Below are 56,726 nucleotides of genomic sequence, written 5' to 3'. Positions count from 1 at the left end.
CCGACTGGAAGCCGACCGACACCCACCCCGAATCGGTCCACCCGAAAGCGTCAGGCTATGAAGCGGTGACCGGAGCGTTGATCCAGTGGTCGAAGACGGCTGAGCGGTTCGCTCCTTCCGTGAGCGACGAGGCGATGAAGCAGTTCACTGATGACCTTCTTCCGCCATTGGAGTCGACGTGGACGACGACCATCGACATCCAGAGCACAGCGAACGGGCAGCTGTTCCAGGGCGGCTCGGTCCAAATCCAGGGAGGCGGCCTTCAAGCGGCATCGTCGTCGACCGTCGTCCTTCACTCCGACCCGACAGTGCTCGGCAGCGTGCTGGCGGACATGGACGGCAAGGTAGACGAGACATTCGTGCTCCCGGCCGACATCCCGCCCGGTCAGCACACGCTCGTCATCTCAGCGCTGTCCGCTGACGGCGAGTTCATCGAGAAGCGCATCCCGGTGGCTGTCCTCTTCCCGACGCCGTGGTGGGTGTGGGGTGCGCTCGCGCTTGCATTGGCGCTACTGCTCAGCGCGGTTGCACTTGTCCTGGTTGGCTGGTCGATTCGGAAACGGGACGCACTCCCCGCAGAGTCTTCCTAACCATCCTGCGTGCCGCGACGTCTACCTCGCACGTGCCCGCCGCCGTCTGAGGCAACCGGGGCGGAGAGCTGTCCAGCGACGTCCGCCAGTGGACATGGGGCTGCGGAGCAGTCCTCGACAGGGAGTACGACGCCGCCGTGAATTACCTCACGAGCGCCCGAGGAAGCGTGGAGAGCCTAAACGCCCGTAGAAGCTCCCGAGCCCAGCTTGCTGGCCCGGAAGACGAATCAGGAACCGCGCCGTGCGTGAACGAGCCGGCATGACCGGCTTTACCCAGGCGGCAGCGTCAGCGGCATCCCCCGCTGACGTGGACAACGTACGTGCACTCGCCACGGACCGGAGGGTCAACTCCGGCGCCGTGGAGGATCGGAATCATCACGGGCTCTCAGAGTCCGCGAAATCACGAGCCAACGGAGGCGGTGACGATCACCACCAGCACGGTCGAGTCCGACTCGCGCGACGACGGCGACAGCGAGGCCCCGCTCGGCTTCGGGACCATCGATCTCAACCGACCCCCGACCTGGGTTCCGTCCGCCAGGCTACGGCCCTGCCGTGCCGACGATGGGCGGGCGGTTGCGCTGGTCCACGAGCGGGCGCGTGAACACGTCCCGTTCGCCCGACCCCGCGCGGTCGATGTATCCACAGCACAGCTGGGGATGCGACGGAACCGACCCCGGTCGCGCTTGTCAAGACCTCCCGACCGTTCACCGGGGCGATGGCATCCTGGGCTGACCCTCCCGAAAGGACTGCCATGAGCATCGGAGCCGGCATCGCGCTCATCGTCATCGGCGCCATCCTCGCGTTCGCCGTGGACCTCCCCAACGACTACGTCGATCTCACGACCATCGGCTACATCATGATGGGAGCCGGTGCGGTCGTCTTCGTCATCGGTCTCGTGCTGATGGTCCGTCGTCGCCAGACCGACACCGTCACCCGCAGCGAGGGGGCGGGCGGCGCGCAGGTCACGCGTTCGACGACGCGGTCCTCGAACGACGACCTCGTCTGAACACCGCCGGGAGTTCGTCCCGGCATCGGGGACCCGAATGACAGACACCGACACGACGCAACCGTCCGACCCCGCCATCGACGACCTGTTCGACGGCCGGTACCGCCTCGGACGGGTGCTCGGCGAGGGCGGGTACGCGCGTGTGTACGAGGCGGTGGACACCTCGCTCGGGCGGACCGTCGCGCTGAAGGTGATCACGGGCGACGGCGCCGATCCCGCGGATGCCGCGCGCGTACGGTCCGAGATCCGGCTGCTGGCCTCGCTCTCGCATCCGTCGCTCGTGACGCTGTACGACGCCCGCTTGTCGTCACCGCCGACCTACCTCGCGATGGAACTCATCGCCGGGCCCACGCTCACCGACCTCGTCCACCGCGGACCCGTGCCCGCGGTCGATGCCGCTCGGTACGGTCGCGAGATCGCCGAAGCGCTGTCGGTCATCCATGGTCGCGGGATCGTCCACCGCGACGTCAAACCGTCCAACATCCTGTTGCGCCCGCCCGCGCACACCGGGGAACGGGCGCGGGCGACCCTCGCCGACTTCGGGATCGCCGCCCTCGTCGGGGCGACGCGCGTCACGCGAGCCGATACCGTCATCGGCACCGCGGCCTACCTCAGCCCGGAACAGGCCCGCGGAATGCCGGCCGCCCCCGCGAGCGACGTCTATTCGCTCGGACTCGTCCTGATCGAGGCGCTCACCGGCCGCCGCCCGTTCGGCGGGCGAACGCCCCACGAAGCTCTGGCGGCCCGGCTGGTCTCGCCGCCCGAGATCCCCGCGTACATCCCCGCCGCCTGGCGTGCGCTGTTGACCCGCATGACGGCGATCGACCCGGCGGAGCGACCGGATGCCGCCTCCCTCGGGGCCGAGTTCCGCTCGCTCCCGAACGAATCGGTGCCCACCGTCCCGCTCGACGAACCGTCGCCGGAGCCGCCGGACGCCCTCACCCGCACGCGGGTGCTGCCGCCGGTCACCGCCCCCGCGCGCCCGACGCGTCGACGCGCCGCGATCGTGGCATCCCTCGTCGCCGTGCTCCTCGCCGGGGGAGGGATCGCCACCGCGGTCGCGATCGGATCCACCGCACCCGCGAGCGACCCGGGGCTGCCCGCGCTGCCCGCACCCCTGGACCAGCACGTCGACGACCTCTGGAAGGAACTGGGCCCGTGAGTCTCCGCCGAACCGCCACGACGGCGCTCGCGCTCGCCGCGGTGCTCGCGCTAACCGGATGCACGCCGCCGGCCGCCGAACCGACCGCGTGGCAGGGCGTGGTGCAGACCCTCGCGTCGCAGGCGTCGGGCGGCGATTACGCGTCGGCGTCGGCGACGCTCGATCAGCTCGACGCCGACGTGACGGCGCAGCGCGACGCCGGGAGCCTCTCCGCCGCGGAGGCCGAGGCGATCCTCGCCCGCATCGCCGTCGTCCGCGCCGATCTGTCCTCGCTCCTGCCCGCTCCGGAGCCGACCGCCGAGAGCACGCCCGAGCCGACGACCGAGAGCACCACCCCGGTCGTCGAGGACACGCCCGACCCCACACAGAGCACCGTGGGGGACGACGATGCCTCCGACGACGAACCGACGCCTCCCGGCGACTCGGCGACACCCGACGAACCGGGCGGAAAGGGGCCGGGGAACACCGGTCCCGGCAGGGGCGGTCCCGGCCAGGACCGCCCCGGTGGCCCGGGCAAGAAGGACGGATGACCGGCGCGCGCCCCACCCCCTCCGGGCCATGCGAGGATTACCCGGTGCCGCGCCGAGTGACCGCTGAACTCGACCTCGATCTGGGGTCCTCCGTCGACCTCATCTTCCAGATCACCGCTGCCCAGGGGGTGCCCCTGGCGAGCGAGCATCTGACGTTCTCGAGCGGCGACCGTGTGTACACCCCGACCGAGATCGTCGACCAGTCCGGCAGTCGTCTGCACCGGCTCTCCGGCGAGCAGGGGCCGCTCTCCGTGCGCTACGAGGCCGTGGTCGCCGGGGCCTCTCCGACGTTGCACACGAGCGACCTCGAGACGATCACCTACTTGCGCCCGAGCCGCTACTGCCAGTCCGACGAGGTGTTCGCCCAGGCCCGCCGGCAGTTCCGCGGACTCGCCGGTGCCGACCTGATCGCGGCGGTCTCGACGTTCGTGGCCTCCAGCGTCACCTACACGCCCGGGCTCAGCCTCGGCACCGACAGCGCCGTCACGACCCTCATGACCGGCCAGGGCGTCTGCCGCGACTACGCGCACGTCGTGATCGCGCTGCTGCGCGCGATGGACATGCCGGCGCGGTACGCCGCGTGCTACGCGCCGGGGCTCGAGCCCATGGACTTCCACGCCGTCGCCGAGGCGTACCTCGACGGCGCCTGGTACGTCATCGACGCGACGCGGCTGTCCGACCGTCGCTCGCTCGTGCGCATCGCCACCGGGCGCGACGCCGCCGACTGCGCCTTCCTCAGCTACCACGGCGGGTACGTCGGCCTCGAGCGCATGTACGTCGATGCGGTCCTGGAAGAACAGACTCCGGATGCCACCGGCCACGACGACCACGAAGCCCTGGTGCAGATCGGCTGAGGCGGGCGTGCCGCCCGCGCGGCCTAGAATTGCAGGGTTATGGATCCCGCAGCCCTCTCCGCCGCCCTGCTCGCCGTCATCGCCCCGCTCGCCGAGGCGCGACGCGAGGGTTCGTCGTCGGGGCTGACCGCCGCCGACCTGCCGCTGGAGCGGCCGAAGAACCGCGATCACGGGGACTGGGCGTCCAACGCGGCGCTGAAGCTGTCGAAGGTCGTCGGCGCGAACCCGCGCGAGTTCGCGGCGGAGATCGCCGCGGGCCTCGAGGGCGTCGCCGGCATCGCGAGCGTCGAGGTCGCCGGCCCGGGCTTCATCAACATCCGACTGGAAGCCGCCGCCGCCGGCGCCCTGGCGAAGACGATCGTCGAGCAGGGGGCGGCGTTCGGATCGAACGACTCCCAGCGCGGCAACACGATCAACCTCGAGTTCGTCAGCGCCAACCCCACCGGTCCGTTGCACATCGGCCACACGCGGTGGGCCGCCCTCGGCGACGCGATCGCCCGTGTGCTGCTCGCCAGTGGAGCCACACTCGTGCGCGAGTTCTACATCAACGACGCCGGCGCCCAGATGGAGCGCTTCGGTCGCTCGGTCGTGGCGGCCCTGCACGGCGAGCCGACCCCCGAGGACGGCTACGGCGGGGCGTACATCGGTGCGCTCGCCGAGCGGGTCGCCGCCGCTCAGCCCGGCATCCGCGACCTCGACCGGGCCGAGCAGATCACCGCGGCCACCGAGCTGGCCTACGAGTTCCAGCTGGGCGAGATCCAGGCCTCGCTCGAGCGGTTCAACGTGCACTTCGACGTGTGGTTCTCGGAGCGGACGCTCCACGCGCGCGTCGACGGTCAGCCGAGCCTCGTCGACGAGGCCGTCGACCGCTTGCGCGCGCAGGGACACGTCTTCGACGACGAGGGCGCCGTGTGGGTCCGCACCACGGATTTCGGCGACGACAAGGACCGTGTCATCCGTCGTTCCAACGGCGAGTACACGTACTTCGCCGCGGATGCCGCGTACTACCTCAACAAGGGCGATCGCGGCTTCGCGCACAAGATCTACCTGCTCGGTGCCGACCATCACGGCTACGTGCACCGCTTGAAGGCGCTCGCGGGCGCGGCCGGCGACGACCCCGAGAAGGACATCGAGGTGCTCATCGGGCAGCTCGTGTCGATCAACGGCGCCAAGCTGTCCAAGCGCGCGGGCAACATCATCGAGCTCGACGACCTGCAGGAGTGGCTCGGCACCGACGCGCTGCGGTACTCCCTCGCGCGGTACCCGGCCGATTCGCCGTTGACGCTCGACCCCGAGATCCTGCAGAAGCGCACGAACGACAACCCCGTCTTCTACGTGCAGTACGCCCACGCGCGCACGCACAACGTCGCTCGCAACGCCGCCGATTCGGGTGTCGACCGCTCCGAGTTCGCCCCCGAGATGCTCGAGCACGAGACCGAATCCGCCCTGCTGGGCGCGCTGCAGGAGTACCCGCGCGTCGTCGCGTACGCCGCAGAGGTGCGCGAGCCCCACCGCGTGGCGCGCTACCTCGAGGAGCTCGCGGGGCTCTATCACCGTTGGTACGACAACTGCCGCGTCATCCCGCTCGGCGACGCCCCGATCGAGTCCGTGCACCGCACGCGTCTGTGGCTGAACGACGCGACCGGTCAGGTGCTGCGCAACGGCCTCACGCTGCTCGGCGTCGGCGCTCCGGAGCGCATGTAGTCATGACGGATGCCACGCGGCCCCGCCGCCGGACCGGCCGGACGATCGCGATCGTCGCGGTGATCGTGGTGGTGGTCGCGGGTCTTCTCGTGGCAGCCGAGGCGATCGCGCGCTCGGCCGTGGCGAGCACGGTGCGCTCGCTGGTCGTGCAGAAGGTGGGTCTGCCTGCCGATCAGCCGGTCGACGTCGAGGTGCCGGGCATCGTCCTGCCGCAGCTGATCTCGGGTCGACTGGACGAGGTCGGGGTGTCGGCGGACGACGTCGCGATCGGGTCGCTCACCGGTGACGTCCGTGTGCGGTTGCAGGGCGTTCCGGTCGCCGGGGGCGCGGCCGCATCGGGCGGTTCGGCTTCGGTGCGCCTGGATCCCGCGCAGCTGCGGGCGCTGCTGTCGCAGATCCCCGATTTCCCGTCGGACACGGTCGGCACCGCGGCGCCCGACGTCACCCTCTCGACGCGGTTCTCGGTCTTCGGCGTCCCCATCCCGGTCGGGATCTCCCTGACCCCGGGCGCCGCCGGCGGCGACCTCACGCTCACGCCGTCCTCGTTCGAGCTCGGCGGCAACCGCGTGGATGCCGAGACCCTCCGCGGTCAGTTGGGCGGCGTCGCCGACGGTGCTCTGCGGACGTGGAACCTGTGCATCGCCGATCGCCTTCCCGCCGGGCTGACGCTCGACTCGGTCACCGTGCAGGGCGACGACCTCGTGGCGATGTTCGCCATCGACGGTGGCCTGCTCGACGACCCCGCGCTGCAGCAGAACGGCACGTGCGGCTGAGCCGCGCTCAGACCGACGCGCGCAGCAGACCCGCCTCGATCAGCGATTGAAGGGCCCGATCGGTGACCTCTCCGGGATCGGGGCAGGCGAACGCGGCGTCGACGGCCGCGACGAGCTCGTCGCGCCGCACACCGGAGGCTGCGCGCCACAGGGTGGGCGCGACACCCGCGAGCACCCGCAGCGTCCCGCTGCCGTCGGTGTGACCGGACAGCACCGCGAGTCGGTCGTCGGGCAGTGCGCACCAGTCGACGGCGTCCGCGCGCTGGTACCGAGTTCCGTCCCCGGGGGATGCCGGGTCGGGGTCGGCGAGCCGGAGCGGGGCCGGATCAGCGGGCTCGGATCCCACGCTGGGCGACGGAGAGGCGGCATCCCGGAGGAGTGCCGCGAGATCGCCGACCTCGCCGTACTCCGCGCGGAGGGCGCCGCCCGTGCGGTCGATGAGCTCGACCAGCGTGCGGACGGGGCGTCGCAACTGTACGAGAGCACTCGACTGGCCCGCCAGCTCGGCGATCGCCTCGGAGGTGGGGACGGGAACGAGCCGGGCGTCCGACGATCCGGGACGCCGGGCGAGCAGGATCAGCCGTGACAGGTGCAGCTCGGCGGCGGGGAGCGCGCCGAGGGCCAGCTCGTCGGGGGAGCGCTGCACCTTGTGCGTCACGCCCTCGGTGATGACCGACAGCGGTTTGCGGTAAGGCAGAACCGTGCCGGAGGCATCGATGCCCACCGTCTCGTCCGACACGTATCCCGCCGTGCGGGCGAGCGCACGGACGGCGGTGGTCTTGCCGGCACCCGACTCTCCGACGAGGACGACGACGCCGCCGTCCGGGCCGGCGACCCCGGCGGCATGCAGCATCCAGAGGTCGCCGCGCCGTGCCTCGATGGCCGCCATCGTCACGGCGCTGGAGAGTGCGGCGAGCATGGGGCCCTCGCCGTGGGAGGCCGCGGGGGCGACGACGGTTCGCGGCGCGGCGCTCTCCGCGGAGACAGCGCCGCTCCACGCCGACCGCACGGCGGCGCGTGCCGGCGGCTCGAGCGCAGAGAGATCGATGCCGATCCTGACCCCGAGGGCATCGACGACGAGAGGGGACGATGATCGGCGCGGCACCGGTTCACGGTAGGTCCGGCGCCGGTGCCGGCGGATCGTCGTTCCGCCGGCACCGGCTCTCCGCCCCCGCAGTTCACCCGGTGCATCACTCGTTCCGCGGGCGGCGGCGCCCGCGGTCAGCGGCATCCACCGGTCATGGGAAGGGGGCGGCATACGCCGTGCCCTAGACTGCAAGGACTGCCTGTCGCGTGACGCCCCGCGCGGGCAGGAGCCGTGATCCGCGGCCGTCGCGTCGCCGCAAAACCCGATTGGTTCCTCCGTGTCCGCCTCGCACTCCGCGCTCGTGCCCGAGTGGCTCACCGCCCCGGCCGAAGCGAACGAGCTCGTCGCCTCCGTCTGGCCGTCTTCCGCGCGTCGAGTCGACGACGGCTCGGTCGAGGTCGGGGGCGTGTCGATCTTCGACTTGCGTGCCCGCTTCGGCACCCCGCTCTACGTGCTCGACGAGGCCGAGGTGCGGGCGCACGCCCGCCGGGCCCGCGACGCCTTCGCCTCGGCCGCCGCGCGTCACGGCATCCGCTCGCGCGTCTATTACGCAGGCAAGGCCTTCCTGTCGGCCGAGGTCGTGCGCTGGGTCACCGACGAGGGCCTCGCCGTCGACGTCTGCACGCGCGGCGAGCTGGAGGTCGCGCTGGCCGGCGGCGCCGAACCCGCGCGCCTGGGGTTCCACGGCAACAACAAGAGCGTCGACGAGCTCGAGCGCGCCGTCGACGTGGGGATCGGCTCGGTCGTGGTCGACAGTCCCATCGAGATCGAGCGTCTCGCCGCGATCGCCGATCGTCGCGGTGCGGTGCAGTCCGTCCTGGTCCGGGTGCGCACCGGCGTGCACGCCGAGACCCACGCCTTCCTGGCCACCGCCCACGAGGACCAGAAGTTCGGCTTCTCGCTCGACGGCGCCGCCGAGGCGGTCGCTCGCATCCGCGAGCTGCCCGGTCTGCGCTTCGTCGGACTCCACGCCCACATCGGGTCGCAGATCTTCGACTCCTCCGGGTTCCGCGAGTCCGCGGCCCGACTCGTCGACCTGCACGCCGACCTGCTCGCCGGGGGAGAGATCCCCCTCCTCAACGTCGGGGGCGGTTTCGGCATCTCCTACACGTCCGTCGACGACCCGCGCCCGATCGAGGAGATCGCCGACGGCATCCTCGATGCCATCGCACAGGAGTGCGCGGTGCGCGGCATCCCGATGCCCGACGTCGCGTGCGAGCCCGGACGCGTCATCGTCGGTCAGGCCGGCGTGACGCTGTACGAGGTCGGCACGGTCAAGAAGGTCGAGATCGGCGAGGGTCGCGAGCGCACCTACGTCAGCGTCGACGGGGGGATGAGCGACAACGCCCGTCCCGCCCTGTACGGCGCCGACTTCTCCGCGCGGATCGTCTCGCGCGAGAGTGCCGCCGCCCCCGCCCTCTCGCGCGTCGTCGGGCACCACTGCGAGTCCGGTGACATCGTGGTGGATGCCGAGTACCTTCCCGGCGACGTCACCCCGGGCGATCTGCTGGCGGTGCCGGCCACCGGCGCGTACTGCTTCTCGCTGGCGAGCAACTACAACTACACCCCGCGCCCCCCGGTCGTGGCGGTCCGCGACGGCGAGGCGCGCGTGATCGTGCGCGGAGAGACCGTCGAGGATCTGCTGTCCCGCGACGCCGGCATCGCGGCATCCGCTTCCTTCTCATCCCGCGGCTCGGCCGCACCACCCCACGGAGACATCGAATGACCGACTACCGCACGCTGCGCGTGGCGCTGCTGGGCGCCGGTGCCGTCGGCTCGCAGGTCGCCGACCTGCTGCTCAAGCACCGCGCCGAACTGGCCGACCGCGCCGGAGCCACCCTCGAGCTCGCCGGCATCGCCGTCCGCGACCTCGACGCCAAGCGCGACACCGATCTGCCGCGCGAGCTGTTCACGACGGATGCCGAGACCCTCATCGTCGGCGCGGACATCGTGATCGAGCTCATGGGCGGCATCGAGCCGGCGCGCGCGCAAGTGCTGCAGGCCATCAACTCCGGCGCCGACGTCGTCACCGCCAACAAGGCGCTGCTGGCCACGCACGGCTCCGAGATCTTCGAGGCCGCCGATCAGGTGGGCGCCGAGGTGTACTACGAGGCCGCGGCCGCCGGTGCCATCCCGATCATCCGCCCGCTCCGCGACTCGCTCGCCGGCGACCGCGTCGTGCGGATCATGGGCATCGTCAACGGCACGACGAACTACATCCTCGACCGCATGGACACCGAGGGCGCCGACTTCGCGGACGTGCTCGCCCAGGCGCAGGCGCTCGGATACGCCGAGGCCGACCCCACGGCCGACGTCGAGGGCTACGACGCCGCGCAGAAGGCCGCGATCCTGGCGAGCCTGGCGTTCCACACCACCGTGCCCCTGGATGCCGTCCACCGCGAGGGCATCACCCAGATCGATGCCGCGATGATCGAGTCCGCGCGTCACGCCGGCTACGTCATCAAGCTCCTCGCCGTATGCGAGCGCCTGCCCGCCGCCGAGGGCGAGTCGAGCGAGTCGATCTCGGTGCGCGTGTACCCCGCCCTGGTCGACCGGACGCACCCGCTCGCGAGCGTGCACGGCGCCAACAACGCCGTGTTCGTCCAGGCCGAGGCCGCCGGCGACCTCATGTTCTACGGCGCCGGTGCCGGCGGCGTGCAGACCGCCTCCGCCGTCCTCGGCGACGTCGTCTCCGCGGCCCGCCGCCACATCGCCGGGGGAGTGGGCGTCGGTGAGTCCACGCGCGCCAATCTCCCCACCGTGCCCATCGGCCGGGTCATCACGCGCTACCAGATCACGCTCGAGGTCGACGATCAGCCGGGCGTGCTCGCCACGGTCGCCGGCATCCTCAGCGAAGGGCGCGTCTCGATCGCGACCGTCGAACAGACCGTCATCGAACCGGATGCCGACGACACCGCCGCGAGCGGGTCGGCGCGTCTGGTCATCGGTACACACCAGGCCCGTGAGCAAGACCTGAGCGAGACCGTCGAGCGTCTCGCCGCGAGCGGCGTCGTCGAGCGCGTGGTATCCGTACTGCGCGTGGAAGGGAACTGACATGGCACACGTCTGGCGCGGAGTCCTCCGCGAGTACGCGGACCGTCTGGGCGTCACCGACGCCTCCACCGTGGTGACGCTCGGCGAGGGCGGCACCCCGCTCATCCCGGCTCCCGCCCTGTCGCGGCGCACCGGCGCGGACGTCTGGGTGAAGTTCGAGGGCATGAACCCCACCGGGTCGTTCAAGGACCGCGGCATGACGGTCGCGCTCTCGCGCGCCGTTGAGCACGGCGCCAAGGCCGTCATCTGCGCCTCGACCGGCAACACCTCGGCCTCGGCCGCGGCGTACGCGGCCCACGCCGGCATCACCGCCGCCGTGCTCGTGCCCGAGGGCAAGATCGCGATGGGAAAGCTGAGCCAGGCCGTGGCCCACAACGGCCGGCTGATCCAGATTCGCGGCAACTTCGACGATTGCCTCGAGATCGCCCGCGAGCTCGCCGACCACTACCCGGTGCACTTGGTCAACTCGGTCAACCCCGACCGCATCGAGGGCCAGAAGACCGCCGCGTACGAGGTCGTGGAGCAGCTGGGCGACGCCCCCGACTTCCACTTCATCCCCGTCGGCAACGCCGGTAATTACACGGCGTACTCCCGCGGCTACCGTGAAGAGGCCGACCGCGGCGTTTCCACGCGTGTTCCCCGCATGTTCGGTTTCCAGGCCGCCGGCTCCGCCCCGCTCGTGCGCGGCGAGGTCGTGAAGAACCCCGAGACGATCGCGAGCGCCATCCGCATCGGCAACCCCGCATCGTGGCACTTGGCCCTCGAGGCCCGGGATGCCACCGACGGCTGGTTCGGCGCCATCGACGACGACCGCATCCTCGCCGCGCAGAAGATCCTCGCCGGCGAGGTGGGCGTGTTCGTCGAGCCGGCGTCGGCGATCAGCGTCGCCGGTCTGCTCGACCGCGCCGAGGCGGGCCTCATCCCCGCCGGGGCCAAGGTCGTGCTCACCGTCACCGGTCACGGTCTGAAGGACCCGCAGTGGGCCCTGCGCAAGGCCGACGGCACCGAGGTGCAGCCGACGGTCGTCGACGCGACGACGTCGGAGGTCGCCTCGGTCCTCGACCTGAAGCCGGTGGCCGAGTGACCGCAGCCCTCGGGCGCCGGGTCGCGGTCCGCGTCCCGGCCACCAGCGCCAACCTCGGCCCCGGGTTCGACACCCTCGGTCTCGCGCTCAGCGTCTACGACGAGCTCACGGTCGAGGCTCTCGAGCCGGGGCGCCTCGAGATCGAGGTCAGCGGTGAGGGCACCGAGGACGTTCCGCGCGATGCCTCGCACCTCGTCGTCCGCGCGATCGCGCACGCCTACGCGTCGGTCGGGCGCGAGGTGCCGGGCCTGCGCCTGGTCGCGCACAACGTCATCCCGCACGGGCGCGGAATGGGATCCTCCGGCGCGGCGGTGGTGGCCGGCATCCTGGCCGCCCAGGGGCTGCTCGAGGGCGAGGCCGACTTCAGCGACGTCGACCTCCTGCGCCTCGCTACCGAGATGGAGGGTCACCCCGACAACGTGGCCCCCGGCCTGTTCGGCGGCCTGACGATCGCGTGGATGGATGCCGAAGGCCCCCAGCACAAGCAGCTCATCGTCCACCGCGGCGTCTCGCCGCTCGTGCTGGTGCCGAGCTTCACGATGTCGACGGCGGTCGCCCGGAGCCTTCAGCCGCTGCAGGTGCCGCGCGAAGACGCGGTGTTCAACGTCTCGCGGTCGGCCCTGCTCATCGCGGCGATGACGCAGAGCCCCGAGCTGCTGATGGCGGCCACGGAGGACAAACTGCACCAGAACTACCGCGCGCAGGCGATGCCCGAGACGGACCGTCTGGTTCGCTCGTTGCGCGCCGCGGGCTACGCGGCCGTCGTGTCGGGCGCCGGCCCGAGCGTGCTGGTGCTCGCCGACGGTCCGGGCCAGCGTCTCGGGGCTGCCGAGCTCGCCGGGTCCCTCGTCGACACCCCGTGGCAGACGCTCATGCTCGCCGTCGACGTCAAGGGTGGTACAGTGAAGGCCGCAGAGGGTTCCGCTTAGCACGCGAATCTGAGCCTCTGCGACACCTGCGAAATCCGCAACAAATCGCGAACCCGGTATCGGCTGCAGTCTTCCGAACCGCTGGTGAGTGTCTTCGTCTGCCCTCTGCACCGACGACCCGCGATCTGACCACGTTTCATCCTGAGGAGCACTCGTGGAGTCCATCTCCGAGACCCAGCCCGTTGACGCGCCCGAGGGCGCGGACACCACCCCCGAGGAGCAGCCCGCCGCTCCCGCCGACGAGACGCTGTTCGACGCGCCCGTCGACGGCGAGGGCGAGCAGGCCCCCGTCGCCGAGGAGCCCGCGGCCGACGCCGAGGCGGCTCCGGCTGCCGAGGAGCAGCCCGCTCCGGCCGAGCCGGTCGCCGAGGAAGCGCCCGCGGCTTCGGCCGAGGAGCCCGCCGCCGAGGAGGCGCCCGCGGCTTCGGCCGAGGAGCCCGCCGCCGAGGAGGCGCCGGTCAAGCCCGCGCGCGCGCCGCGCAAGCGTGCGCCGCGCCGTGCGAAGAGCACCCCCGCCGAAGAGACCCCGGCCGCCGAGGCTCCCGCCGACGCCGCCACCGCCGAGACTCCGGCCGTCGACGCCGCCACCGAGGCTCCCGCCGCCGAGGCGCCGGCTGCCGAGGCTCCGGTCGCCACCGAGACTCCCGCCGCCGAGGCGCCGGCCGCCGAAGAGGCCGCTGCCGAGGGCTCCGCGCCCGAGGCCGAGCCGGCGACCGAGGGTGCCCCCGCGACCGACGCCGCCGAGCCGGCGACCGAGGGCGCCCCCGTGACCGACGCCGCCGAGGCTCCGGTCGAGAGCGCCCCCGAGGCCGACACGAACGCCGAGGCCGTGGCATCCGGTGCCGAGGCCGACACGACCGACGAGTCCTCCGAGACCCCGTCGCGCGGCCGCAGCCGCAGCCGGTCGCGCAACCGCAACCGCAACAAGGCCGAGACCGCCGACAAGAGCGAGGCACCCGCCCCCGCCCAGGCTGCCCCGACCGAGGAGGCCGAAGCGCCCGCGCAGAACGGTCAGCAGGCTCAGCAGCAGAACCAGGGCAACGGCCGCAACCGTCAGCGCAACAAGCGTCGCGGGCAGGCCACGACCGGTGATGAGTTCGAGAGCGAGATCGGTGAGGACGACGTCCTCGTCCCGATCGCCGGCATCCTCGACGTGCTCGACAACTACGCGTTCGTCCGCACGACCGGGTACCTCCCCGGTCCGAGCGACGTCTACGTCTCGCTCGGCCAGGTCAAGAAGTACAACCTGCGCAAGGGCGACGCGGTCGTCGGCGCCATCAAGCAGCCGCGCGAGAACGAGCAGTCCAGCCGCCAGAAGTACAACGCGCTGGTGAAGGTCGACTCCATCAACGGCCTCTCCGTCGACGACGCCGCCACGCGCGTCGAGTTCGGCAAGCTGACGCCGCTGTACCCGCAGGAGCGTCTGCGCATGGAGACCGCGCCCGAGAAGCTCACGCAGCGCCTCATCGATCTGGTCGCACCGGTCGGCAAGGGCCAGCGCGGCCTGATCGTCGCGCCCCCCAAGGCGGGCAAGACGATCGTGCTGCAGCAGATCGCGAACGCGATCGCGCAGAACAACCCCGAGGTCCACCTCATGGTCGTGCTCGTGGACGAGCGCCCCGAAGAGGTCACCGACATGCAGCGCACGGTGAAGGGCGAGGTCATCGCCTCGACGTTCGACCGTCCCGCCGAAGACCACACCACGGTCGCCGAGCTCGCCATCGAGCGGGCGAAGCGTCTGGTCGAGCTCGGTCGCGACGTCGTCGTGCTGCTGGACTCGATCACGCGTCTCGGCCGCGCCTACAACCTGTCGGCACCGACCTCGGGTCGCGTGCTGACCGGTGGCGTGGACGCCTCGGCGCTGTACCCGCCCAAGCGCTTCTTCGGCGCCGCGCGCAACATCGAGAACGGCGGGTCGCTCACGATCCTGGCGACGGCTCTGGTCGAGACCGGTTCGAAGATGGACGACGTGATCTTCGAGGAGTTCAAGGGCACCGGCAACAGCGAACTGCGCCTGAACCGCCAGCTCGCCGACAAGCGCATCTTCCCGGCGGTGGACGTCAACGCGTCCTCGACTCGTCGCGAAGAGATGCTGCTGTCGCCCGACGAGGTCAAGATCACCTGGAAGCTGCGTCGCGCCCTCGCGGGCCTCGACCCGCAGCAGGCCCTCGAGGTCGTGCTCGGCAAGCTCAAAGAGACGCAGTCCAACGTCGAGTTCCTCGTCCAGATGCAGAAGTCGATCCCGGCCCCCGTGCGCGGAGACAACGGGCACGACAACGGCATCCGCTGAGCCGTGTCCGACTCCGGCATCCTCGAGTCCGTCCGCGGGCTGATCGACGAGCACCGGCAGGTCGAGCTCGAACTCAACGACCCGGCCGTGCACGCCGATGCGGCGCGCGCGAAGCGGGTCAACCGGCGCTACGCCGAGTTGAACCGCATCGTGCACGCGTACGACGCGTGGCGGGCGGCATCCGATGACCTGGATGCCGCGCGCGAACTCGCGCGTGAAGACGAGGCCTTCGCCGAAGAGGTCCCGGCGCTCGAAGAGCGGCTCGAGGAGTCGCAGGAGCGCTTGCGGCGCCTGCTCATCCCGCGCGACCCCGACGATGCCCGCGACGTGATCATGGAGATCAAGGCCGGCGAAGGCGGGGCGGAGAGCGCCTTGTTCGCGGCCGACCTGCTGCGGATGTACCTGCAGTACGCGGCATCCATGGGCTGGAAGACCGAGCTCCTCGAACGCAACGAGTCCGACCTCGGCGGGTACAAGGACGTCCAGGTCGCGATCAAGGGCTCGTCCAGCGACCCCGCGCAGGGGGTGTGGGCGCACTTGAAGTACGAGGGCGGTGTGCACCGCGTACAGCGTGTGCCCGCGACCGAGTCGCAAGGGCGCATCCACACCTCGACGACGGGTGTGCTGGTGTTCCCCGAGGTCGACGAGCCCGAAGAGGTCTCGATCGACCCCAACGACCTGAAGATCGACGTCTTCCGTTCGTCGGGCCCCGGCGGGCAGTCGGTGAACACGACCGACTCGGCCGTGCGCATCACCCACGTGCCGACCGGGATCGTCGTCTCGATGCAGAACGAGAAGTCGCAGCTGCAGAACCGCGAAGCCGGTATGCGCGTGCTGCGCGCGCGGCTGCTGGCGAAGCAGCAGGAGGAGCGCGACGCGGTGGCCGCCGACGCGCGGCGCTCGCAGATCCGCGGGATGGACCGCTCCGAGCGCATCCGCACGTACAACTTCCCCGAGAACCGCATCGCCGACCACCGCACCGGGTACAAGTCCTACAACCTCGACCAGGTGATGGACGGCGCGTTGGCGCCGATCATCGAGTCGGCGATCACCGCCGACGAAGAGGCTCGGCTCGCCGCCCTCTCCGAGGGCTGAGCCCCCGGCTCTGCGCGTCGGTCTCGGCCGCACAACTCCGGCAGATCAGGCGCGAGCCACTGCTCCGGCCGCGGGAGCCCGCAGACCGCAGGAGTTGTGCGGTACACCATCCCGGCCCGGGCGCGGCGGTCCTCCTCGGCCGCGGAACCTCAGGCGTCCCAGACGGGCGGGTGGGGCAACGGGCCGCGGAGTCCCTCGAGCTGCGTCGCGAGCGCGAGCAGCGTCGCCTCGCCGCCCGGTCGGCCGATCAGCTGCACCGAGACGGGGTGTCCCGCGGCATCCGTCGTCACCGGCAACGTGAGGGCGGGGAGCCCCGCGACGTTGACGAAGCTCGAGTACGGCGCGTACTCGACCTGCATCGCGAACGTGCGTTCCGGGTCGTGGCCGGCGTACCACCCGACGGGCCGCGGTGATTGCGCCAGCGCGGGCGTGAGCACGGCATCGAACGCGGCGAAGTCGGCGATCGTCCGTCGCTCGAACGCGCGTGCCGCCGACAGCCCACCGAGCAGGTCGACGGCCGGCAGTGCCCGGCCCTCACGGACGAGCCAGGCGGTGAGCGGCTCCACGAGCGTCATGTCCTCGTCGCTCAAAGGGATGCGCGCCGCGCTGGCGCGCCACAGCACGCGGAACAGTGATGCGTAGCCGGCCGGATGCCACTCGGCATCCGTCACCCCGTGCCCGGCGTCGGCGAGCCATGTCGCGGCCGTCTCGAACGCGGTGCGTCCGTCGGCGTCCAGCACGATGTCCTCGTCGTCGTCCCACGGCGACTCGGTGGTGATGCCGACGCGGAGCGAACCGGGCTCGCGGCGTGCGGCCGCGAGGAACGGGCCCGTTCCGGGCGGCGCGGTGGCGTACGACAGCGGCGCCAGTCCCACGAGTGCGTCCAGCAGCAGTGCCGCGTCGGCGGCGGTGCGGGCGATGGGCCCGTTCACCGCGAGACCATCGGGCGAGTCGAAGCCGGAACCGATCGGCAGGCGTCCCCGCGACGGCTTCAGCCCCACGACCCCGACCGTCGCCGACGGGATGCGGATCGACCCGCCGCCGTCCGATCCGATCGCGGCCGGAAGCAGCCCCGCAGCCACGGCGACCGCCGCACCGCCGCTGGATCCGCCCGCACCGGCCGATGTCCGCCAGGGGTCGCGGGCGGGGGAGTGGATGAGGGGTTCGGTGAAGCCGGTCAGCCCGAACTCCGACGTGCTCGTCTTGCCGAGGCTCACCGCGCCGGCGGCATCCATCGCCTCGGCGAGAGGGTCGGATGCCACGGGCACGAGGTCTGCGCGGGCGCGTGAGCCGTAGCGGGTGGCGACCCCGGTGCGGGCGACGAGGTCCTTCTCGGCCGACGGCACACCCCACAGCGGGCCGCCGGAGGCGCCGGATTCGAGCACGGCCGCGCGCTCGAGAGCGGCGCTGTGCGTGACCTCGGCGAAGGCGCCCAGGTCGGCGAACCGGCGGATGCGATCGAGGTAGTGGTCGGCCAGTTCGGTGGGAGAGAGCTCTCCCCGTCGCAGGCCCTCGACCTGGGCGAGGAGCGACAGATCGTGGAGGGCGGGCATGGATCGAGCCTACGGCCGGCGTTCCGCTAGCCTCGCACCATGAAGATCCGGCTGCTGCGTGTGCTCGTCTATCTGGCCTCGGCCGCCGCGGGTCTCGTGCTCGCCGACCTTCTCGTCGACGGGTTCCGCATCTCGTGGCTCGACTGGTGGGGGTTCCTCGTGGCGATCGTGGTCTTCGCGATCGTCCAGAGCATCGCGACGCCGGTGGCGACGGGTCTCGCGGAGAAGCACGCACCGCTCCTGCTCGGCGGCATCGGCATCATCGCGACGTTCGTGTCGCTGCTCGTGGTGGCGTTCCTGCCGTCCGCGGGCATCCGGATCACGACCGCCGGAGCCTGGCTCCTCGCACCGCTCGTGGTGTGGATCGTCTCGGCGATCGTGACGTGGGTGCTGACGGTGGTGCTGATCGACCGCCGGTCGCGGGCCACCGCGCCCGCGAAGGGCTGATCGGATCAGATCCAGTACTCAGGTGTGGTGAGCAGGGCGCGGGTTTCCTCGCTCGCCCGCCGCGCGCGCGGCTTGGCAGGCACTCCGACCAAGACGCTCTCCGGCGGCGCGTCGCGGGTCACCACGGCATTCGCGCCGACGAGGCTGTGCGCGCCGATCGTGATCGGGCCGAGGATCTTGGCTCCCGCTCCCACCGCGACGCCGTCGTGCAGCGTGGGGTGGCGCTTGCCGCCCTCGCGCTGACGGCCGCCGAGGGTGACCCCGTGGTACAGCATCACGTCGTCGCCGACCTCGGCCGTCTCACCGATCACGACACCCATGCCGTGATCGATGAAGAAACGGCGGCCGATGGTCGCGCCGGGATGGATCTCGATGCCCGTCAACCAGCGCGAGACCTGCGAGATCGCCCGAGCAGGGAACCGCAGGCCGCGCAGCCACAGGCGGTTCGCCACGCGATACGACCACACCGCGTGCAGCCCCGGGTACAACAGGGCGATCTCGATCCCGCCCCTCGCCGCGGGATCGCGGAGTTTGGCGGCGGCGACGTCTTCGCGGAGGCGGGAGAAGACCCCCACGTCAGTCTTCGCGCAGGTGCTCGTACAGAGCGGTGGAGAGGTACCGCTCGCCGTACGAGGGGATGATCACGACGATGTTCTTGCCGGCGGCCTCGGGGCGACGCGCGATCTCGAGCGCCGCCCAGATCGCGGCACCCGAGGACATTCCGACCAGGATGCCGTCCTTGGCCGCGGTCTCGCGGGCGAGGCGGATGGCGTCGTCGAACTCGACGTCGATGACCTCGTCGATGATGTCGCGGTCGAGGATCGCGGGGACGAAGTTGGGTCCGATGCCCTGGATCTTGTGCGGACCGGGGTGCCCCTTGGTGAGGATGGGGGAGTCGGCCGGCTCGACGGCGACGACCTTCACGCCGGGGACGCGCTCCTTGAGCACCTGGCCCACACCCGTGATGGTGCCGCCCGTTCCGATGCCGGCGACGAAGTAGTCGACCTTGCCGTCGGTGTCGCGCAGGATCTCCTCGGCCGTGGTCTTGCGGTGGATGGCGGGGTTGGCCTCGTTCTCGAACTGACGGGCCCACACGGCGCCCGGCGTCTCGGCGACGATGCGCTGGGCCTCGTCGACCGCGTGCGACATGCCCTTGGTGGGGTCGGTGAGCACGAGCTCGGCACCGAAGGCCTTGAGCAGGATGCGGCGTTCCTTCGACATCGAGGCGGGCATCGTCAGGATGACCTTGTACCCGCGCGCCGCGCCGACCATCGCGAGAGCGATGCCGGTGTTGCCGCTCGTGGACTCCACGAGGGTGCCGCCGGGCTTCAGTTCGCCCGAGGCCTCGGCCGCGTCGACGATCGCGATGCCGAGACGGTCCTTCACGCTCGATGCCGGGTTGTAGAACTCGAGCTTGGCCAGGATCTGGCCCCCGGCTCCCTCGGCCACGCGATTCAGGCGCACCAGGGGGGTGTCGCCGAACGCGGAGGTGATGTCGGAGTGGATGCCGGGCATGGCTCGCCTTTCGCCGTCGGTCGGATCGCGACAATCCTAGGCGAGCGCGAGTGGGTGGGGTCCGTGTGTGACGCTCCACGACTAGGCTCGACTCCCGTCATGCCCGAGACCGTTCCCACCCCGCAGCCCGCCGTCGCCGGCATCGTCCGCGACACCGCCGCACGCTTCGCCGCCGCCGGCATCCCCGACCCGCAGGTCGACGCCGAGCTCCTCGTCGCCCACGTGCTCGGCACGTCGCGCGGCGGAGTGCAGGCCGCCGCGATCCGCGGCGACCGTCTCCCCGCGGAGGCCGGCGCCGCCCTGGCGCCCCTCGTCGACCGCCGCTGCGCGCGCGAGCCGCTCCAGCACCTCACGGGCCTCGCGCCCTTCCGTTCGATGGAACTCGCGGTGGGTCCGGGCGTCTTCGTCCCGCGTCCCGAGACCGAGATGGTGGCGCAGCTCGCGATCGACGCCCTGGGCGCATCGGCATCCGCGTCTCCGATCGCGGTCGACCTCGGCACCGGCAGCGGGGCGATCGCCCTGGCCCTGGCCACCGAGATGCCGCACGCGCGGGTCTTCGCGGCCGAGAACTCCGTCGAGGCCTTCATCTGGGCGAAGGAGAACGCCGCCCGTATCGGGGCCGCGAACCTCTCGCTCGCCTTCGTCGACCTCGCCGAGGCCTTCCCCGAGCTGGACGGCACGGTCTCGGTCGTGGCATCCAACCCTCCCTACGTCCCGGACGACGCGATCCCGCGCGATCCCGAGGTGCGGCTGTTCGACCCGCCGGCCGCGCTCTACGGCGGGCCGGACGGGCTGGATGCCGTGCGCGTGCTCAGCCGCGTCGGTCTGCGCCTCGCGCACCCCGGGGGCACGATCGTCATCGAGCACGGGGAGTGGCAGGGGAGCGCGATCCGCGAGATCCTCGCCGCCGACGGATGGCGGGCGGCGGCGACGCATCCCGATCTCACCACTCGCGACCGGGCCACGACCGCGATCCGTCCCTGACCGCGCGTCGCGCTCGGCGTCGGTAGACTGTCGCGCGACATGTCACCCGTCTACGACTGCCGTGACGAGTCGCAACTGCTCTCCGGGATGCGCCACGCGCGCCAGGCGATCAGTCGAGGCGAACTCGTCGTGCTCCCCACCGACACCGTCTACGGAATCGCCGCGGACGCGTTCAACGCGCGCGCCGTCGCGGGCCTGCTCGAGGCGAAAGGGCGCGGTCGTCAACAGCCGCCGCCGGTGCTCGTGCCCGGTGTGGGCACGTTGCGCGCCCTCGCGGCCGAGATCCCGCCCGCCGTCGACGACCTCGTGCACACCTTCTGGCCGGGCGGTCTGACGATCGTGCTGCCCGCCCAGCCGTCGCTGTCGTGGGATCTCGGCGACACCCACGGCACCGTCGCCGTCCGCATGCCGGCGCAGAACCTCACGCTCGAACTGCTCGAAGAGACCGGCCCCCTGGCGGTGTCCAGTGCCAACCGCACCGGCATGCCCGCTGCGGTGAGCATCGACGAAGCCCGCGACATGCTGGGCGACAGCGTCGCGGTGTATCTCGACGCCGGCGCCAGCGAGTGGGGCTTCGCCTCCACGATCGTGGACGCCACGACCTTGATCGGCGGAGCCGAGCCGCGGGTGCGAGTGCTCCGCGAGGGCACCGTGTCGCGCGCACGACTTCGCGAGGTGCTCGGCGACCTGCTCGAGCCCGACCCCGAGTCGGACGCCCCCTCGGGCGCCCCGTCGCCGACGGCGAGTACCGCCCCGGATGCCGAGGCCCCCGGGCCGTGACCCAGTATCTCCTCACCATCCTGTTCACGGCCGCGGTGACTCTCGCGCTGTCGTGGGTGGTGTGGAAGCTCGCGCTGCGTTTCAAGCTGTATCCCGGCATCCGGGATCGCGACGTGCACAAGACGCCGACGCCGCGCCTGGGCGGGGTCGCGATGTTCCTGGGCGTCGTCGCCGCGTTCGCGTTGTCGAGCCGCAACCCCTACTTCTCGATCTTCTGGACCGATCCCGTCCCGGTGCTGTCGTTGCTGGGCGCGGTGCTCCTCATCGTCCTCGTGGGTGTCGCCGACGATCTGTGGGACCTGGACTGGATGATCAAGCTCGGCGCGCAGTTCGTCGCCGCCGGCATCATCGCGTGGTTCGCGCAGCTGCAGATCCTGTCGCTGCCGATCGGCGCTCTCACGGTCGGCTCGGGGTGGGTGAGCTTCCTGCTCACGGTGTTCGCGCTCGTGGTCGTCATGAACGCCGTCAACTTCATCGACGGACTGAACGGCCTGGTCGCCGGGGTGTGCCTCATCGCGAACGGCGTCTTCTTCGCCTACTCGTACCTCCTCGTCCGCGACACGGGGGCGAGCACCTACTTCAACCTCGCGTCGTTCATCGCCGCCGTGCTGGTGGGCGCGTGCCTGGGCTTCCTGCCCATGAACTGGACGCCCGCGAAGCTGTTCATGGGGGATGCCGGTGCCCTCATGCTCGGCCTGCTCATGGCCAGTTCGGCGATCGCCATCACCGGTCAGCTCGACCCCGCGGTCCTCGATCCCGAGAAGATCGGTCGCTCGCAGCTCCTCGGCGCGTTCATCCCGATCCTGCTGCCGGTGGTGATCGTGCTCCTGCCGCTGCTGGACTTCGGCCTCGCCGTGGCCCGGCGGCAATGGGCGGGGCGTTCGCCGTTCTCGCCCGACCGCAAGCACCTGCACCATCGCATGCTCGACATGGGGCACAGCGACCGCGACGCGGTCCTCATCTTCTACGCCTGGACGGCGGTGGTGAGCCTGGCGTTCCTGCTGATGTACATCGGCACGCAGCAGAGCTGGCCCGGCGACTACCTGATCGGCATCGCCTTCGGCGTCGTCGGTGTCGCGGCGTGCCTCGTCCTGACCATCCTTCCCTCGCATCGACTCCTGCGCCGGCGAGCCCGCCGCGCCCAGCCCAGCCCCCCGGAGATCTCCGCATGAGCACCGCTTCCCCCGCCGCCCGCCGCCCGCTCTCGAGTACCCCGATCCTGCGCACGGCCCTCGCCTGGGGCGGGATCGTGACGGCCGTCCTGCTCGTGGCCGGGGCCGTGATCGGTTTCGCCGTCGGCGGAGCCGGGGGGCTCGGCAGCGCGCTCTCCGGCGTCGCCGTCAGCGCCGTCTTCCTGGCGGTGACCGCAGCGAGCATCCTCATCGCCAACCGCTGGTTCGGAGATCCCCTCTACGTCCCGATCTTCTTCGGCATCGTGCTCGGCGGGTGGCTGCTCAAGCTCGTGCTGTTCATCGTCGCGATCGTCGTCCTGCGCGGACAGGATTGGGTCGACCCCGTGGTGTTCTACGTCGCCCTCGTCGTGAGTGTCCTGGCATCCCTGGTCGTCGACGTGGTCGTCCTGCTGCGCATGCGGGTCCCGAGCGCGAGCGACGTGACGCTGCCGACCGACCCGGACGCGGGCGATTTCCGCGGCTGAGTCCCCATAACCCGAGGTTCGCCGGCCGAGTGCACGTTAGTCCGGTGCCGAGACGATCGAGCGCCCGCACTCATGGATGAGCCGGGAGTTTGATAGGGTGGGGTAAGTACCCACCCGCGACCGGGACTCTTTCCCAGGCTCGCACTTCGGGTGCCATCACCGACCATCGTCGCAACGGTTCACACCGATGCCCCGAAGCTGGAGCCAGCGCTGTCCACTCAAGCTGCGACCCTGATCACGAACTTCGCGTCCGCGGGGGCTGAGTTCCACCCGCCGTCCATCAACGAGTTCTTCCCCGACGCGATCCTGTTCGAGGGCACGATCTTCGCGATCACTCGCATCAACCTGGTGCAGATGCTCGCGACCGCCGTCCTGGTGATCCTGCTCATCGTCGGCACGCGCCGGATGAAGGTCGTCCCGGGCCGCTTCCAGAGCGTCGTCGAGATGGGCCTGGACTTCGTCCGCGTCAACATCGCCGAGGACATCCTCGGACGCAAGGACGGCCGTCGCTTCCTCCCGATCCTCACCACGATCTTCTTCATGGTGCTGTTCATGAACATCACGGGTGTCATCCCGTTCCTGAACATCGCCGGGACGAGCGTCATCGCCGTCCCGCTGCTGCTGGCGATCGTGGCCTACGCGACCTTCATCTACGCCGGCATCAAGAAGAGCCCCGGCGGGTTCTTCAAGAACGCGCTGCTGCCCTCGGGCGTGCCGTGGCCGCTGTACATCATCATCGTGCCGCTGGAGTTCCTCTCCACCTTCATCATCCGGCCGATCACGCTGACGCTTCGTCTGCTGATGAACATGGTCGTCGGTCACCTGATGCTGGTGCTGTTCTTCTCCGCCACCCAGTTCTTCGTCGTCGGCCTCAGTGGCTGGTGGACGGCGCTGGGCGCGGGGTCGCTCGCCTTCGGCTTCGCCTTCACCCTGTTCGAAATCTTCGTCGCCTTCCTCCAGGCGTACGTCTTCGCGATCCTCACCGCGGTCTACATCCAGCTCGCGGTCGCAGAAGAGCACTGAGCGGCCCGGCGCACGCCGAGCCACCCAACCGAAAGGAAAAAACCCGTGGACGCAACTACGGTTCTCGCCCAGGTCACCGGTAACGTCGCCACGATCGGCTACGGCCTCGCGGCCATCGGCCCCGCCATCGGCGTGGGCATCGTCGTCGGCAAGACCATCGAGGGTGTCGCCCGTCAGCCCGAGCTCGCGGGCCGCCTGCAGGTCCTGATGTTCATCGGTATCGCCTTCACCGAGGCGCTCGCCTTCATCGGTATCGCGACCGGCTTCATCTTCACCTGATCCGGCCGCTCTCGACTCACTCAAAGGAGACAGGATGCTGAACGCTCTTGTCACACTCGCCGCGGAGCCCGCGGGCGAAGCGGCGAAGAACCCGCTGATCCCGGCGTGGTACGACATCATCTGGTCGGCCGTGTGCTTCGTCGTCATCATCTTCGTGGTGTGGCGCGTAGCCCTGCCGCGGATGGCGAAGCTCCTCGACGAGCGCAGTGCCGCCATCGAGGGCAACATCGCCAAGGCCGACGAGGCACAGCGCCAGGCCGAAGCCGCTCTCGAGCAGTACACCGCGCAGCTGGCCGAGGCCCGCAAGGAAGCCGGTGAGATCCGCGAGGCCGCCCGCGAGGACGGCAAGAAGATTGTCGCCGAGGCGAAGGATGCCGCGTCCACCGACGCTGCCCGCATCACCGCCGCCGCACACGCACAGATCGAGGCCGAGCGTCAGTCGACCCTCGTCGCCCTGCGCGCTGAGGTGGGTACGCTCGCCGTCGACCTCGCCGGCAACGTCATCGGGGAGACCCTCTCGGACGACGCGCGTGCGCAGGCCGTGGTGGATCGCTTCCTCGCCGAGCTCGAGGCATCCGAGAAGGCGGCCCAGTAATGGGCAGCGCGACCACTCAGGCGCGGACCGCGACGACCGAGGCGCTCACGTCGACGTCGGGCGTCGACCTCGACGTCGCCGGCGAACTCTTCGCGGCCGTCGGCGCCGTGAGCGGCTCGGCGCAGCTGAGCGGCGCGCTGTCCGATTCCTCGGCACCGGCCGCCGCCCGCGCTGCGCTCGTGACGGCGGTCTTCGGTGGCACGTACCGCGAGGTGACCGTCGCTCTGCTGCGCAGTGCGGCCGAGCAGCGCTGGTCGAACGCGGGTGAGTTCGTGGACGGCCTGGAGGAACTGGCCGTGCGCGCCGCCGCCGTCGCCGACCCGTCGGCGGACATCGAAGGCGAGCTGTTCCAGTTCTCCCGCACGGTGGCCTCGAACGGCGAGCTCGAACTGGCGTTGGGCGGTCGCCTCGGCGACGCGTCGGCCAAGAGCTCGCTCGTCTCGACGCTGCTCGACGGACGCGCGGGTGCCGCCACGGCCCTGATCGTCTCTTCGCTCGTGCAGAACGCGCACGGTCGCCGTGTCCGTGCGCTGCTGCGTCGCGCATCGGCGATCGTCGCCGATCAGCGTTCCAGCATCGTTGCGACCGTGTACGCCGCGACCCCGCTGAGCGCCGAGCAGCGGACGCGGCTCGAGAACGCGCTCAGCGCGCGTTACGGGTCGGCGGTCACCCTGAACACCGTGATCGACCCGACCGTGGTCGGTGGGCTGCGTGTGCAGGTCGCCGACGACGTCATCGACGCGAGCGTGTCCGCACGCCTCGCCGACCTGCGCCAGCGCATCGCAGGCTAAGACTTTCCCGCCCGAGCGGGTGGAGATCTGGGGGCTCGCGCCCCACGAACGAAGGAAGACAATGGCAGAACTCTCTATCAGCCCCGACGTCATCCGTGACGCGCTGAAGGACTTCGTCAACGCCTACGAGCCGACGGGCGCGGGTGCGACCGAGGTCGGCACCGTCGTCGACGCGGCCGACGGCATCGCCCACGTCGAGGGACTGCCCGGCGTCATGGCGAACGAACTCATCCGCTTCGCGAACGGCACCCTGGGCCTGGCCCAGAACCTCGACGAGCACGAGATCGGTGTCGTCGTCCTCGGCGAATTCTCCGGCATCGAGGAAGGCCAGAGCGTCACCCGCACCGGCGAGGTCCTCTCCGTCGGCGTCGGCGACGGCTACCTCGGCCGTGTCGTGGACCCGCTCGGCAACCCCATCGACGGTCTCGGCGAGATCGCGACCGAGGGTCGTCGTGCGCTCGAGCTGCAGGCGCCCGGCGTCATGCAGCGCAAGAGCGTGCACGAGCCGCTGCAGACCGGCATCAAGGCCATCGACGCGATGATCCCCGTCGGTCGCGGCCAGCGCCAGCTCATCATCGGCGACCGCCAGACCGGTAAGACGGCCATCGCGATCGACACGATCATCAACCAGAAGGCCAACTGGGAGTCGGGCGACGTCGACAAGCAGGTCCGCTGCATCTACGTCGCCATCGGTCAGAAGGGCTCGACGATCGCCTCGGTCAAGGGCGCCCTCGAGGACGCCGGCGCGATGGAGTACACCACCATCGTCGCGGCCCCCGCCTCCGACCCGGCCGGCTTCAAGTACCTCGCCCCCTACACGGGTTCCGCGATCGGCCAGCACTGGATGTACGGCGGCAAGCACGTCCTGATCATCTTCGACGACCTGTCGAAGCAGGCCGAGGCCTACCGCGCCGTGTCGCTCCTCCTCCGTCGCCCGCCGGGCCGCGAGGCGTACCCCGGTGACGTCTTCTACCTGCACTCGCGTCTGCTCGAGCGTTGCGCCAAGCTCTCCGACGAGCTGGGCGCGGGTTCGATGACGGGTCTGCCGATCATCGAGACGAAGGCCAACGACGTCTCGGCGTACATCCCCACCAACGTGATCTCGATCACCGACGGCCAGATCTTCCTCCAGTCCGACCTGTTCAACGCCAACCAGCGTCCCGCGGTCGACGTGGGTATCTCGGTTTCCCGCGTGGGTGGTGACGCCCAGGTCAAGTCGATCAAGAAGGTCTCCGGAACGCTGAAGCTCGAGCTCGCGCAGTACCGCTCGCTCGAGGCGTTCGCGATGTTCGCCAGCGACCTCGACGCGGCCTCGCGTCGTCAGCTCGCCCGCGGTGCGCGCCTGACCGAGCTGCTCAAGCAGCCGCAGTACTCGCCCTACCCGGTCGAGGAGCAGGTCGTCTCGATCTGGGCGGGCACCAACGGCAAGCTCGACACCATCGAGGTCTCCGACGTCCTGCGTTTCGAGCGCGAGCTGCTGGACTACCTGCGCCGCAACTCGACCGTGCTCGACACGCTGCGCGAGACCAACGCGCTGGGCGACGACACCGTCGCCGAGCTCGAGAAGAAGGTCGACGAGTTCATCCTCGAGTTCCAGCCGGGTGAGCAGAGTGCCGTGGGCACCGAGCAGGTCGAAGCCGCCGAGGCCGAAGACGTCAACCAGGAGCGAATCGTCAAGGGCCGTCGCTAACAGCGACGACACGAGAACGGAATCATGGGCGCACAACTGCGGGTCTACAAGCAGAAGATCAGTTCTGCTCAGACGACCAAGAAGATCACGAAGGCGATGGAGCTCATCGCGGCCTCGCGCATCCAGAAGGCGATGGCGCGTGTGCGCGCGGCATCGCCCTTCGCGCGGGCCGTCACGAGCGCTGTCTCCGCGGTGGCCACGCACTCCTCGATCGACCACCCCCTGACGACCGAGCGCGAGAACATCCGCCGCTCGGCCGTGGTGATCTTCACCTCCGACCGCGGCCTCGCCGGCGCGTTCAACTCCCAGATCCTCCGCGAGGGTCTGGAGCTGGCGGAGCTGCTGCGGTCGCAGGGCAAAGAGGTCGTGTTCTACCTCGTCGGGCGCAAGGCCGTCGGGTACTTCCAGTTCCGCCGCATGGCCAGCGCCGCGCAGTGGACGGGCGACACCGATACTCCGCAGTTCTCGACGGCGGAAGCGATTTCGGATGCCGTGCTCGAGGCCTACCGGGCCGGTGGCGAGAACGACGGCGTCGACGAGATCCACCTCGTGTACAACCGCTTCGTCAGCATGATGACGCAGTCGCCCGAGTCGATCCGTCTGCTCCCGCTCGAAGTCCTCGAAGCCGACGAAGCCCCGGCTCAGGCCGAGGTGTACCCGCTCTACGAGTTCGAGCCGGACGCCGAGACCGTGCTCGACGCACTCCTGCCGGTGTACGTCCAGAGCCGCATCTTCAACGCTCTCCTGCAGTCGTCGGCGGCCAAGCACGCCGCGACGCAGAAGGCGATGAAGTCGGCCAGCGACAACGCCGACAAGCTCATCACCGACTACACCCGCCTGCGCAACAACGCGCGTCAGGCGGAGATCACGCAGCAGATCGCCGAGATCGTCGGCGGCGCCGATGCTCTGTCATCCGGCAAGTAAGTTCCCAAGGAGAGAAGAAGCCATGAGCCTCACCGCCGAGAAGACCGACGCGGCTGTCGTCGGCCGCGTCGCGCGTGTCACCGGGCCCGTCGTCGACATCGAGTTCCCGCACGACGCGATCCCCGAGATCTACAACGCGCTCAAGACCACCATCACCATCGGTGACGACTCGACCGAGATCACGCTCGAGGTCGCCCAGCACCTCGGTGACGACCTCGTGCGCGCCATCTCGCTCAAGCCGACCGACGGCATGGTCCGCGGCCAGGAGGTGCGCGACACCGGCGGCCCGATCTCGGTCCCCGTCGGCGACGTGACCAAGGGCAAGGTGTTCGACGTCACCGGTGAGGTGCTCAACGCGGCACCCGGCGAGACGATCGAGGTCACCGAGCGCTGGGGCATCCACCGCAAGGCCCCGAGCTTCGACCAGCTCGAGTCCAAGACCGAGATGTTCGAGACCGGCATCAAGTCGATCGACCTCCTGACACCCTACGTGCAGGGTGGAAAGATCGGTCTGTTCGGCGGCGCCGGCGTCGGCAAGACCGTCCTCATCCAGGAGATGATCCAGCGCGTCGCGCAGGACCACGGTGGTGTCTCCGTGTTCGCCGGTGTCGGCGAGCGCACCCGTGAGGGCAACGACCTCATCGGTGAGATGGAAGAGGCGGGTGTCTTCGACAAGACCGCCCTCGTGTTCGGCCAGATGGACGAGCCGCCGGGGACGCGTCTGCGCGTCGCCCTGTCGGCGCTCACGATGGCGGAGTACTTCCGCGACGTGCAGAAGCAGGACGTTCTGCTCTTCATCGACAACATCTTCCGCTTCACGCAGGCCGGTTCCGAGGTCTCGACGCTGCTCGGCCGCATGCCCTCCGCCGTGGGCTACCAGCCGAACCTCGCCGACGAGATGGGTGTGCTCCAGGAGCGCATCACCTCGACGCGCGGTCACTCGATCACGTCGCTCCAGGCGATCTACGTCCCCGCCGACGACTACACCGACCCGGCTCCGGCGACGACCTTCGCCCACCTGGATGCCACGACCGAGCTGTCCCGTGAGATCGCGTCGAAGGGTCTCTACCCGGCCATCGACCCGCTGACGTCGACGAGCCGCATCCTCGACCCGCGCTACATCGGTGAGGACCACTACCGCGTGGCCACCTCGGTGAAGCAGATCCTGCAGAAGAACAAGGAACTGCAGGAGATCATCGCGATCCTCGGTGTCGACGAGCTCTCCGAAGAGGACAAGATCGTCGTGTCGCGCGCACGTCGCATCCAGCAGTTCCTCTCGCAGAACACCTACATGGCCAAGAAGTTCACGGGTGTCGAGGGCTCCACGGTCCCGATCAAGGAGACGATCGAGTCCTTCGACGCGATCGTCAAGGGTGACTTCGACCACGTCGCCGAGCAGGCGTTCTTCAACGTCGGTGGCATCGCGGACGTCGAGGCCAAGTGGGCGCAGATCCAGAAGGAGAACGGCTGACATGCCGCTGCGCGTGAACCTCGTCTCGGCTGACGCCGAGGTCTGGACCGGTGAGGCGTCGCTCGTCGTCGCCAAGACGGTCGAAGGTGAGATCGGCTTCATGCAGGGGCACGAACCCGTGCTCGCGATCCTCGCCCAGGGCGAGGTGCGCATCACCGGTGTAGACGGCACGAAGACTCTCGCCAGCGCGCAGGACGGGTTCCTGTCGATGTCGGGAGACGAGTTGACGATCGTCGCCGGTCACGCTGCGCTGGTCTCCTGACACTCTCTCCTCTTCGACGCGCGTCGCCCGGTTCGCCGGGCGGCGCGCGTCGTTCGTTCCCCCGAGGTCGCATGCTCGTTCTCCTTCCTCCCTCCGAGACCAAACGCCCCGGCGGGCACGGAAAGCCCCTGGATGCCGCGAGTCTCGCCCTTCCGGCGCTGACCGCACCGCGTACCCGCGTGATCGATGCTCTCGTCGCGCTCAGTGCCGATGAAGAGTCTGCGGCGCGCGTCCTCAAGCTCAGTGCCCGGCGGCTCCACGAGGTCGCCGACAACGCCGCGCTGCGCTCCGCCGCGACGCTGCCCGCGGTGGACCGGTACACGGGCGTGCTGTTCGACGCCCTGGATGCGGGTTCTCTCGACGCTCCCGCGCGCGACTGGCTGGCGGCGCACGTCCTCATCCACTCGGCGCCGTTCGGTCCCGTCGGCGCCCTCGACGGCATCCCGGCGTATCGTCTGGCGGCCTCGACGTCGCTTCCGGGTCTTCCCTCGCTGCGACGGATCTGGGCGGATGCCGTCACCCGAGCCATCCGCGATGCCGCGCCGGACTTCGTCCTCGACGTGCGATCCGAGGCGTATGCGGCACTCGGCCCGGTGCCCGCGGAACTCGACAGCGCCTACGTGCGCGTGGTCGCGGAGGGCCCCGATGGAACGGTGCGTGCACTGAACCACTTCAACAAGAAGGCGAAAGGCGAGCTGGTCCGACGCCTGGCGCAGACCCGTGCCCGCATCGGCTCGCGGTCAGATCTCTACGACTGGGCTCGAGCGGCGGGTTTCGCGGTGGGGGAGGGCGGTCCGGGCGAAATCGAACTCCGCACATGACAATGTTGCGCGGGGTCTGTCAGCGAACATTCAGCTTCGCTACCATGTGAGTCGCACCGCACGCGCGGATGTCGCGTCGTGCACCTCCTGGAAGGGAACTCACATGGGTGACTCTTATTACTACGGGGACGACGGGGGCGGCTTCGCCGCGTTCGCCTTCTTCCTCGTCTTTCTTCCCGTCCTGCTGATCATCGCGCTGGCGGGGTACATCATCTCGTCCTTCCTGCTGATGAAGATCTTCGAGAAGGCCGGAGTGGAGGGGAAGTGGCGCGCGTGGGTGCCCGTCTACAACGCCCTCGTCGCGGCGAAGCTGGGTGATCTGTCACCGTGGGCCTACCTGATCGCGGTCGTCGCCTCCAGCGTGCTCGCGGGGATCCCGGTCATCGGATGGATCATCAGCCTCGTCGGCGTGGCCGCCGCGGTGATGTTCTCCTACCGTCTGGGCCTGAAGTTCGGCAAGGACTGGCCGTACCTGCTGCTCTGGCTGATCCCCGGCATCGGATACCTCATCTGGCTCGGCATCCTGGCCTTCGGCTCGTCGCCGTGGAACCCCGCGATCCGTCCCTCGCCGTGGGCGACCTCGTTCCTTGCGGACAAGACGGTCTGGAGCGGGATCCCGGTGCAGCCCGATCAGCAGTTGCAGGGACCGCCTGCGGCCACGGCCGGCGGTTACGCTCCACCCGCGCAGCCGTACGCGCCTCCGGCCCAGCCCTCCACCCCGCCGCAGACGCCCCCGGCCGGCGGCGCGACTCCGCCTCCGCCGGCACCGCCGGCCGGCCCCACGCCGCCGCCTGCCGGTCCGCAGGCCTGAACGCGAGCGACGAGCTCCCCGCCCCGCGGGGAGCTCGTCGTCGTTCGCGCCCGTGCGCCGCGCCTGTCGGATCGAAGAGCCCGGCCTGGGCGTCTACTAGGATGGCAGGGCCGTGCGCTTCCGCCGGCGAAGCTGTCGGCCTACCGGAGGATCTGTCGTGCCCGAGGTGACCACGCATACGCGTACCGTTCCCCTGGCGGGCGGCGCGCTCGATCTCTCCTGGGCGGCGTCGACCGACACGGGCAAGCGCCGAGAGGTCAACCAGGACGCGCTCCTGGCCGAGTACCCCCTGTTCGTCGTCGCGGACGGCATGGGCGGGCACCTGGGCGGAGAGATCGCCAGCGCCAGCACGGTGGATCGCCTGCGCGGCGTCGTCGAGGGCGGCGCGGTGTCTCCCAAGAACATCGAGAAGGCTCTGTCGCGCGCCGTCAAGGACATCGTCTCGCACCCCGAGACCACCGACGAGGGAACCGGCACCACGCTGACCGGTCTCTACCTCGAGGTGGGCGGGGAGGAGCCGCACTGGGTGACCTTGAACATCGGGGACTCGCGCGTCTACCTGCTGCGCGACGACGACATCGTGCAGATCACCACCGACCATTCCGTCGTGCAGGAACTGATCGCCGCCGGGCGGCTGAGCCCGGAAGAGGCCGAGAATCACCCGTACGGCAACGTCATCACCCGCGCCGTCGGCCCGAGCGACAGCGTCAAGCCCGACTACCTCCGCCTCGAGGTGGTCGACGGGGATCGTTTCGTCATCTGCTCCGACGGGCTGACGAAGGAACTGACCGATTTCGGCATCCGGCACTTCCTCGAGGCCAACCCCGACCCGGCCGCCGCCGTCGAGGCGATGATGGCCGCCGCCCTCGAGAACGGCGGCCGCGACAACATCACCATCGTCGTGCTCGACGTCACCCGTCGGGCCGCGTAACCCGAGAGCTTGACCGCGGAGCGTCGCTGCTCCTAGGTTCAGCAGATGACCTCCGCACCCGAACGGACGGCCGGCAAGGGCCTGGCCGCGGGAACCCTCGGCCTGTGGGGCTCGACCGTCATCGGTCTGGCATCCACGGCCCCGGTGTACTCGCTCGTAGCGACCCTGGGCTTCGTCGTCCTCGCCGTCGGCGCCTCGGCGCCCATCGCGTTCATCATCGCCTTCATTCCGATGTTGTTCATCGCCTTCGCGTACCGCGAGTTGAACAACGATGTCCCCGACTGCGGCACGACCTTCACCTGGGGGACGAAGGCATTCGGCCCGTGGGTCGGCTGGATGGGGGGCTGGGGCGTCGCCGTGGCCGGGATGGTCGTGCTCGCCAACCTCGCCCAGATCGCGGGCATCTACCTGTGGTCTCTCATCGGTGACGGGTCCCTCGCCGAGAACGTGCCGCTCGTGACCGCCACCGGCGTCGCGTTCATCGCCGCGATGACGTACGTCAGCTATCGCGGCGTCGAGATCGGCGAGCGCATCCAGAACATCCTCCTCGGCGTGCAGTACCTCGTGCTGGCGCTGTTCGTGGTGGTGGCGCTGTGGAAGTTCTTCGACGGGACCGCGCCGAACCCGACGCCGTTCGATCTCGCCTGGTTCAACCCGTTGGGCTTCACCGACTGGAGCGGCTTCACCGAGGCCGTGCTGCTGGCCTTGTTCATCTACTGGGGCTGGGACACGTGTCTCGCCCTGAACGAGGAGACCAAGGACCCCAAGCGCATCCCCGGCCGGGCGGCACTGCTGACCACCGTCATCCTGCTCGGCACCTACGTCTCGGTCACGGTGGCCGCGATGATGTACGCCGGGGTTGGCGAGGACGGGACGGGGTTGGCCAACGCCGACAACGCCAACGATGTGTTCCTCGCCCTGAAGGACGGGCTCTTCGGCCCGTTCGGCTGGATCCTCATCGTCGCGGTGTTGATCTCGGCGGTGTCGTCGACGCAGACCACGATCCTCCCCACGGCCCGGGGCACGCTCGCGATGGCCGCGTACAAGGCGCTGCCGAAGCGGTTCAGCACCGTGCACCCGCGCTTCCGCACGCCGTCGTTCTCCACACTCGTGATGGGCATCGTCGCGAGCGTCTACTACGTCGGCATGACGCTGATCAGCGACAACATCCTGCAGGACTCGATCCTGTCGCTCGGGCTCGCGATCGCGTTCTACTACGCCATCACGGGCTACGCGTGCGTCTGGTACTTCCGCCGCGACCTGTTCACCTCGACGCGGAACCTCGTCTACCGCGGCATCCTTCCGCTGCTGGGAGCGCTCATGCTGACCTACGCGTTCGTGCAGTCGGCGATCGACATGTACGACCCCGAGTACGGCAACACGGTCCTGCTGGGCATCGGAGGGACGTTCGTCGTCGGTATCGGCGCGCTCGCGATCGGCGTCGTGCTGATGCTGCTCTGGTACGCCTTCCCGCGCTCGAAGCCCTTCTTCCACGGAGAGAGCCTCAACCGCGACACCGAGGTGCTCGTCCCCGACGAGCCGATCACGTACCCGCGGTCGGTCGACGGCGGCATCTGAGGACGGTGGGCCGGTCGCCCCGTCACGGCGGGTGACCGGCTCCGCTCAGACCGTGGCGCGGATGACGCCGACCTGTGCTCCGCCGCCGAGAACGGTCAGCGGAAGCGCCGAGAGGGTATCGGCGACCGCGGACGCATCGAGGGCCCCCGCGCGTTCCAGCAGACGCAGGGCGACGGCGTGGCCGGCCCGGGTCGATCCGTCGAGCGTCTTCAGCGCAACGGTCGTCCCGTCGGGAGCCGTCATGACCTGGACGCCCTCCGCGCCGTACTTCGAGAACACGCCCAGGCGTTCGATCACGACGGTGTCGGGGCGGCCGGGGCCGTCGATGGTCCACGGGTTCTCGCGGACGGCGCGCACGAGCGCGCCGGCGCTGCGGTGGAGCGCGAACGGCGAGCGCTCCGACGACGTCGCGATGCGCTGGATGGCGCGGGCGAGGCCGGTCAGGCTCATCGCGTACACCGGCGCACCGCACCCGTCGATCGCCATGGTCGTGGCGCGCTCGCCGACGAGGCGCTCGATCACCTCGCGGATGTGCACCTGCAGGGGGTGCTGCGGGTCGAGGTAGTCCGCGGTCGACCAGCCGTTGGCCACGCACGTCAGCAGCATCGCGGCGTGCTTGCCCGAGCAGTTCATGCGCAGGGGAGAGGGGGTGCCGTGGTCCCGGACGAGATCGTCGCGCGACGCGGTATCGCTCGGCCACACCGCGGGGCACCCCAGGTCGTCCTCGGTCAGTCCGGCGGACTGCAGGACGCCGCGGGCCACCTCGACGTGCCGGTCGGTTCCGGAGTGGCTCGCCGTCGACAGCGCCAGGCTCTCGCCGGTGAGGTCGGCGCCGGCGGACAGACACGCGAGAGCCTGCAGGGGCTTCATGCTCGAGCGAGGGAGGAAGGGCGCGCTCACGTCGCCCAGCGCCGTGTGCTCCGACCCGTCGGGCGACAGCACGACGGCCACGCCGCTGTGCCGTGACTCGACGAAGCCGCTCCGTTCCACGACGGCGATCTCGACGGCATCCGGGGGCGTGGCAGGCATCCGTCCATCGTATCTTCCGCGCCCTGGACTCCGCGGCGGGGGAAGGGGGCAGGATGGGAGCATGATCGGTGAGCACCAGTACCGCCTGCAGGCCACGTGGACCGGCGACCGGGGGACCGGCACGAGCGGGTACCGCGACTACGACCGGTCGGTCTCGCTCGAGGTCGACGGGAAACCTCTGCTGGAGGCCTCCGCGGACAAGCCCTTCCGGGGCGACCCGGCGAAGTGGAACCCCGAGGAACTGCTGCTCGGTGCGCTCAGCGAGTGCCACCTGCTGTCGTACCTGCACGCGTGCGTGACCACGGGTGTGGTCGTCGTCTCGTACAGAGATGAGGCCACCGGAACGATGGTCGAGGACGGCAAGGGCGGGGGAGCGTTCACCGACGTCCTGCTGCGGCCCCGTGTCGTGGTGGCGGAGGAGTCCATGGTCGAGGCCGCTCTCGCCGCGCATCGTCAGGCGCGCGAGTGGTGCTTCATCGCGAACTCGGTCAACTTCCCCGTGCGCCACGAGCCCGTCGTCACCGCCGCCTGACATCGCGCGGTGCGGCGCGCGTCGTACAGTGAGCGCATGCAGCTCGAACCCGCCCTGCGACGTCTGGACCGCCTCGCCGGCGGTCGTCAGGCCGATCATCGCGTCGACCCGTCCGACGATCCCCGCGTCCGCCGCGCCTTCCGCGCGGTGACGATCCTGCTCGCCGCGGGATTCCTCCTCGGCGTCGCCACGATCATCGTGGCCGCCGTGATGGCCCTGAACGGTGACGACGTCGGCTTCGCCGTGTGGATGCGGTGCCTCGTCGTGCTCGGCATCACCACGACGCTGTTCTACTTCCTGTGGCGCGCGCGGGCGGGCTGGTACTGGGCGTTCCGGCGTCTGCAGCTGTTCAGCCGGATCTTCCCGATCGTGGCGCTCGTCCTCGCCGCGATCCCCGGGCTCTACCCGTTCTGGGTGGTGACCGAGCAGATCCTGTTCGCGATCCTCCTCATCGGGGTCTCGGACTACCTGCAGTCCGACGCCGTGCGGGCGGCGTTCCCGAAGCCGTCGCGCTGAGTCCCGGCATCCGGATGCCGAGGGCCCCGGGAACGACGGAACCCCGCCGGCACGAGGCCGACGGGGTTCCGATCTGCGGGGGTGTGCTCAGCGCACGTCTTCGTCGACCCAGTCCATCGACTTGGTGACGGCCTTCTTCCACAGGCGCAGTTCGCGCTCGCGCTCGGTGGGGTCCATGTCGGGCTCCCAGCGCTTGTCCTCCTGCCAGTTGGCGCGCAGGTCATCGAGGTTGTCCCAGAAACCGACGGCCAGGCCCGCCGCATAGGCGGCACCCAGGGCCGTGGTCTCGGCCACGACGGGTCGGACGACCGGAACGCCGAGGATGTCGGCCTGGAACTGCATGAGCTCGTCGTTGGCGGTCATACCACCGTCGACCTTGAGCTCGGTGAGGTCGACGCCCGAGTCGGCGTTGACGGCCTCGAGCACCTCGCGAGTCTGGAAGGCCGTGGCCTCGAGGGCGGCGCGGGCGATGTGGCCCTTGTTGACGAAGCGCGTCATGCCGACGATCGCGCCGCGGGCGTCGGGACGCCAGTACGGAGCGAACAGGCCCGAGAAGGCCGGCACGAAGTACACGCCGCCGTTGTCGTCGACGGTGCGGGCGAGGGCTTCCACCTCGGGCGCCGAGGAGATGATGCCGAGCTGGTCGCGCAGCCACTGGATGAGCGAACCGGTGACGGCGATCGAGCCCTCGAGGGCGTAGCGAGCCGGCTCGTCTCCGAGCTTGTAGCCGAGGGTGGTCAGCAGACCGTTCTTGGAGTGGACGATCTCTTCGCCCGTCTGGAAGATGAGGAAGTTACCGGTGCCGTAGGTGTTCTTGCTCTCACCCGGGTCGAACGCGGCCTGACCGAACGTCGCGGCCTGCTGGTCGCCCAGGATGCCGGCCACGGGGGTCTCGCGCAGCAGCGACGACGACTCGACCTGGCCGTAGACCTCGGAGGAGGAGCGGATCTCGGGCATCATCGACCGCGGCACACCGAAGTCGGCGAGGATGTCGTCGCGCCACTGCAGGGTCTCGAGGTCCATGAAGAGCGTGCGGCTGGCGTTGGTGACGTCGGTCGCGTGCACGCCGCCGTCGATGCCGCCGGTGAGGTTCCACAGCACCCACGTGTCGGTGGTGCCGAAGATCAGATCGCCCGACTCGGCCTTCTCTCGCGCGCCGTCGACGTTCTCGAGGATCCACACGATCTTGGTGCCGGAGAAGTAGGTCGCGAGGGGCAGGCCCACGATGCTCTTGTAGCGCTCGACATCGCCGTCGGCCAGGCGGTCGACGATCGACTGCGTGCGGGTGTCCTGCCAGACGATGGCGTTGTAGACGGGCTTGCCGGTGTTCTTGTCCCAGACCACAGCGGTCTCGCGCTGGTTGGTGATCCCGACCGCGGCGATGTCGTGGCGGGTGATGTCGGCGCGGCTCAGGGCCAGACCGATGACTTCCTGGGTGTTGCGCCAGATCTCGAGCGGGTCGTGCTCGACCCACCCGGCCTTCGGGAAGATCTGCTCGTGTTCCTTCTGTCCGACGGACACGACGCCGCCGGACTTGTTGAAGATCATCGCGCGCGTCGAGGTCGTGCCCTGGTCGATGGCGAGGACGTAGTCGGCCATGGAGGACTCCTTTGTCAGTGGGTGGGGTGGTTTATGAGAGGGGAAGAGGGGGCGGGGGCGCCGTCGCGACGCCCCCGCCGAGGATCAGTTGCCGAGGCCCAGGAGGACCGGGGCGACCAGACCGGCGATCAGACCGCCGACGAGGGGACCGGCGACCGGCACCCAGGCGTAGCCCCAGTCGCTGGAACCCTTGCCCTTGATGGGGAGGATCGCGTGCGCGATACGCGGACCGAGGTCACGCGCAGGGTTGATCGCGTAACCGGTCGGGCCACCGAGGGAGGCGCCGATACCGACCACGAGCAGGGCCACGGGCACGGCCGCGAGGCCGCCGATGCCGCCGGGGACGCCGATGTCGGCGACGCCGTAGTCGGCGAATCCGAAGATCACGAAGACCAGGACGAAGGTCGCGATGACCTCGGTGAGGAAGTTGAAGCCGTACGAGCGGATGGCGGGGCCGGTGGAGAAGACGCCCAGCTTGGCGGCGGGGTCCGGCTCGTCGTCGAAGTGCTGCTTGTAGGACGCCCAGGCCAGCACGGCACCGATGATGGCACCGACCAGCTGCGCGGCGACCGCGACGAGGAACTGGACGAACGCGATCTTGCCCGCGACGAGCAGACCGATGGAGACGGCGGGGTTCAGCTGAGCACCGGAGTACGCCGAGACGATCACACCGGCGAAGACCGCGAGGCCCCATCCCCAGTTGACCATCAGGAATCCACCGGCGTTGCCCTTGGTCTTGGCCAGCGCCACGTTGGCGACCACACCGCAACCCAGGAGGATCAGCATCGCGGTACCGACCACCTCCGAGAGGAAGTACAGCCCCAGGTTCACTTCTTGCATGTCGTCATCGACCTTTCTGTTTTCGCCCGGACGCCATCGGCTCGGGCAACTGTGCGGCTCGGTGATCCGAACCTACGACCGCCGTGCGGGCGCGCAACAGACGGCGCGCCCGCACGTTCTCTCAGATTCGCGCGACTCCGGCCTCGGCGAGGTCGACGCGGTGCGCGGAACGGAGCTTCTCAGTGGCCCGCGCGATCTCTTCGTCGATGCGGGCGGTGTCCCAGCCGAGCGGGCCGGCGACGGCCTCGGCCACCTCGCGCAGCGTGCGCTCGGTCATCCCGCCGACGAAGGCGAGATGCGTCCGGCGCAGCAGCACGTCGATGAGGTGGACGACCTGCTCGTTCTCCGCGATCCACGTCAGCTCCTCGCGGTAGTAACCGGGGGCGTGCTCGAGAGCGGTGGGCTCGGCGGGCAGCACGGCCAGGATCGCGTCCGCGCGGGTGCCGTAGCGCTCGAGCATGGCATCCACGAGCTCGGCGGAGTGAGCATTCGTGCGGGCAGCGACCCAACGACGGCGCTCGGCGGGCGTGGTGGGGAAGCCCTTGCCGCCGCCGATGGGCAGGCCCTGCGTGCTCACGCGGTGCGGGCGGCGCAGCTTCTGGAGCGTCTTCATGCTGAGGTGCTCGGCGAGGGCGCGGAACGTGGTCCACTTGCCGCCGACGAGGCTCATCGCGGGGGTGCCGCCGATCTCGTCCTCGACGATCCGGTAGTCGCGCGAGACGAAGCCGGGGGCGGTGTCGTCGTGACGGGGGAGCGGACGGATGCCGGAGAAGGTGTAGACGATCTGCGACCGGTCGACCGGCACGGTGGGGAAGACGTGACCGATGAGGTCGAAGAAGTACTCGATCTCGTCGTCGGTGCACACGACCGGCTGCGACGGGTCGGCGTCGATGTCGGTGGTCCCCACCAGGACGCGGTCCTTGAGCGGGTAGATGAGGACGATGCGACCGTCGGAGTGCTCGAAGAAGATCTCGCGACCGCCGGTGGCTGCCAGCAGCTCGGGGTTGTCGAGCACGACGTGCGAGCCCTTGGTGCCGCCCATGAACTGCGTCGGCAGTCCCATCGCGCCGTTGGTGAGGTCGGTCCACGGCCCCGAGGTGTTCAGGATGATCTTGGCCGCGACCGAGAATTCCTCGCCGGAGAGCTCGTCGCGCACACGCACGCCGTTCTCGTCCGCGCCGACGGCCGAGACGTAGTTGACCGCCTGGGTGCGGCCTCCGCCGGCGACGATGCCGTCGTGCAGCACGTCGAGAGCGATGCGCTCCGGGTCGTGCATGGAGGCGTCGAAGTACGTGGCGGTGTAGGCCAGGTCGGGGTTGAGGCGCGGGAGCGCCGCGAGCGACTTCTTCTTGCCGAGGAAGGTGTGGCGGGGAACGGTGCCACCGTCGCGCGAGAAGGTGTCGTACATGATGAGGCCGACCTTGATCAGCAGCGCGCCGCGCTCGTTCGGCTTGCCGCGACCGTGGGTCACGAGCAGGCGGAAGGGTGCCGAGAGGATGCCGGAGAACGTCTTGTAGATCGGGATCGTGGTCTCGAGCGGCTTGACGTAGTGCGGGGCCGTCTTGATCAGGTCATTGCGCTCGGTGACGGCTTCCTTCACGAGACGGAACTCGCCGTTCTCGAGGTAGCGGATACCGCCGTGGACCATGTGGCTCGAGGCCGAGGAGGCGCCCGAGACGAAGTCGCCGCGCTCGACCAGGGCGACCTTCACGCCCTGGAGGGCGAGGTCGCGGAGGGTGGCGATGCCGTTGATGCCCCCTCCGATGATGAGGACGTCGAGGTCGTCGGCGTCGCGGAGCGCCTGGACATCGGCGCGAATCGAAGAAGAGGGGGACGACATGTCGACTGCGACCTTTCGTTGTGGGTACGCGAAACAGGATGCGCGCCGCTGCACGTTGTTGCAAGCCCCTTGAACAAACGTGCAGAATAGGCAAGGCGGAAAGGCGGGGGACGATGACGCAGACCGAGGAGCGCTCGCGCGATGCGCTGCGCGCCGCGCAGCTGTACTACATGCAGGACCTGACGATGGATGCCATCGCGCACGAGATGCGCGTCTCGCGATCCTCCGTGTCGCGGCTGCTGCAGCACGCCCGCGATGTCGGCCTGGTGACGATCTCGATCAGCCCGCCCGACGACGCGCGCGGCCAGATGGCTCAGCGCATCGCCGACCGCTTCGGGATCACCGCGCACGTCGTGCCGACGCCGTCCCGAACGTCGGAGGCCGAGCGGCTCGAGCGGACGGCGCTGACCGCCGCGCGCATCCTCGCGGAGCGCATCGAGTCGTCGATGACGGTCGGAATCGCGTGGGGGTCCACGCTCTCGGCGATCGCGCGGCACGTCCCCTCCAAGGACGTGCCCGACACCCACATCGTCCAGATGAACGGGGCGGCCAACCTCCGTACCTCCGGCATCCCGTACGCGGGGGAGATCCTGTCCCGCTTCGGGGCGGCCTGGTCGTCGTCGGTGCACCAATTCCCGGTGCCGGCGCTCTTCGACGACCCGAGGACCAAGCAGGCGATGTGGCGGGAACGGTCGGTGCGCTCGGTGCTGGAGATCCAGCAGCGTGTCGGCTTGTTCGTCTTCGGTCTCGGGTCCCCCCACGCCGACGTGCCCTCCCACGTCTACAGCGGCGACTACTTCGACGAGCGTGATCGCGCGATCATCGAGCGGGAAGGCGTCGTCGGCGACTGCGCGACGGTGTTCTACCGCACCGACGGGTCGTCCGACATCCCGGAACTCAACGCCCGCTCCAGCGGGCCCGACCTCGACACGGTCCGTGGCATCCCGCGCCGATTCTGCGTCGTCTCGAGCCTGTCCAAGCTCGACGCCCTCCGCGGCGCACTCGCCGCGGACCTCATCACCGAGCTGGTCGTGGAAGAGGCTCTCGCGCGCCGCCTGCTCAGCGTCACGCGCTGAGCCCGCCTGTCAGACCTCGCCGAAGCCGTCGTCGATCAGCGCGCGGAGTTCGGCGAGGGCGTCCCGCGCCTGGGGGCCGGAGGCGGTCACCCGCACGCGGGAATTCTGACGGATGCCGAGCGCCATGAGCGCCAGCAGGCTTCGCGCCGAGACCGGCTCGGCACTGCCGTCGAGATCGACGATGCGCACGTCGGCGTCGAAGCGCGACGCGGCCTTGACGAAGGTCGCCGCGGGCCGAGCGTGCAGTCCGGACGGGTTGACCACGGTGGTCTCGAACGACAGCTCGTCGGCGGTCGAGGGGGCGGGCGGCGGCGCTGCGGCTTCCGCTGCGGTCTCCGGCTCGGCGGAACCGAGCTGGGCGCGCTTCGCGTCGGCGGCGCCGGCGACCTCCGCGGCGACGTCGGCGAGGGACGCCCCTCCGGCCGCCGTGACGACGGCGCTGACCAGCCCCTCGACGAAGGGCGCCGGACTCAGCACGACACTCTCGGGTGCGGTGGCGAACTCCAGCGCCATCTCGGCGCTCAGCAGCGCCGACCCGAGGTCCATCAGCACGAGGACGCCGTCACCCGAATCGGCCGCATCGAGGGCTTCGGCGATCGCCGCGGCATCCGTCCCGAGGTCGCCGTCCGGTCCACCGGCGGCCACCCGCACCGTCGGCGGATCGTCACCGCCCATCTGCAACGCTAGGTCGACCGCCGCCTCGGCGAGGGGGCGGCTGTGCGAGACCGCGACGATGCCGATCATCCGCGCGCCGCCAGGCTGTCGCGGAGGGTCTCGAGCAGCAGCGCCGACGACGCCGCACCCGGATCGATGTGCCCCGCGCTGCGCTCGCCGAGATAGCTCGCGCGACCCTTGCGGGCGACGAGGGGCTCGGTGGCGTCGCGTCCCTTCGCCGCGGCTTCCGCAGCGGCGGCGGACGCGGCCTCGACGTCAGCGCCCGCGGCGACCGCGTCGTCCCACGCCGCGACGGCGGGGCCGAGCGCATCGATCATCGTCTTGTCGCCGGGCTCGGCCTTCCCGCGGGCGACGACCCCGTCGACGCCGGCGCGCAGCGCCGCCCCCAGGGCCGCGGCATCCGCGCCGTCGGTATCGGCGAGAGCCGGACCCATCCGCAGGAAGAACGTGCCGTAGAGCGGCCCGCTGGCTCCGCCGACCGAGGAGACCAGCGTCATCCCGACCGTCTTGAACAGCTCGGCCGCCGACGCCGGGGACGTCTCGAGCTTGGCGACGACCGCATCCAGCCCTCGAGCCATGTTCGATCCGTGATCGGCGTCGCCGATCGCAGAATCCAGAGCCGTCAGCTCGTCACGATGCTGCTGGACGGCGTCGCGGAACGCCCGGATCCAGGCGACGAGGTCGTCGGTGGAGACCACGTCGCTCATGCGCCCCACCGCAGTCCGGGCGTCACGACGGGGGCGTCCCACAGGCGCAGCATCTCGTCGTCTGCTTTCACGACCGTGAGCGAGGCGCCGGCCATGTCGAGGCTCGTGATGTAGTCGCCGACGAGCACGCGCTGCACGTCGATCCCGGCTTCGGCCAGGAGCGGGGCGATCTCGCCGTACAGGAGGTACTGCTCGATGAGGGGCGTCCCGCCGAGGCCGGACAGCAGGACGATCGCCGAGCCGACCGGGTCGCCGAAGTCATGGACGATCGGGTCGACCATCATCTTCGCGATCTCGTGCGCGGTGGCGACCTTGACGCGCGAGCGGCCCGGCTCGCCGTGGATGCCGACCCCGACCTCCATCTCGTCGTCGGGGAGCTCGAACGTGGGGTGACCCACGGCGGGCACGGTGCAGCTGGTCAGAGCGACGCCCATCGAGCGCCCCGCCTCGGAGACCCGGCGCGCGAGGGCCGAGACGGCGTCGAGGTCGGCGCCCTCTTCCGCCAGCGCGCCGACGATCTTCTCGAGGATGACGGTCGTGCCGGTGCCCCGGCGACCGGCGGTCCATGTGGAGTCCGTCACCGCGACGTCGTCGGCGACGACGACCGACTCGACCCGCACGCCCTCGGCCGCGGCGAGCTCGGCGGCCATCTCGAAGTTGAGGACGTCGCCGGTGTAGTTCTTCACGATGTGGAGGACGCCGGCCCCGGAGTCGACGGCCTGAGTGGCGGCGAGCACCTGGTCGGGGGTGGGGGAGGTGAACACCTCGCCCGCCGCGGCGGCGTCGAGCATGCCGCGGCCGACGAACCCGCCGTGCATCGGCTCGTGGCCGGAGCCTCCGCCCGAAACGAGTGCCACCTTGCCCGCGGGGGTGGGCTCGCCGCGCAGGATCACGCGGTTCTCGGTGTCGATGCGCAGATCGGGATGGGCGGCGTGGATGCCGCGCAGAGCCTCCGCCAGCACGTTGTCGGGGTTGTTCACGAACTTCTTCACGGGTGCCTCCTCGTCGTGGCTGCGGCGGGTTCGGGCCCGCCCCTTCAGACCCTGCTCGCCGCGGGCCCCCACGTCAAGGGCGACCGGTCAGATGCGCTCGTGCGGGAGCACCTGCTTGATGCGTTCGAGCGGGTTCTGCGCCGGGACCTCGTTGTAGGCGTTGGCGAGCTCCTGCTCGCTGAGGGCGTGGATGGCGGCCATGATCTCGTCGGTCGCCCCGCGCCGTGCGCGCCCGGACGAAGCCGCACCGTGCGGAGAGAGGTCGAGGGGCTCGCCGAAGCGCACCGTGATGCGCTCCCTCGTCGAGGGCACCTTCGCGCCGACGGGCATGACCTTGTCGGTGCCGATCAGCCCGACCGGAACCACCGGGGCCCCGGTCTGCAGGGCGAGGAAGGCCACGCCGGTGCGCCCCTTGTACAGGCGCCCGTCCAGGGATCGCGTGCCCTCCGGGTAGAGGGCCACGGCGCGCCCGTCCTCGAGCAGGGCGCGCTGCTGGTCGAGAGCGTCCAGCGCGGCCTGCCCGGCGCCGCGCTCGACGGGGATCGCGCCGATCGCGGTGAAGAACTGCCGGGAGGCCCACTTCTCGAAGTACGTGGACTTCGCGAGGAAGTGCACGGGCCGGGGGGATGCGACGGGGATGGCGATCGAGTCGATGAACGACAGGTGGTTGCTGGCGAAGATGACCGGGCCGGTGCGGGGGACGTTGTCGCGGCCCTCCACGCGGGGCCGGTAGACCGCACGTGCGAGCGGCGCGATGAAGAAACGTCCGAGGCCGTAGGCGGCGCCCATCTGCTTCGGGGGGACGGCGGGAACGCCCTCGGTCTCGTCGGAACTCACTCGACGAGGCTACTGCGCGCCGCATGCGTCGCCGTGCATGGGGCTCCCAGCGGCGCCAAAGCCGGATAGGGGATGATGGGGCGGTTCCCGTCGTCTCCGAGAGGTCTGCCGTGCGCATCCGCCCGATCGCTTCCCTGTCCGTCGCCGCTGCCGCGGTCCTGCTCCTGGCGGGCTGCACCGGCTCGTCCGAGGAGGCCCCGACCCCGGACGCCAGCGGCTCGGCCGACGCAGGACAGTGCCAGAGCGCGCTGTCGCAGGGCGCTGTGTCCGACGACGTTCAGGTCTCCGGTGATTTCCGAGGCAAGGTCGAGGTCACCCTCCCGACCGGCTACACCCCGGCCGGTCTCGAGCGCAGCACTCTCGTCGAGGGCTCCGGTGACCAGGTGCGCGCGGGCGACGTGCTGCGCGCCAACTTCACCCTCATCGACGCCGCCTCCGGTCAGGTGCAGCTCGAGACCCAGACCACGGCGCCCGACGGGATGGACACGCTGATCTCGTCGCAGCAGATCTTCGGTGCGGCGCTGGAGTGCGCGACGATCGGATCGCGCACCGTCTCGGCGTTCCCCGCGGGTGCGCTCGGTGAGGGATCGCCGGCGTTCGTGCTCGTCGCCGACGCGATCGAAGAGCTGCCCACCCGTGCCACCGGCACCGAGGTCGCTCCGGCCGAGGGCATGCCCACCGTCACCTTCGACGACAACGGTGCGCCCACGATCACCATGCCCGACGCCCCGGCGCCCACCGAGACGCGGGTCGAGAACCTCCGTCAGGGCGACGGCGATGTCGTCAACCCGGGCGACCAGGTCATCGTGCAGTACGCCGGCGCGCTCTACGACGGCGGCACGGTCTTCGACTCGAGCTGGCAGCGCGGCGCCCCCGCCGAGTTCGCCACCACGGGCGTGGTTGCGGGCTTCCGCAAGGCGCTGGAGGGCCAGACCGTCGGCTCCCAGGTCGTCGTCGTGATGCCGGCATCCGACGGATACGGCGAGGCGGGCCAGGGCGACATCCCGGCCAACGCCCCGCTGGTGTTCGTCGTCGACATCCTCGGCGTCCAGCACGCGGCGGCGCCCGCTCAGTAGGCTGAGCGGATGCGTCGCGTCCTCATTCTCGGCTCCACCGGTTCGATCGGCACCCAGGCGCTCGACGTCATCCGGGCCAACCCCGAGCGGTTCGAGGTGGTGGGACTCGCCGCCGGCCGCGACCGCGCGGGTGTCGAGGCGCAGGCGGCGGAATTCGGCGTCGAGGCGATCGCTCTCGGTGCGATGGAGGCCGAGCTACTCGTCCGCGATGTCGAGGCCGACGTGGTGCTCAACGGCATCACCGGTTCGGTCGGGCTGGGCCCGACGCTGGCGGCTCTGGAAGAAGGGCGCACGCTGGCGCTCGCCAACAAGGAGTCGTTGATCGTCGGCGGTGACCTCGTCACCCGTCTGGCGGCCCCCGGGCAGATCGTCCCGGTCGACTCGGAGCACTCGGCGATCGCGCAGGCGTTGCGCTCCGGCGAGCCGCACGAGGTGCGCCGTCTCGTGCTCACGGCATCCGGGGGTCCGTTCCGAGGACGTTCGCGCGCCGAACTGGCCGAGGTCACCCCGGCCCAGGCGCTGGCGCACCCGACGTGGGACATGGGGCGCGTGGTCACGACCAACTCCGCGACCCTGGTGAACAAGGGCCTCGAGGTCATCGAGGCTCACCTGCTCTTCGACGTGCCGTACGAGCGCATCGATGTCGTCGTGCACCCGCAGTCCATCGTGCATTCGATGGTCGAGTTCATCGACGGATCCACGATCGCGCAGGCGTCTCCGCCGGACATGCGCCTGCCGATCTCGCTCGGCCTGGACTGGCCGAACCGGGTGGCGGGAGTGGGCGCGCCGCTGGACTGGACGACGGCGTCGCAGTGGACGTTCGAGCCGCTCGACGAGGAGGCCTTCGGGTCGGTGGCGCTGGCCAAGCACGTCGGCCGCGCCGGTGGCACCTACCCCGCGGTGTTCAACGCCGCCAACGAGCAGGCGGTGGATGCCTTCCACGAGGGGCGTCTGAGCTTCCTCGGCATCCTCGAGGTGATCGAGCGCGTCGTGGACCGCCACGAGGCCCCCGGCGCCCTCACCCGCGAGTCGCTCGCCGACGCCGAGGCGTGGGCGCGTCGCACCGCCGACGAGGTCATCGCCGCGAGCTGACCCTGAGGCGGCTCGACCGGCATCGCGCACAACTCCGGCGGAATCGGATGCCGGGCTGGCCGGGGCGCGGGGCGCTGCGGTCGTGCAGGAGTTGTGCGGGTGGGCCGGGCGGGTTCGCGGGGCGTCGGGGTCGTGCACAACTCCGGCGGAATTGGATGCCGGGCTGGCCGGGGCGCGGGGCGCTGCGGTCGTGCAGGAGTTGTGCGGGTGGGCCGGGCGGGTTCGCGGGGTGCCGGGGTCGGGCACAACTCCGGCGGAATCGGATGCCGCAGCCCTCCGCGTGCGCGGCAGACCGGGGGTGCAGGAGTTGTGCGGATCGGCGGCGTCCGTGACGGCGCGGCCGCCCCGTCAGGCGGGGAAGTCGACGGGGCGCTCGGGGTCGGACGACGGCGTGCGGTCGGCCGGGTACGGCACGGGCCACTGCGGATCCGGAACGGCCCAGCCCGCAGCCCGCAGTGCGCGGCGCGACAGCTCCCGCGCCGAGTACGGCGTGCGGATGCCGCGGATGTCGCGGTAGTCCTGGTGTCCGGGGCCGGCCCACAGGATCGCGTCGCCCTCGCCCACGAGTGCCACGGCCTCGAGGATCGCGCGCTCGGGCGGGCTGAACTCGTGGATCTCGGCGTCGGGGCGGGCGCGGCGTGCGCCCTCGACGAGCACCGCGCGGATGGCATCCGGATCCTCGTGGCGGGGATGGTGGTCGGTGACGATCAGCACGTCGCTGCCCTCGACCGCCGTGCGCCCCATGTCGTGGCGCTTGGTGGCGTCGCGGTCGCCGTCGGCGCCGAAGAGCATCACGACCTTTCCGGGGGTGACGCGCCGCACGGCGGCGAGCGTCTTCTCGAACGCGTCGGGGGAGTGGCCGAAGTCGACGTACACGGCGGGGCCGTCGGGGCCCGAGACCAGCTGCGTGCGTCCGGGCAGCGAGGCCGAGATACGGCCACCGTCGAGAGCGTTCGACAGCTGCTCCCACGAGTATCCGACCTCGAGCAGCATCACGATCGCGAGACCCGCGTTCGCGGCCATGTGCCGACCGATCACCGGGACGACGGTGGTCACCGTGCGCCCGTCGCGCGAGCGAAGGGTGAACTCGGTGCCGTCCTGGCGCTCCGCGACGATCTCGACGGTCCAGTCGGCCTCGGCGGTCGGATCCTCGGCGATCGCCGGCGTGACGATCGTGACGACCGGGATCTCGGCGCGCGCGGCGATCTCGGCTCCGGCGGCGGAGTCCAGGCACACCACGCCACGGCGCGACCGGTCCGCACGGAAGAGGGGAAGCTTGGCCTCGAAGTACTCGCGCATGTCGGCGTAGTCGTCGAGGTGGTCGTGTGTGAGGTTGGTGAAGCCGGCGACGTCGAACACCAGCCCGTCGACGCGGTGACGGGTCAGCGCCTGCGCGCTCACCTCCACCGCCACGGCCTCGACCCCGCGCTCGCGCATCAGGGCCAGGAGGGCGTGGAACTCGGAGGCCTCGGGCGTCGTCAGCCGCGACACGATGACCTCGCCCGCGATGTGGCGCTCGGCCGTCGACGACAGGCCCGTGACCACGCCGAGCTGACCCAGGATGCCTTCGAGCAGATGCGACACGCTCGTCTTGCCGTTCGTCCCGGTCGTCGCCAGCAGCTGCGGCAGGTCGTCGTCGGCGCCGGTGCCGTACACCCACGCCGACAGGTCGCCGAGCAGCGCGCGGGGGTTTTCGACCACCACGATCGGAAGACCCGTGGATGCCGCGATCTCGGCGCCCGCCTCGTCGGTGATGACCGCGACGGCTCCGCGCTCAGCCGCGGTCGCGGCGAACTCCGCCCCGTGACGGTTCACGCCGCGGATGGCGACGAAGGCTTCTCCCTCCCGCAGATCGGCGGTGGCCAGAGTGATGCCGGTGAGGTCGGTGCCCTCGACGTCGCCGACGCTGCGCACACCGAAACGGCGGGCCAGCTCCGCGAGGTCGCGGCGGGGCGGATGCTCCGGCCGGAGGACGGGCGGGAGGTGGGAGGGCGTGTCGATCGGCATCCCCTCCATTGTCTCATCCGTGCCCGCACAGGCCTCGCATCGGAGCCGCACGGGCGGTTCAAAGGGCGACGGCGGTATCTTCGGCAGGTGACCGCGATCGCCTTCCTCATCGGCGTGCTCGTGCTCGTGATCGGCTTGGCCGTCTCGATCGCTCTGCACGAGATCGGGCACCTGCTGCCCGCGAAGCTCTTCGGCGTGCGCGTCGGGCAGTACATGATCGGGTTCGGGCCCACCCTGTGGTCGCGCCGCATCGGCGAGACGGAGTACGGGGTCAAGCTCCTCCCGCTGGGCGGATTCATCTCGATGTCGGGCATGTTCCCGCCCGCCCCCGACGGCGAGGCACAGCCCACGCGTCGCTCGCGGCTGTTCGCCACGATGATCCAGGACGCGCGCGACGCGAACGCCGAGACGATGATCGCGGGCGACGATCGTGTGTTCTACAAGCTCCCGGTCGGGAAGCGGATCATCATCATGCTCGGGGGGCCGGTCATGAACCTCCTCCTGGCCTTCGTCCTCTCGGCCATCGCCGTCAGCGCCATCGGCGTCACGCAGGGCACCACGACGGTGGCCTCGGTCTCGCAGTGCGTCATCCCCGCCAGTGCCGAGCGCGCCGACTGCCAGTCCAGCGACCCGACCGCTCCGGCGGCGGCCGCCGGCATCCGTCCGGGCGACACGATCGTCTCGATCGGCGGTACCCCCGTCTCGACGTTCGACGAAGCCGCGGCGATCATCCAGCGCTCGCCGGGTCAGGCGCTGCCCGTCGTCGTCGAGCGCGACGGCACCGAGCAGACCCTCACGGTCACCCCGGTCTCCACGGACCTCGCGGTGACGGGTGCCGACGGGCGTCCCGTGGTGGACGCCTCCGGCGCGACGCAGTACCGGACGGTGGGCTTCGCGGGACTCCGTCCTCAGGCGGCCCTCGTTCCGCAGCCGATCTGGGCGGGGCCCGAGGCCACGGTCCAGCAGGTCGGCGCGGTCGCGCAGATCATGACGCAGCTCCCCGTCCGCGTCTACGACACCGCGGTCGACCTGTTCACCGGCCAGCCGCGCGACCCGAACGGTCCGCTCAGCGTCGTAGGCGCCGGGCGTCTCGCGGGCGAGTTCGCCGCGGTCGATGCGCCGATCCTCGCGCGGGTGCAGTCGATCATCAGCCTGCTGGCGGCGCTGAACATCGCGCTGTTCGTCTTCAACCTCATTCCGCTCCTGCCGCTGGACGGCGGCCACGTCGTCGTGGCGCTGTGGGACGGGGTGAAGCGCTGGATCGCCCGCGTCCGCGGCAAGGTCGCCCGACCCGTGGATGCCACCAAGCTCGTGCCCCTGACCTTCGTCGTGGTCGTGCTGCTCATCGGCATGGGCGGTGTCCTGTTCCTCGCCGACGTCTTCAACCCGATCCAGCTGCTGTAGGGGTCGCGCGACTCCTGCTGCGCGCACGGTACGCGACGCCGGGCCGCTGTCCGACCTGGATCTGCAGGAGATGTGCCCGCGTCAGAGGGCGAAGGCGATGAGGCGCTCGAGGGTGCGCATGCCGTCGCGGGACAGGATCGACTCGAGGTGTCCCTGCACGCTCGCCACGGCGGGGCCGCGCAGGGCGTAGACGTCGCCGGTCTCTGCATCCGCGGAGACCTCTACCGCGATATCCCGGCCGGCCGTCGGCAGGGACGACACGGCGTCGGTGGGATCCGACGTGGCCGTGACGGACCCGACGGTGATCCCGCGTTCGGTCGTGCCGGGGGCGACCCGCGCCGTGAACGTGTTGTAGAAACCGATCGCGGCGGGCTCGCCGAACACGTCGACGCTCTTCTGCAACCCCTGGTGCGGCTGCGCGAGGGGCGCGAGATCGATGCCCAGCTGATCGGCCAGGATCTGATGGCTCAGGCACACCGCCAGCAAAGGGGCGCGGCGGAAGAGACGGCGGGAGACGACGCGGCGCATCGCTTCCATGCGGGGGCTGTCGTCGCGCGGGTCCCCCGGACCGGGGCCCGCGACCACGAGGTCGGCCCCGTCCACGTCGGCATCGGTCGCCTCCGACCAGTGCACGATCCGGGCGTCGAGCCCCAGGTGGCGCAGCTGGTGCGCGAGCATCGTGGTGAAGCGGTCCTCGGCATCCACGACCAGAGCGGTGCGCCCGGCGAAGGGTCCCGAACCGTCGGGGTCTTGCGGGTTCATCCAGAACGGGGCGAGCCGGTCGTTGCGGGATGCCAGGAGCTCCGCGATCGCGGGATCCTCGGCGAGCGGGCGACGCGGGGCGACCGGCGCGTCGGGGTCGGCATCGGCGTCGGCCGCGGGGACCGTGTCGCGCGGGATCGCGCCGATCGCCCCGAGCACCCCGGCGGCCTTGCCGTGCGTCTCGCCGACCTCGCCGTACGGGTCGGAGTGGCGCACCAGCGTCGCCCCGACGGGTACACGCAGGCGTCCGTCGACGAGGTACGCCGTGCGAATGAGGATGGGGGCGTCGAGGTCGTGGGTCACGCCCTCCGCGGCACCGTTGGGCGTGAACAGGGCGGCGACGCCGGAGTAGTAGCCGCGCGGCGTCGTCTCGTGGCGGGCGATCACGGTGCAGGCGTTCTGCATCGGCGACCCGGTGACGGTCGGGGCGAACATCGTCTCGCGGAGGATGTCGCGCGGGTCGAGCGTGCTGCGCCCGCGCAGCATGTACTCGGTGTGCGTCAGACGCGACATCTCTTTGAGGTGCGGCCCGGTGATGCGTCCGCCGTCGCTGCAGACGGCGCTCATCATCTTCAGCTCCTCGTCGACGACCATGAAGAGCTCCTCGGTCTCTTTGGTCGATCGCAGGAACTCCGCGAGCGTGTCCGCCGTGGCGCCGCCCTGCGGGTGGCGGAACGTGCCCGAGATGGGGTTCATCGTCACGATGCCCTCGCGGGCGCTCACGTGCGCCTCGGGGCTCGCGCCGACCGCGACGTGATCGGGGGTCACGACCGCGAAGGTCCAGTACGCGCCCTTCTCGTGCTCGAGCAGCGCACGGAACCACGTGAGTGCGGCGACGCGCGGGTCGGCCTCGACTCCGGCGACGAAGTCGCGCCGGATGACGAAGTTCGCCCCCTCGCCGCGCCCGATCTCGTCCGCGATCACCCGGCGCACGATGTCGGCGTAGGACTCGTCGTCGATGTCGAACCCGGCGCCGTCGAGGGCCACGGGCTCGGATGGGAGGGATGCCATGACTTCGGCGCGGGGGAGCGGCATCCGCTCGTCGATCACGAGGCAGCGCAGCGGTGCGCCGTCGTCGTGGCAGACGAAACCGCGCTCGCGGACCTGTCGGAACGGCACGAGGGCCAGAACCTCGCGGGGCGCGCTGTCGCCGTCGATCAGCGGGATGTCGGCGAGGAGGTCGACGTCGACGACGGTGCCGGTGAGCACCTCGACGGTCGCGTCGTCGCGAGCGATGAGCGCGAACGGCGCGTCACCGGCGAGCAGGTCGTGGATCAGGGAGGAGGGGTCGGGCCCGGTCATCGAAGTACTTCCGTCTGAGATCGAGGGTCCAAAGCGGCCGCCGGAAACACGAAGACCGCCCGGATCCCGAGGGAGGGCGGTCTGTCGCACACGTGCTCACCGCCTAGACGGTGGGCCACCAGCAGGTATACGCGTGCATGGCGCCGAACCTACCACAGAGCGCCCTCAGCCCTCGCTCGGGCGCGGCGGCGTAGGCTGGGCGCGTGCCTGCAGTGAACATCGGGATGCCCCGCGTACCGGAGGTCCTCGCTCCCCGTCGAAAGACGCGCCAGATCAAGGTCGGCAAGGTCCTCGTCGGCGGTGACGCCCCCGTCAGCGTCCAGTCGATGACGACGACGCCCACGACCAACATCAACGCCACCCTGCAGCAGATCGCCGAGCTCACGGCATCCGGGTGCGAGATCGTTCGCGTGGCGGTGCCGTCGCAGGACGACGCCGACGTGCTGCACATCATCGCCAAGAAGAGCCAGATCCCGGTCATCGCCGACATCCACTTCCAGCCGAAGTACGTCTTCCAGGCGATCGACGCCGGGTGCGGCGCGGTGCGCGTGAACCCCGGCAACATCCGCAAGTTCGACGACCAGGTCGGCGCGATCGCCAAGGCCGCCAAGGACGCCGGCGTTTCGCTTCGCATCGGCGTCAACGCCGGGTCGCTCGACCGCCGCCTCCTCGAGAAGTACGGCAAGGCCACCCCCGAGGCTCTCGTGGAGAGCGCGGTGTGGGAAGCCTCGCTGTTCGAGGAGCACGACTTCCACGACTTCAAGATCTCGGTCAAGCACAACGACCCGATCGTGATGGTCAAGGCTTACCGCCTGCTCGCCGAGCGCGGCGACTGGCCCCTCCACCTCGGTGTCACCGAGGCGGGTCCGGCCTTCCAAGGCACGATCAAGAGCGCGACGGCCTTCGGCATCCTGCTCTCGGAGGGCATCGGCGACACGATCCGCGTCTCGCTCTCGGCACCGCCGGCCGAAGAGGTCAAGGTCGGGCATCAGATCCTGCAGTCGTTGAACCTGCGCGAGCGCAAGCTCGAGATCGTCTCGTGCCCGTCGTGCGGTCGCGCGCAGGTCGACGTCTACACGCTCGCCGACGACGTCACCGAGGGGCTCAAGGACATGACGGTTCCGCTGCGCGTGGCCGTCATGGGCTGCGTCGTCAACGGTCCGGGCGAGGCACGCGAGGCCGACCTCGGCGTGGCGTCGGGCAACGGCAAAGGCCAGATCTTCGTCAAGGGCCAGGTCATCAAGACCGTGCCCGAGGCCGAGATCGTGCAGACCCTCATCGAAGAGGCCAATCGCCTCGCCGACGAGATGGGCCCGGATGCCGCTCCCGGCACGGCCCAGGTCGTCACCGTCTGACCCGACCCGCTAGCGTCGGAGTCTCCATGACTTCGACCGCCTCCCTCGCCCGCCCGCTCGTCTCGGGCGTCGTCACCGCGCTCGTCGGCTTCACCAGCACGTTCGCCGTCGTCCTCACCGGGCTCGGGGCGCTCGGGGCCACTCCGACGCAAGCGGCGAGCGGCCTCCTGGCGATCACGGTCGTCATCGGGGTCGGCTGCATCGTGCTCGCGTGGCGGTACCGGATGCCGATCACTCTGGCGTGGTCGACCCCGGGGGCGGCCCTGCTCGCGGCGACCGGCACAATCGAGGGCGGGTGGCCGGCGGCGGTGGGCGGGTTCCTCGTCTGCGCCGCGCTGATCCTCGCCACGGCACTGTTCCCGCCGCTCGGGGCGCTCATCGCCCGCATCCCGCCCTCCATCGCCCAGGCGATGCTCGCGGGCGTGCTGCTCCCGTTGTGCGTGGCGCCGTTCGCAGGGCTCGTGAGCGACCCGTGGGGCGTGGCGCCGGTCCTGATCGTGTGGCTGGTGGCATCCCGTCTGCTGCCGCGGTGGGCGGTGCCGCTCGCTTTCGTCGCGGCCACGGTCGTGATCTGGCTGGAACTCGCCCGCACCGGCGGGGGAGTGGATGCCGCGGCCCTGCTGCCGCGCCTGGAGTTCACCGCCCCGGTGCTCACGTTCGGCTCGGTCATCGCCGTGGCCGTGCCGCTGTTCGTCGTGACGATGGCGTCGCAGAACGTGCCGGGCGTCGCCGTCATGCGCAGCTTCGGCTACACCGTGCCGTGGCGTCCGTCGATGCTCGTCACGGGCCTCGGGACGGCCGCCGCGGCGACGGCGGGCGGCCACGCCGCCAACCTCGCCGCGATCAGCGCGGCGATCGCCGCCGGTCCGGACTCCCACCCGGATCCGAAGCGGCGTTGGGTCGCAGGGGTCTCGGCCGGCGGGACGTATCTCGTCTTGGCGGCGCTGTCGTCCGCCTTCGTGGCGCTCGTGCTCCTCGCCCCCGCGGGCGTCATCCCGGCCGTGGCGGGCGTCGCCCTGTTCGGCGCCTTCGGCGCTGCCGTGCAGCAGGCCATCGACGATCCCGGCGAGCGGCTGCCCGCGGTCGTGACGTTCCTCGTCGCCGCGTCGGGGGTCGCGGTGGCCGGCGTCAGCGCGGCGTTCTGGGCGCTGCTCGCGGGGCTGGTGGTGCGGGCCGTACTGCACGTGGGGCGCCGGCGCGCGGCCTGAGCCTCGCTCGGCTCGCGATTCGGCGACGACACCGCACGGCCCGGCCGGGACCGAGCTGCCTCTCAGTGCAGCGCGCCGCCCGGCACCGCCGCCTCGACGGGGGTGTCGACGGCGGTGCGGATCGCGATCTCGAGCCCGCGGACGATGTCGTCCAGCGGCAACGAGGGAGCGTCCGCGGGGGCGTCCTCGCGCGCGTACGGCACGTGCACGAACCCCGCCCGGACCTCCGGGGTGTGCGCGGTGGCGTGGAGCGCGGCGTACATGACGTGATTGCAGACGAACGTCCCCGCCGAGTGGGAGACGGAGGCGGGAAGGCCCGCGTCCGTCAGCGCGGCGGCCATGGCCTTGACCGGCAGGGTGGCGAAGTAGGCCGCGGGGCCACCCTCGACGCCGGGCCGGTCGAGAGGCTGGGCGCCGGCGTTGTCGGCGATGCGCGCGTCGGCGAGATTGATCGCGACGCGCTCGGGTGTGAGGGCCGCGCGACCTCCCGCGAGTCCCACCGCGATCACGACGTTCGGCTGATGAGTCGCGATCAGAGCGCGGAGGCGCTCGTCGGCGGCGTCGAAGACCACCGGAAGGACCTCGGTGACGAGCGTCTCGGGTCCGTCCCACCGGGCGGTGACTAGGCGCACGGCATCCCCCGACGGATTCGTGGCGTCGCCGGCGAAGGGTGCGAAACCGGTCAGCAGGATCGTCGTCATCCCTCCACGCTACGTCGGCTCAGCCGAGGCCGAACTCCGCGCGGATCCGGTCGCGTGCGCCGGCGTACTCGGGGAGGCCGTCGAAGAACGCGAACTTCTCGCCGATCACCGAGTCGCGCGCACCGTCGGGCTCGACGACCCAGGTGGCGAAGGTCTCGGCGAAGTCCTCGGAGGCGTTCGTCGCGGCGTATTCGCTGACGAAGTCCTCTTCGTGCGCCTGGTAGAACTCCGCCGCGACATCCGCGTCGACGTTGTCGCGCGCGGGAGCGTCGGTGTATCCGGTCCAGAAGCGCTGTGCGAAGTGCTCCAGGTCGGCGTCGGGGAGGAGACATCCGGCACCGCTCCATTCGGTGTCGCACTCGGTCGCGTCGGGGTCGACATCGTCGATCCCGAGGCTCAGCAGGTGGGCGTACTCGTGCACGAGCGTGGACAGCAGCAGGTCGGCGTCGTCGGCGTAGGCCAGGTTCGCGGCGAACACCCACTTCGTCGAGTCGTTCTCGTCGCTCGTGACGTAGGCGAGCGTGTCGCTGCCGGAGTCGTCACCCGTCCGGTAGCCCGTGATGTCCGAGGCCACGAAGGCGGGCGTCGCGACCCGCACGAAGTCGTCCCACACCTGGCGCGCCCGCCCTTCCGGCTCCGGGGCGAGCGTGCCGTCGCCCTGGAGCTGATACGTCCCGGTCGTGGCGAACTCGCCGGAAGACTCCGCCGCGGGCTGGCGGTGCCCCGTCCCGTACCACCCGCTCGCGCCGCCCACGGCACCGATGCCGACCCAGACCAGCACACCCGCGAGGAGGGCGACGGAGGCAGTGAGAAGAACGATCCAGCGGGTGCGCACCTGCTCACCCTAGATCGTGGTGGTCGGCAGAACGGGGCGCGAGCGCGGAGCCCTCGGCATCCACCGCTCTA

At 70.6% G+C, this 56,726-nt stretch carries 54 protein-coding genes (1 of these 54 cut by a window edge); 38 read left to right on the top strand and 16 right to left on the bottom strand.

The genetic code is table 11. From position 1 onward, the window contains the following. The 7 genes from AC3E6M_RS14145 to AC3E6M_RS14115 all read left to right on the top strand — a co-directional run. A protein-coding gene (locus AC3E6M_RS14145; protein ID WP_490530288.1) for a VWA domain-containing protein crosses the window boundary here: on the top strand, positions 1-590 show its 3' portion. It extends 1,801 nt beyond the left edge of the window; the window shows 590 of its 2,391 coding nt (coding positions 1,802-2,391); its start codon lies beyond the left edge, outside the window; its stop codon occupies positions 588-590. A gap of 751 nt (positions 591-1,341) precedes the next feature. After that, entirely contained in the window at positions 1,342-1,596 is a 255-nt protein-coding gene (locus AC3E6M_RS14140) for a DUF6458 family protein (RefSeq protein WP_138172890.1), read from the top strand. Positions 1,597-1,633: 37 nt separating this feature from the next. Then, positions 1,634-2,758, top strand: coding sequence for a serine/threonine-protein kinase (locus tag AC3E6M_RS14135; protein ID WP_138172889.1), 1,125 nt, complete (start codon positions 1,634-1,636; stop codon positions 2,756-2,758). After that, complete coding sequence (locus tag AC3E6M_RS14130) at positions 2,755-3,288, top strand: hypothetical protein (protein ID WP_490530286.1); 534 nt, start codon at positions 2,755-2,757, stop codon at positions 3,286-3,288. Before AC3E6M_RS14135 ends, AC3E6M_RS14130 begins: the two co-directional genes overlap by 4 nt. Before the next feature lie 44 nt (positions 3,289-3,332). Further along, positions 3,333-4,142, top strand: a complete 810-nt coding sequence (locus AC3E6M_RS14125) for a transglutaminase-like domain-containing protein (protein ID WP_490530284.1) — start codon at positions 3,333-3,335, stop codon at positions 4,140-4,142. Positions 4,143-4,181: 39 nt separating this feature from the next. Next, positions 4,182-5,846, top strand: a complete 1,665-nt coding sequence (locus tag AC3E6M_RS14120; RefSeq protein WP_138172886.1) for an arginine--tRNA ligase — start codon at positions 4,182-4,184, stop codon at positions 5,844-5,846. A gap of 2 nt (positions 5,847-5,848) precedes the next feature. After that, positions 5,849-6,619 carry an LmeA family phospholipid-binding protein gene (locus AC3E6M_RS14115; protein WP_138172885.1) on the top strand — a complete coding sequence of 257 codons (771 nt, stop codon included), beginning with the start codon at positions 5,849-5,851 and terminating at the stop codon, positions 6,617-6,619. A gap of 7 nt (positions 6,620-6,626) precedes the next feature. Here AC3E6M_RS14115 and AC3E6M_RS14110 read toward each other — a convergent pair whose 3' ends face one another. After that, a complete protein-coding gene (locus AC3E6M_RS14110) occupies positions 6,627-7,724 on the bottom strand; it encodes an ATP-binding protein (protein ID WP_490530283.1) in 1,098 nt (365 codons plus the stop codon). Positions 7,725-7,983: 259 nt separating this feature from the next. On the opposite strand from AC3E6M_RS14110, the gene lysA reads away from it, so the two are divergent. From lysA to prfA, 6 genes are all read left to right on the top strand, one after another. Then, the gene (gene lysA, locus AC3E6M_RS14105) at positions 7,984-9,432 is read left to right on the top strand and encodes a diaminopimelate decarboxylase (protein WP_171024166.1); all 1,449 of its coding nucleotides are present in this window, start codon (positions 7,984-7,986) and stop codon (positions 9,430-9,432) included. Next, entirely contained in the window at positions 9,429-10,760 is a 1,332-nt protein-coding gene (locus AC3E6M_RS14100) for a homoserine dehydrogenase (protein ID WP_138172882.1), read from the top strand. The genes lysA and AC3E6M_RS14100 overlap by 4 nt, the downstream gene beginning before the upstream one ends. Position 10,761: 1 nt before the next feature. Further along, complete coding sequence (thrC, locus tag AC3E6M_RS14095; protein WP_138172880.1) at positions 10,762-11,844, top strand: threonine synthase; 1,083 nt, start codon at positions 10,762-10,764, stop codon at positions 11,842-11,844. Next, positions 11,841-12,773 (top strand): homoserine kinase, encoded by a 933-nt coding sequence (thrB, locus tag AC3E6M_RS14090; RefSeq protein WP_490530280.1) that lies wholly within the window; start codon positions 11,841-11,843, stop codon positions 12,771-12,773. Before thrC ends, thrB begins: the two co-directional genes overlap by 4 nt. Before the next feature lie 154 nt (positions 12,774-12,927). Further along, positions 12,928-15,063, top strand: a complete 2,136-nt coding sequence (gene rho / locus AC3E6M_RS14085; protein WP_490530278.1) for a transcription termination factor Rho — start codon at positions 12,928-12,930, stop codon at positions 15,061-15,063. Positions 15,064-15,081: 18 nt separating this feature from the next. Next, positions 15,082-16,158 (top strand): peptide chain release factor 1, encoded by a 1,077-nt coding sequence (gene prfA / locus AC3E6M_RS14080; protein ID WP_138173033.1) that lies wholly within the window; start codon positions 15,082-15,084, stop codon positions 16,156-16,158. A gap of 149 nt (positions 16,159-16,307) precedes the next feature. Here the strand turns inward: prfA and AC3E6M_RS14075 are convergent, their stop codons facing one another. Beyond that, a complete protein-coding gene (locus AC3E6M_RS14075; protein ID WP_490530277.1) occupies positions 16,308-17,711 on the bottom strand; it encodes an amidase in 1,404 nt (467 codons plus the stop codon). Positions 17,712-17,750: 39 nt separating this feature from the next. Between AC3E6M_RS14075 and AC3E6M_RS14070 the strand changes: the two genes are divergently transcribed. Then, on the top strand, positions 17,751-18,158 hold the full coding sequence (locus AC3E6M_RS14070) for a phage holin family protein (RefSeq protein ID WP_138178113.1): 408 nt from the start codon (positions 17,751-17,753) through the stop codon (positions 18,156-18,158). Between the two features lie 5 nt (positions 18,159-18,163). Here AC3E6M_RS14070 and epsC read toward each other — a convergent pair whose 3' ends face one another. Both epsC and cysK read right to left on the bottom strand, forming a co-directional pair. Then, a complete protein-coding gene (epsC, locus tag AC3E6M_RS14065; RefSeq protein WP_490530275.1) occupies positions 18,164-18,733 on the bottom strand; it encodes a serine O-acetyltransferase EpsC in 570 nt (189 codons plus the stop codon). Position 18,734: 1 nt separating this feature from the next. Next, positions 18,735-19,673, bottom strand: a complete 939-nt coding sequence (cysK, locus tag AC3E6M_RS14060; protein WP_490530274.1) for a cysteine synthase A — start codon at positions 19,671-19,673, stop codon at positions 18,735-18,737. Between the two features lie 99 nt (positions 19,674-19,772). On the opposite strand from cysK, the gene prmC reads away from it, so the two are divergent. From prmC to AC3E6M_RS13980, 16 genes are all read left to right on the top strand, one after another. After that, positions 19,773-20,657 carry a peptide chain release factor N(5)-glutamine methyltransferase gene (prmC, locus tag AC3E6M_RS14055; RefSeq protein WP_138178107.1) on the top strand — a complete coding sequence of 295 codons (885 nt, stop codon included), beginning with the start codon at positions 19,773-19,775 and terminating at the stop codon, positions 20,655-20,657. A gap of 39 nt (positions 20,658-20,696) precedes the next feature. Further along, entirely contained in the window at positions 20,697-21,437 is a 741-nt protein-coding gene (locus AC3E6M_RS14050; RefSeq protein ID WP_230007839.1) for an L-threonylcarbamoyladenylate synthase, read from the top strand. Continuing rightward, complete coding sequence (locus tag AC3E6M_RS14045; protein ID WP_138178104.1) at positions 21,434-22,609, top strand: MraY family glycosyltransferase; 1,176 nt, start codon at positions 21,434-21,436, stop codon at positions 22,607-22,609. Before AC3E6M_RS14050 ends, AC3E6M_RS14045 begins: the two co-directional genes overlap by 4 nt. Then, complete coding sequence (locus tag AC3E6M_RS14040) at positions 22,606-23,094, top strand: Cg1360 family ATP-synthase-associated protein (protein WP_490530273.1); 489 nt, start codon at positions 22,606-22,608, stop codon at positions 23,092-23,094. Before AC3E6M_RS14045 ends, AC3E6M_RS14040 begins: the two co-directional genes overlap by 4 nt. 210 nt (positions 23,095-23,304) lie before the next feature. Beyond that, the gene (gene atpB / locus AC3E6M_RS14035) at positions 23,305-24,117 is read left to right on the top strand and encodes a F0F1 ATP synthase subunit A (protein WP_138177942.1); all 813 of its coding nucleotides are present in this window, start codon (positions 23,305-23,307) and stop codon (positions 24,115-24,117) included. 45 nt (positions 24,118-24,162) lie between these two features. Beyond that, complete coding sequence (atpE, locus tag AC3E6M_RS14030; protein WP_043360904.1) at positions 24,163-24,396, top strand: F0F1 ATP synthase subunit C; 234 nt, start codon at positions 24,163-24,165, stop codon at positions 24,394-24,396. 34 nt (positions 24,397-24,430) lie between these two features. After that, positions 24,431-24,991 (top strand): F0F1 ATP synthase subunit B, encoded by a 561-nt coding sequence (locus tag AC3E6M_RS14025; RefSeq protein ID WP_138177926.1) that lies wholly within the window; start codon positions 24,431-24,433, stop codon positions 24,989-24,991. Next, entirely contained in the window at positions 24,991-25,782 is a 792-nt protein-coding gene (locus tag AC3E6M_RS14020; RefSeq protein ID WP_138177928.1) for a F0F1 ATP synthase subunit delta, read from the top strand. The genes AC3E6M_RS14025 and AC3E6M_RS14020 overlap by 1 nt, the downstream gene beginning before the upstream one ends. 61 nt (positions 25,783-25,843) lie before the next feature. Next, positions 25,844-27,472 (top strand): F0F1 ATP synthase subunit alpha, encoded by a 1,629-nt coding sequence (gene atpA / locus AC3E6M_RS14015; RefSeq protein ID WP_138177930.1) that lies wholly within the window; start codon positions 25,844-25,846, stop codon positions 27,470-27,472. Between the two features lie 24 nt (positions 27,473-27,496). After that, positions 27,497-28,396 (top strand): F0F1 ATP synthase subunit gamma, encoded by a 900-nt coding sequence (locus AC3E6M_RS14010; protein WP_138177932.1) that lies wholly within the window; start codon positions 27,497-27,499, stop codon positions 28,394-28,396. 22 nt (positions 28,397-28,418) lie between these two features. Next, positions 28,419-29,867, top strand: a complete 1,449-nt coding sequence (gene atpD / locus AC3E6M_RS14005; RefSeq protein WP_138177934.1) for a F0F1 ATP synthase subunit beta — start codon at positions 28,419-28,421, stop codon at positions 29,865-29,867. 1 nt (position 29,868) lies between these two features. Beyond that, positions 29,869-30,129: a F0F1 ATP synthase subunit epsilon gene (locus AC3E6M_RS14000; protein ID WP_138177936.1), complete on the top strand. Its 261-nt coding sequence runs from the start codon at positions 29,869-29,871 to the stop codon at positions 30,127-30,129. Positions 30,130-30,200: 71 nt separating this feature from the next. Next, positions 30,201-30,950 carry a YaaA family protein gene (locus AC3E6M_RS13995; RefSeq protein WP_490530272.1) on the top strand — a complete coding sequence of 250 codons (750 nt, stop codon included), beginning with the start codon at positions 30,201-30,203 and terminating at the stop codon, positions 30,948-30,950. A gap of 103 nt (positions 30,951-31,053) precedes the next feature. Then, positions 31,054-31,761: a large exoprotein gene (locus AC3E6M_RS13990; RefSeq protein WP_138178042.1), complete on the top strand. Its 708-nt coding sequence runs from the start codon at positions 31,054-31,056 to the stop codon at positions 31,759-31,761. A 157-nt stretch (positions 31,762-31,918) separates the two neighbouring features. Further along, a complete protein-coding gene (locus tag AC3E6M_RS13985; RefSeq protein WP_138178044.1) occupies positions 31,919-32,692 on the top strand; it encodes a PP2C family protein-serine/threonine phosphatase in 774 nt (257 codons plus the stop codon). Positions 32,693-32,737: 45 nt separating this feature from the next. Next, a complete protein-coding gene (locus tag AC3E6M_RS13980; protein ID WP_490530271.1) occupies positions 32,738-34,270 on the top strand; it encodes an APC family permease in 1,533 nt (510 codons plus the stop codon). 45 nt (positions 34,271-34,315) lie between these two features. On the opposite strand, the gene AC3E6M_RS13975 is transcribed toward AC3E6M_RS13980, so the two are convergent. Next, positions 34,316-35,299 carry an asparaginase gene (locus AC3E6M_RS13975; RefSeq protein WP_490530270.1) on the bottom strand — a complete coding sequence of 328 codons (984 nt, stop codon included), beginning with the start codon at positions 35,297-35,299 and terminating at the stop codon, positions 34,316-34,318. 61 nt (positions 35,300-35,360) lie between these two features. Between AC3E6M_RS13975 and AC3E6M_RS13970 the strand changes: the two genes are divergently transcribed. Together AC3E6M_RS13970 and AC3E6M_RS13965 are read left to right on the top strand one after the other, a co-directional pair. Beyond that, entirely contained in the window at positions 35,361-35,831 is a 471-nt protein-coding gene (locus AC3E6M_RS13970) for an OsmC family protein (RefSeq protein WP_490530269.1), read from the top strand. A 36-nt stretch (positions 35,832-35,867) separates the two neighbouring features. After that, entirely contained in the window at positions 35,868-36,347 is a 480-nt protein-coding gene (locus AC3E6M_RS13965; protein WP_138178052.1) for a hypothetical protein, read from the top strand. Between the two features lie 87 nt (positions 36,348-36,434). On the opposite strand, the gene glpK is transcribed toward AC3E6M_RS13965, so the two are convergent. The 3 genes from glpK to AC3E6M_RS13950 all read right to left on the bottom strand — a co-directional run bounded on the left by glpK (position 36,435) and on the right by AC3E6M_RS13950 (position 40,626). After that, positions 36,435-37,946, bottom strand: a complete 1,512-nt coding sequence (gene glpK / locus AC3E6M_RS13960) for a glycerol kinase GlpK (protein WP_138178054.1) — start codon at positions 37,944-37,946, stop codon at positions 36,435-36,437. Positions 37,947-38,030: 84 nt separating this feature from the next. Continuing rightward, complete coding sequence (locus AC3E6M_RS13955) at positions 38,031-38,786, bottom strand: MIP/aquaporin family protein (protein WP_490530268.1); 756 nt, start codon at positions 38,784-38,786, stop codon at positions 38,031-38,033. A gap of 121 nt (positions 38,787-38,907) precedes the next feature. Next, positions 38,908-40,626: a glycerol-3-phosphate dehydrogenase/oxidase gene (locus tag AC3E6M_RS13950; protein ID WP_490530266.1), complete on the bottom strand. Its 1,719-nt coding sequence runs from the start codon at positions 40,624-40,626 to the stop codon at positions 38,908-38,910. Between the two features lie 113 nt (positions 40,627-40,739). Here AC3E6M_RS13950 and AC3E6M_RS13945 point away from each other — a divergent pair, with 113 nt between their 5' ends. After that, positions 40,740-41,702, top strand: coding sequence for a sugar-binding transcriptional regulator (locus AC3E6M_RS13945; RefSeq protein ID WP_138177838.1), 963 nt, complete (start codon positions 40,740-40,742; stop codon positions 41,700-41,702). 9 nt (positions 41,703-41,711) lie between these two features. Here the strand turns inward: AC3E6M_RS13945 and dhaM are convergent, their stop codons facing one another. The 4 genes from dhaM to AC3E6M_RS13925 form a co-directional block, all read right to left on the bottom strand. After that, entirely contained in the window at positions 41,712-42,446 is a 735-nt protein-coding gene (gene dhaM / locus AC3E6M_RS13940) for a dihydroxyacetone kinase phosphoryl donor subunit DhaM (protein ID WP_490530265.1), read from the bottom strand. After that, complete coding sequence (gene dhaL, locus AC3E6M_RS13935) at positions 42,443-43,084, bottom strand: dihydroxyacetone kinase subunit DhaL (RefSeq protein ID WP_138177842.1); 642 nt, start codon at positions 43,082-43,084, stop codon at positions 42,443-42,445. Before dhaL ends, dhaM begins: the two co-directional genes overlap by 4 nt. After that, on the bottom strand, positions 43,081-44,076 hold the full coding sequence (gene dhaK, locus AC3E6M_RS13930; RefSeq protein WP_490530264.1) for a dihydroxyacetone kinase subunit DhaK: 996 nt from the start codon (positions 44,074-44,076) through the stop codon (positions 43,081-43,083). Before dhaK ends, dhaL begins: the two co-directional genes overlap by 4 nt. Before the next feature lie 87 nt (positions 44,077-44,163). Then, the gene (locus AC3E6M_RS13925; RefSeq protein ID WP_252371067.1) at positions 44,164-44,865 is read right to left on the bottom strand and encodes a lysophospholipid acyltransferase family protein; all 702 of its coding nucleotides are present in this window, start codon (positions 44,863-44,865) and stop codon (positions 44,164-44,166) included. A 158-nt stretch (positions 44,866-45,023) separates the two neighbouring features. On the opposite strand from AC3E6M_RS13925, the gene AC3E6M_RS13920 reads away from it, so the two are divergent. Together AC3E6M_RS13920 and dxr are read left to right on the top strand one after the other, a co-directional pair. Then, positions 45,024-45,989 (top strand): FKBP-type peptidyl-prolyl cis-trans isomerase, encoded by a 966-nt coding sequence (locus tag AC3E6M_RS13920; protein WP_138177848.1) that lies wholly within the window; start codon positions 45,024-45,026, stop codon positions 45,987-45,989. 9 nt (positions 45,990-45,998) lie between these two features. Continuing rightward, positions 45,999-47,081 (top strand): 1-deoxy-D-xylulose-5-phosphate reductoisomerase, encoded by a 1,083-nt coding sequence (gene dxr, locus AC3E6M_RS13915; protein WP_490530263.1) that lies wholly within the window; start codon positions 45,999-46,001, stop codon positions 47,079-47,081. Positions 47,082-47,429: 348 nt separating this feature from the next. Here dxr and AC3E6M_RS13910 read toward each other — a convergent pair whose 3' ends face one another. Continuing rightward, entirely contained in the window at positions 47,430-49,088 is a 1,659-nt protein-coding gene (locus AC3E6M_RS13910) for a Mur ligase family protein (protein WP_394529784.1), read from the bottom strand. Positions 49,089-49,175: 87 nt separating this feature from the next. Here AC3E6M_RS13910 and AC3E6M_RS13905 point away from each other — a divergent pair, with 87 nt between their 5' ends. Further along, positions 49,176-50,492 (top strand): M50 family metallopeptidase, encoded by a 1,317-nt coding sequence (locus tag AC3E6M_RS13905; RefSeq protein ID WP_138176940.1) that lies wholly within the window; start codon positions 49,176-49,178, stop codon positions 50,490-50,492. Between the two features lie 81 nt (positions 50,493-50,573). Here the strand turns inward: AC3E6M_RS13905 and AC3E6M_RS13900 are convergent, their stop codons facing one another. Continuing rightward, the gene (locus AC3E6M_RS13900; RefSeq protein WP_490530262.1) at positions 50,574-52,556 is read right to left on the bottom strand and encodes an anthranilate synthase family protein; all 1,983 of its coding nucleotides are present in this window, start codon (positions 52,554-52,556) and stop codon (positions 50,574-50,576) included. Between the two features lie 203 nt (positions 52,557-52,759). On the opposite strand from AC3E6M_RS13900, the gene ispG reads away from it, so the two are divergent. Further along, on the top strand, positions 52,760-53,911 hold the full coding sequence (gene ispG, locus AC3E6M_RS13895) for a flavodoxin-dependent (E)-4-hydroxy-3-methylbut-2-enyl-diphosphate synthase (RefSeq protein ID WP_171024354.1): 1,152 nt from the start codon (positions 52,760-52,762) through the stop codon (positions 53,909-53,911). 26 nt (positions 53,912-53,937) lie between these two features. Next, entirely contained in the window at positions 53,938-55,119 is a 1,182-nt protein-coding gene (locus AC3E6M_RS13890; protein ID WP_138176946.1) for a benzoate/H(+) symporter BenE family transporter, read from the top strand. 62 nt (positions 55,120-55,181) lie between these two features. Here AC3E6M_RS13890 and pcp read toward each other — a convergent pair whose 3' ends face one another. Further along, on the bottom strand, positions 55,182-55,820 hold the full coding sequence (pcp, locus tag AC3E6M_RS13885) for a pyroglutamyl-peptidase I (protein WP_490530261.1): 639 nt from the start codon (positions 55,818-55,820) through the stop codon (positions 55,182-55,184). 19 nt (positions 55,821-55,839) lie between these two features. Continuing rightward, complete coding sequence (locus AC3E6M_RS13880; protein WP_490530260.1) at positions 55,840-56,655, bottom strand: NADH:ubiquinone oxidoreductase subunit 4 (chain M); 816 nt, start codon at positions 56,653-56,655, stop codon at positions 55,840-55,842. Positions 56,656-56,726: the final 71 nt, after the last annotated feature.

Source organism: Microbacterium sp. SCPM-O-B-15248 (M128), assembly GCF_058214835.1.
This window is presented reverse-complemented; position numbering and strand designations above follow the sequence as displayed.

Excerpts from the sequence above, each read along its gene's own strand:
- AC3E6M_RS13970 (WP_490530269.1), top strand. The coding sequence starts at position 35,361 with ATGATCGGTGAGCACCAGTACCGCCTGCAGGCCACGTGGACCGGCGAC.
- AC3E6M_RS14140 (WP_138172890.1), top strand. The coding sequence starts at position 1,342 with ATGAGCATCGGAGCCGGCATCGCGCTCATCGTCATCGGCGCCATCCTC.
- pcp (WP_490530261.1), bottom strand. The coding sequence starts at position 55,820 with ATGACGACGATCCTGCTGACCGGTTTCGCACCCTTCGCCGGCGACGCC.
- AC3E6M_RS14040 (WP_490530273.1), top strand. The coding sequence starts at position 22,606 with ATGAGCACCGCTTCCCCCGCCGCCCGCCGCCCGCTCTCGAGTACCCCG.
- atpA (WP_138177930.1), top strand. The coding sequence starts at position 25,844 with ATGGCAGAACTCTCTATCAGCCCCGACGTCATCCGTGACGCGCTGAAG.
- AC3E6M_RS13980 (WP_490530271.1), top strand. The coding sequence starts at position 32,738 with ATGACCTCCGCACCCGAACGGACGGCCGGCAAGGGCCTGGCCGCGGGA.
- prmC (WP_138178107.1), top strand. The coding sequence starts at position 19,773 with ATGCCCGAGACCGTTCCCACCCCGCAGCCCGCCGTCGCCGGCATCGTC.
- cysK (WP_490530274.1), bottom strand. The coding sequence starts at position 19,673 with ATGCCCGGCATCCACTCCGACATCACCTCCGCGTTCGGCGACACCCCC.
- AC3E6M_RS13965 (WP_138178052.1), top strand. The coding sequence starts at position 35,868 with ATGCAGCTCGAACCCGCCCTGCGACGTCTGGACCGCCTCGCCGGCGGT.
- AC3E6M_RS14050 (WP_230007839.1), top strand. The coding sequence starts at position 20,697 with ATGTCACCCGTCTACGACTGCCGTGACGAGTCGCAACTGCTCTCCGGG.
- AC3E6M_RS14075 (WP_490530277.1), bottom strand. The coding sequence starts at position 17,711 with ATGCCCGCCCTCCACGATCTGTCGCTCCTCGCCCAGGTCGAGGGCCTG.
- AC3E6M_RS14115 (WP_138172885.1), top strand. The coding sequence starts at position 5,849 with ATGACGGATGCCACGCGGCCCCGCCGCCGGACCGGCCGGACGATCGCG.
- AC3E6M_RS13910 (WP_394529784.1), bottom strand. The coding sequence starts at position 49,088 with ATGCCGATCGACACGCCCTCCCACCTCCCGCCCGTCCTCCGGCCGGAG.
- dxr (WP_490530263.1), top strand. The coding sequence starts at position 45,999 with ATGCGTCGCGTCCTCATTCTCGGCTCCACCGGTTCGATCGGCACCCAG.
- AC3E6M_RS13975 (WP_490530270.1), bottom strand. The coding sequence starts at position 35,299 with ATGCCTGCCACGCCCCCGGATGCCGTCGAGATCGCCGTCGTGGAACGG.
- AC3E6M_RS13990 (WP_138178042.1), top strand. The coding sequence starts at position 31,054 with ATGGGTGACTCTTATTACTACGGGGACGACGGGGGCGGCTTCGCCGCG.
- AC3E6M_RS14070 (WP_138178113.1), top strand. The coding sequence starts at position 17,751 with ATGAAGATCCGGCTGCTGCGTGTGCTCGTCTATCTGGCCTCGGCCGCC.
- AC3E6M_RS13890 (WP_138176946.1), top strand. The coding sequence starts at position 53,938 with ATGACTTCGACCGCCTCCCTCGCCCGCCCGCTCGTCTCGGGCGTCGTC.
- glpK (WP_138178054.1), bottom strand. The coding sequence starts at position 37,946 with ATGGCCGACTACGTCCTCGCCATCGACCAGGGCACGACCTCGACGCGC.
- AC3E6M_RS13950 (WP_490530266.1), bottom strand. The coding sequence starts at position 40,626 with ATGTCGTCCCCCTCTTCTTCGATTCGCGCCGATGTCCAGGCGCTCCGC.
- AC3E6M_RS14000 (WP_138177936.1), top strand. The coding sequence starts at position 29,869 with ATGCCGCTGCGCGTGAACCTCGTCTCGGCTGACGCCGAGGTCTGGACC.
- dhaL (WP_138177842.1), bottom strand. The coding sequence starts at position 43,084 with ATGAGCGACGTGGTCTCCACCGACGACCTCGTCGCCTGGATCCGGGCG.
- AC3E6M_RS13955 (WP_490530268.1), bottom strand. The coding sequence starts at position 38,786 with ATGCAAGAAGTGAACCTGGGGCTGTACTTCCTCTCGGAGGTGGTCGGT.
- dhaM (WP_490530265.1), bottom strand. The coding sequence starts at position 42,446 with ATGATCGGCATCGTCGCGGTCTCGCACAGCCGCCCCCTCGCCGAGGCG.
- thrC (WP_138172880.1), top strand. The coding sequence starts at position 10,762 with ATGGCACACGTCTGGCGCGGAGTCCTCCGCGAGTACGCGGACCGTCTG.
- AC3E6M_RS14010 (WP_138177932.1), top strand. The coding sequence starts at position 27,497 with ATGGGCGCACAACTGCGGGTCTACAAGCAGAAGATCAGTTCTGCTCAG.
- AC3E6M_RS13945 (WP_138177838.1), top strand. The coding sequence starts at position 40,740 with ATGACGCAGACCGAGGAGCGCTCGCGCGATGCGCTGCGCGCCGCGCAG.
- AC3E6M_RS14020 (WP_138177928.1), top strand. The coding sequence starts at position 24,991 with ATGGGCAGCGCGACCACTCAGGCGCGGACCGCGACGACCGAGGCGCTC.
- AC3E6M_RS13900 (WP_490530262.1), bottom strand. The coding sequence starts at position 52,556 with ATGACCGGGCCCGACCCCTCCTCCCTGATCCACGACCTGCTCGCCGGT.
- AC3E6M_RS13925 (WP_252371067.1), bottom strand. The coding sequence starts at position 44,865 with ATGGGCGCCGCCTACGGCCTCGGACGTTTCTTCATCGCGCCGCTCGCA.
- AC3E6M_RS14135 (WP_138172889.1), top strand. The coding sequence starts at position 1,634 with ATGACAGACACCGACACGACGCAACCGTCCGACCCCGCCATCGACGAC.
- atpD (WP_138177934.1), top strand. The coding sequence starts at position 28,419 with ATGAGCCTCACCGCCGAGAAGACCGACGCGGCTGTCGTCGGCCGCGTC.
- AC3E6M_RS14025 (WP_138177926.1), top strand. The coding sequence starts at position 24,431 with ATGCTGAACGCTCTTGTCACACTCGCCGCGGAGCCCGCGGGCGAAGCG.
- AC3E6M_RS13995 (WP_490530272.1), top strand. The coding sequence starts at position 30,201 with ATGCTCGTTCTCCTTCCTCCCTCCGAGACCAAACGCCCCGGCGGGCAC.
- AC3E6M_RS14120 (WP_138172886.1), top strand. The coding sequence starts at position 4,182 with ATGGATCCCGCAGCCCTCTCCGCCGCCCTGCTCGCCGTCATCGCCCCG.
- AC3E6M_RS14100 (WP_138172882.1), top strand. The coding sequence starts at position 9,429 with ATGACCGACTACCGCACGCTGCGCGTGGCGCTGCTGGGCGCCGGTGCC.